Annotated in this window: 54 protein-coding genes (2 of these 54 running past the window's edge); 3 read left to right on the forward strand and 51 right to left on the reverse strand. The window is 35.6% G+C overall.

All coding sequences use genetic code 11. The annotated features are described in order from the left end of the window. From ACK4EX_RS08830 to ACK4EX_RS09080, 51 genes are all read right to left on the reverse strand, one after another. Positions 1 to 127 carry the start of a polysaccharide biosynthesis/export family protein gene (locus ACK4EX_RS08830; RefSeq protein WP_409771906.1) on the reverse strand. The gene continues 689 nt to the left of window position 1, outside the view, so 127 of the gene's 816 nt are visible here — the first part of the coding sequence; the start codon lies at positions 125 to 127; the stop codon falls past the left edge of the window. Positions 128 to 199: 72 nt separating this feature from the next. Next, entirely contained in the window at positions 200 to 1,171 is a 972-nt protein-coding gene (locus ACK4EX_RS08835; RefSeq protein WP_409771908.1) for a Gfo/Idh/MocA family protein, read from the reverse strand. Beyond that, on the reverse strand, positions 1,164 to 1,751 hold the full coding sequence (locus tag ACK4EX_RS08840; protein WP_409771910.1) for an acyltransferase: 588 nt from the start codon (positions 1,749 to 1,751) through the stop codon (positions 1,164 to 1,166). The genes ACK4EX_RS08835 and ACK4EX_RS08840 overlap by 8 nt, the downstream gene beginning before the upstream one ends. Positions 1,752 to 2,043: 292 nt before the next feature. Next, positions 2,044 to 2,682, reverse strand: a complete 639-nt coding sequence (locus ACK4EX_RS08845; protein WP_409771912.1) for a NeuD/PglB/VioB family sugar acetyltransferase — start codon at positions 2,680 to 2,682, stop codon at positions 2,044 to 2,046. 580 nt (positions 2,683 to 3,262) lie between these two features. Continuing rightward, complete coding sequence (locus tag ACK4EX_RS08850; protein WP_409771913.1) at positions 3,263 to 4,279, reverse strand: sugar-transfer associated ATP-grasp domain-containing protein; 1,017 nt, start codon at positions 4,277 to 4,279, stop codon at positions 3,263 to 3,265. 24 nt (positions 4,280 to 4,303) lie between these two features. Further along, positions 4,304 to 5,428, reverse strand: coding sequence for a glycosyltransferase family 4 protein (locus tag ACK4EX_RS08855; protein ID WP_409771915.1), 1,125 nt, complete (start codon positions 5,426 to 5,428; stop codon positions 4,304 to 4,306). Next, positions 5,425 to 7,305 carry an asparagine synthase (glutamine-hydrolyzing) gene (asnB, locus tag ACK4EX_RS08860; RefSeq protein ID WP_409771916.1) on the reverse strand — a complete coding sequence of 627 codons (1,881 nt, stop codon included), beginning with the start codon at positions 7,303 to 7,305 and terminating at the stop codon, positions 5,425 to 5,427. The genes ACK4EX_RS08855 and asnB (ACK4EX_RS08860) overlap by 4 nt, the downstream gene beginning before the upstream one ends. Beyond that, the gene (locus tag ACK4EX_RS08865; protein ID WP_409771918.1) at positions 7,305 to 8,360 is read right to left on the reverse strand and encodes a glycosyltransferase family 2 protein; all 1,056 of its coding nucleotides are present in this window, start codon (positions 8,358 to 8,360) and stop codon (positions 7,305 to 7,307) included. The genes asnB (ACK4EX_RS08860) and ACK4EX_RS08865 overlap by 1 nt, the downstream gene beginning before the upstream one ends. 568 nt (positions 8,361 to 8,928) lie before the next feature. Beyond that, positions 8,929 to 9,069: a hypothetical protein gene (locus tag ACK4EX_RS08870; RefSeq protein ID WP_409771920.1), complete on the reverse strand. Its 141-nt coding sequence runs from the start codon at positions 9,067 to 9,069 to the stop codon at positions 8,929 to 8,931. Positions 9,070 to 9,072: 3 nt separating this feature from the next. Further along, the gene (locus ACK4EX_RS08875; protein WP_409771923.1) at positions 9,073 to 10,095 is read right to left on the reverse strand and encodes a glycosyltransferase; all 1,023 of its coding nucleotides are present in this window, start codon (positions 10,093 to 10,095) and stop codon (positions 9,073 to 9,075) included. A 35-nt stretch (positions 10,096 to 10,130) separates the two neighbouring features. After that, the gene (locus tag ACK4EX_RS08880; RefSeq protein ID WP_409771925.1) at positions 10,131 to 11,033 is read right to left on the reverse strand and encodes a GT-D fold domain-containing glycosyltransferase; all 903 of its coding nucleotides are present in this window, start codon (positions 11,031 to 11,033) and stop codon (positions 10,131 to 10,133) included. Between the two features lies 1 nt (position 11,034). After that, the gene (locus tag ACK4EX_RS08885) at positions 11,035 to 11,991 is read right to left on the reverse strand and encodes a class I SAM-dependent methyltransferase (protein WP_409771927.1); all 957 of its coding nucleotides are present in this window, start codon (positions 11,989 to 11,991) and stop codon (positions 11,035 to 11,037) included. 177 nt (positions 11,992 to 12,168) lie between these two features. Next, on the reverse strand, positions 12,169 to 14,061 hold the full coding sequence (gene asnB / locus ACK4EX_RS08890; protein WP_409771929.1) for an asparagine synthase (glutamine-hydrolyzing): 1,893 nt from the start codon (positions 14,059 to 14,061) through the stop codon (positions 12,169 to 12,171). Between the two features lies 1 nt (position 14,062). Continuing rightward, positions 14,063 to 15,178, reverse strand: a complete 1,116-nt coding sequence (locus ACK4EX_RS08895) for a hypothetical protein (protein ID WP_409771931.1) — start codon at positions 15,176 to 15,178, stop codon at positions 14,063 to 14,065. Next, complete coding sequence (locus tag ACK4EX_RS08900) at positions 15,175 to 16,290, reverse strand: hypothetical protein (RefSeq protein WP_409771933.1); 1,116 nt, start codon at positions 16,288 to 16,290, stop codon at positions 15,175 to 15,177. The genes ACK4EX_RS08895 and ACK4EX_RS08900 overlap by 4 nt, the downstream gene beginning before the upstream one ends. Positions 16,291 to 16,451: 161 nt before the next feature. Then, positions 16,452 to 17,741, reverse strand: coding sequence for a hypothetical protein (locus tag ACK4EX_RS08905; protein ID WP_409771936.1), 1,290 nt, complete (start codon positions 17,739 to 17,741; stop codon positions 16,452 to 16,454). Next, positions 17,742 to 18,893 carry a hypothetical protein gene (locus ACK4EX_RS08910; protein WP_409771938.1) on the reverse strand — a complete coding sequence of 384 codons (1,152 nt, stop codon included), beginning with the start codon at positions 18,891 to 18,893 and terminating at the stop codon, positions 17,742 to 17,744. It abuts the gene before it with no gap. Then, entirely contained in the window at positions 18,890 to 19,744 is an 855-nt protein-coding gene (locus tag ACK4EX_RS08915; protein WP_409771939.1) for a dTDP-4-dehydrorhamnose reductase family protein, read from the reverse strand. Before ACK4EX_RS08915 ends, ACK4EX_RS08910 begins: the two co-directional genes overlap by 4 nt. 5 nt (positions 19,745 to 19,749) lie before the next feature. Beyond that, positions 19,750 to 20,880, reverse strand: coding sequence for a non-hydrolyzing UDP-N-acetylglucosamine 2-epimerase (gene wecB, locus ACK4EX_RS08920; protein ID WP_409771941.1), 1,131 nt, complete (start codon positions 20,878 to 20,880; stop codon positions 19,750 to 19,752). 8 nt (positions 20,881 to 20,888) lie between these two features. Beyond that, positions 20,889 to 21,914, reverse strand: a complete 1,026-nt coding sequence (locus ACK4EX_RS08925; RefSeq protein WP_409771944.1) for a polysaccharide biosynthesis protein — start codon at positions 21,912 to 21,914, stop codon at positions 20,889 to 20,891. 111 nt (positions 21,915 to 22,025) lie between these two features. Continuing rightward, positions 22,026 to 23,468, reverse strand: coding sequence for a lipopolysaccharide biosynthesis protein (locus ACK4EX_RS08930; RefSeq protein WP_409771946.1), 1,443 nt, complete (start codon positions 23,466 to 23,468; stop codon positions 22,026 to 22,028). Between the two features lie 228 nt (positions 23,469 to 23,696). Beyond that, positions 23,697 to 24,842, reverse strand: a complete 1,146-nt coding sequence (locus ACK4EX_RS08935) for a DegT/DnrJ/EryC1/StrS family aminotransferase (RefSeq protein WP_409771948.1) — start codon at positions 24,840 to 24,842, stop codon at positions 23,697 to 23,699. A 232-nt stretch (positions 24,843 to 25,074) separates the two neighbouring features. After that, complete coding sequence (locus ACK4EX_RS08940; RefSeq protein ID WP_409771950.1) at positions 25,075 to 26,226, reverse strand: DegT/DnrJ/EryC1/StrS family aminotransferase; 1,152 nt, start codon at positions 26,224 to 26,226, stop codon at positions 25,075 to 25,077. Continuing rightward, positions 26,227 to 26,829, reverse strand: coding sequence for a sugar transferase (locus tag ACK4EX_RS08945; RefSeq protein WP_409771951.1), 603 nt, complete (start codon positions 26,827 to 26,829; stop codon positions 26,227 to 26,229). Continuing rightward, on the reverse strand, positions 26,826 to 27,479 hold the full coding sequence (locus ACK4EX_RS08950) for a GNAT family N-acetyltransferase (protein WP_409771953.1): 654 nt from the start codon (positions 27,477 to 27,479) through the stop codon (positions 26,826 to 26,828). Before ACK4EX_RS08950 ends, ACK4EX_RS08945 begins: the two co-directional genes overlap by 4 nt. A gap of 1 nt (position 27,480) precedes the next feature. Then, positions 27,481 to 27,816, reverse strand: a complete 336-nt coding sequence (locus ACK4EX_RS08955; protein ID WP_409771955.1) for a DUF5615 family PIN-like protein — start codon at positions 27,814 to 27,816, stop codon at positions 27,481 to 27,483. Then, positions 27,813 to 28,043 carry a DUF433 domain-containing protein gene (locus tag ACK4EX_RS08960; protein WP_409771957.1) on the reverse strand — a complete coding sequence of 77 codons (231 nt, stop codon included), beginning with the start codon at positions 28,041 to 28,043 and terminating at the stop codon, positions 27,813 to 27,815. The genes ACK4EX_RS08955 and ACK4EX_RS08960 overlap by 4 nt, the downstream gene beginning before the upstream one ends. 6 nt (positions 28,044 to 28,049) lie before the next feature. Then, positions 28,050 to 28,400, reverse strand: a complete 351-nt coding sequence (locus tag ACK4EX_RS08965) for a nucleotidyltransferase family protein (RefSeq protein ID WP_409771960.1) — start codon at positions 28,398 to 28,400, stop codon at positions 28,050 to 28,052. A 79-nt stretch (positions 28,401 to 28,479) separates the two neighbouring features. Continuing rightward, positions 28,480 to 29,427, reverse strand: coding sequence for a glycosyltransferase family 2 protein (locus ACK4EX_RS08970; RefSeq protein WP_409771962.1), 948 nt, complete (start codon positions 29,425 to 29,427; stop codon positions 28,480 to 28,482). A 170-nt stretch (positions 29,428 to 29,597) separates the two neighbouring features. Next, positions 29,598 to 30,995 (reverse strand): phenylacetate--CoA ligase family protein, encoded by a 1,398-nt coding sequence (locus ACK4EX_RS08975; RefSeq protein WP_409771965.1) that lies wholly within the window; start codon positions 30,993 to 30,995, stop codon positions 29,598 to 29,600. A gap of 15 nt (positions 30,996 to 31,010) precedes the next feature. Continuing rightward, on the reverse strand, positions 31,011 to 32,741 hold the full coding sequence (gene asnB, locus ACK4EX_RS08980; protein ID WP_409772124.1) for an asparagine synthase (glutamine-hydrolyzing): 1,731 nt from the start codon (positions 32,739 to 32,741) through the stop codon (positions 31,011 to 31,013). Positions 32,742 to 32,880: 139 nt separating this feature from the next. Further along, positions 32,881 to 33,519: a glycosyltransferase family 4 protein gene (locus ACK4EX_RS08985; RefSeq protein ID WP_409771968.1), complete on the reverse strand. Its 639-nt coding sequence runs from the start codon at positions 33,517 to 33,519 to the stop codon at positions 32,881 to 32,883. A 478-nt stretch (positions 33,520 to 33,997) separates the two neighbouring features. After that, positions 33,998 to 35,395 carry an O-antigen ligase family protein gene (locus ACK4EX_RS08990; RefSeq protein ID WP_409771970.1) on the reverse strand — a complete coding sequence of 466 codons (1,398 nt, stop codon included), beginning with the start codon at positions 35,393 to 35,395 and terminating at the stop codon, positions 33,998 to 34,000. 11 nt (positions 35,396 to 35,406) lie between these two features. After that, positions 35,407 to 36,567: a glycosyltransferase gene (locus ACK4EX_RS08995; protein WP_409771972.1), complete on the reverse strand. Its 1,161-nt coding sequence runs from the start codon at positions 36,565 to 36,567 to the stop codon at positions 35,407 to 35,409. Beyond that, positions 36,531 to 37,595: a glycosyltransferase family 4 protein gene (locus ACK4EX_RS09000; protein ID WP_409771974.1), complete on the reverse strand. Its 1,065-nt coding sequence runs from the start codon at positions 37,593 to 37,595 to the stop codon at positions 36,531 to 36,533. Before ACK4EX_RS09000 ends, ACK4EX_RS08995 begins: the two co-directional genes overlap by 37 nt. A gap of 12 nt (positions 37,596 to 37,607) precedes the next feature. Continuing rightward, positions 37,608 to 38,444: an FkbM family methyltransferase gene (locus ACK4EX_RS09005; protein WP_409771976.1), complete on the reverse strand. Its 837-nt coding sequence runs from the start codon at positions 38,442 to 38,444 to the stop codon at positions 37,608 to 37,610. Continuing rightward, complete coding sequence (locus ACK4EX_RS09010; RefSeq protein WP_409771978.1) at positions 38,419 to 39,792, reverse strand: glycosyltransferase family 2 protein; 1,374 nt, start codon at positions 39,790 to 39,792, stop codon at positions 38,419 to 38,421. Before ACK4EX_RS09010 ends, ACK4EX_RS09005 begins: the two co-directional genes overlap by 26 nt. 66 nt (positions 39,793 to 39,858) lie before the next feature. After that, the gene (locus ACK4EX_RS09015) at positions 39,859 to 41,091 is read right to left on the reverse strand and encodes a glycosyltransferase family 4 protein (protein WP_409771980.1); all 1,233 of its coding nucleotides are present in this window, start codon (positions 41,089 to 41,091) and stop codon (positions 39,859 to 39,861) included. Next, a complete protein-coding gene (asnB, locus tag ACK4EX_RS09020) occupies positions 41,088 to 42,977 on the reverse strand; it encodes an asparagine synthase (glutamine-hydrolyzing) (RefSeq protein WP_409771982.1) in 1,890 nt (629 codons plus the stop codon). The genes ACK4EX_RS09015 and asnB (ACK4EX_RS09020) overlap by 4 nt, the downstream gene beginning before the upstream one ends. Positions 42,978 to 42,980: 3 nt before the next feature. Next, positions 42,981 to 44,438: an oligosaccharide flippase family protein gene (locus ACK4EX_RS09025; RefSeq protein ID WP_409771985.1), complete on the reverse strand. Its 1,458-nt coding sequence runs from the start codon at positions 44,436 to 44,438 to the stop codon at positions 42,981 to 42,983. Further along, positions 44,439 to 45,056, reverse strand: a complete 618-nt coding sequence (locus tag ACK4EX_RS09030) for a class I SAM-dependent methyltransferase (RefSeq protein ID WP_409771988.1) — start codon at positions 45,054 to 45,056, stop codon at positions 44,439 to 44,441. It lies immediately after the preceding gene. Continuing rightward, positions 45,049 to 45,780: a class I SAM-dependent methyltransferase gene (locus ACK4EX_RS09035; protein ID WP_409771990.1), complete on the reverse strand. Its 732-nt coding sequence runs from the start codon at positions 45,778 to 45,780 to the stop codon at positions 45,049 to 45,051. The genes ACK4EX_RS09030 and ACK4EX_RS09035 overlap by 8 nt, the downstream gene beginning before the upstream one ends. Before the next feature lie 47 nt (positions 45,781 to 45,827). Beyond that, positions 45,828 to 46,118 (reverse strand): ATP-binding cassette domain-containing protein, encoded by a 291-nt coding sequence (locus tag ACK4EX_RS09040; protein ID WP_409771993.1) that lies wholly within the window; start codon positions 46,116 to 46,118, stop codon positions 45,828 to 45,830. Beyond that, complete coding sequence (locus ACK4EX_RS09045) at positions 46,118 to 46,945, reverse strand: ABC transporter permease (protein ID WP_409771996.1); 828 nt, start codon at positions 46,943 to 46,945, stop codon at positions 46,118 to 46,120. Before ACK4EX_RS09045 ends, ACK4EX_RS09040 begins: the two co-directional genes overlap by 1 nt. Continuing rightward, the gene (locus tag ACK4EX_RS09050; protein WP_409771997.1) at positions 46,945 to 47,979 is read right to left on the reverse strand and encodes an NAD-dependent epimerase/dehydratase family protein; all 1,035 of its coding nucleotides are present in this window, start codon (positions 47,977 to 47,979) and stop codon (positions 46,945 to 46,947) included. Before ACK4EX_RS09050 ends, ACK4EX_RS09045 begins: the two co-directional genes overlap by 1 nt. Before the next feature lie 14 nt (positions 47,980 to 47,993). After that, complete coding sequence (locus ACK4EX_RS09055; protein ID WP_409771999.1) at positions 47,994 to 48,947, reverse strand: NAD-dependent epimerase/dehydratase family protein; 954 nt, start codon at positions 48,945 to 48,947, stop codon at positions 47,994 to 47,996. A 19-nt stretch (positions 48,948 to 48,966) separates the two neighbouring features. Further along, positions 48,967 to 50,286, reverse strand: a complete 1,320-nt coding sequence (locus tag ACK4EX_RS09060) for a nucleotide sugar dehydrogenase (protein WP_409772001.1) — start codon at positions 50,284 to 50,286, stop codon at positions 48,967 to 48,969. Further along, entirely contained in the window at positions 50,264 to 50,818 is a 555-nt protein-coding gene (locus ACK4EX_RS09065; protein WP_409772003.1) for an ArsR family transcriptional regulator, read from the reverse strand. Before ACK4EX_RS09065 ends, ACK4EX_RS09060 begins: the two co-directional genes overlap by 23 nt. 1 nt (position 50,819) lies before the next feature. Next, complete coding sequence (locus ACK4EX_RS09070; RefSeq protein WP_409772126.1) at positions 50,820 to 51,431, reverse strand: sugar transferase; 612 nt, start codon at positions 51,429 to 51,431, stop codon at positions 50,820 to 50,822. Next, positions 51,431 to 51,811, reverse strand: coding sequence for a hypothetical protein (locus ACK4EX_RS09075; RefSeq protein ID WP_409772005.1), 381 nt, complete (start codon positions 51,809 to 51,811; stop codon positions 51,431 to 51,433). The genes ACK4EX_RS09070 and ACK4EX_RS09075 overlap by 1 nt, the downstream gene beginning before the upstream one ends. Positions 51,812 to 52,290: 479 nt before the next feature. Beyond that, positions 52,291 to 55,674 carry a methylmalonyl-CoA mutase family protein gene (locus ACK4EX_RS09080; protein ID WP_409772007.1) on the reverse strand — a complete coding sequence of 1,128 codons (3,384 nt, stop codon included), beginning with the start codon at positions 55,672 to 55,674 and terminating at the stop codon, positions 52,291 to 52,293. 177 nt (positions 55,675 to 55,851) lie between these two features. On the opposite strand from ACK4EX_RS09080, the gene ACK4EX_RS09085 reads away from it, so the two are divergent. The 3 genes in view from ACK4EX_RS09085 to ACK4EX_RS09095 are tightly spaced (at most 50 nt apart) and all read left to right on the forward strand, a layout consistent with a single transcriptional unit that may run on beyond the window. Further along, positions 55,852 to 56,784, forward strand: coding sequence for a LysR family transcriptional regulator (locus tag ACK4EX_RS09085; protein WP_409772009.1), 933 nt, complete (start codon positions 55,852 to 55,854; stop codon positions 56,782 to 56,784). A gap of 50 nt (positions 56,785 to 56,834) precedes the next feature. Beyond that, positions 56,835 to 57,365 carry a hypothetical protein gene (locus ACK4EX_RS09090; protein WP_409772011.1) on the forward strand — a complete coding sequence of 177 codons (531 nt, stop codon included), beginning with the start codon at positions 56,835 to 56,837 and terminating at the stop codon, positions 57,363 to 57,365. Between the two features lie 5 nt (positions 57,366 to 57,370). Further along, on the forward strand, positions 57,371 to 57,671 hold the 5' portion of the coding sequence (locus ACK4EX_RS09095; protein WP_409772014.1) for a Smr/MutS family protein. It continues 230 nt past the right edge of the window; the window shows 301 of its 531 coding nt (coding positions 1-301); it begins with the start codon at positions 57,371 to 57,373; its stop codon lies beyond the right edge, outside the window.

Genomic DNA, 57,671 nt, shown 5'->3' on the forward strand with positions numbered 1-57,671 from the left:
GCCTCTGGAATTCTGCAGAATCTACTTCTATTGAAGCTCCTGAATCGCGGAAATATGTTAATTGTTTTCTGGTAACACAGGAAGAAAATAAAATCAAAACTATAAATGAAAAAAGAAACCGCTTCATCAAACAATTAATTTTGGTCAAAGATATGTTTTGGGTAAAGTGAATTATTTCTTTTTTTTTATTAACAATTCATTATTTTAAGGAAAAGGGATGTTTTGATAAGGGAAGTGCTGCTAATGGATGATAATCTCCCTTTAATCCGACAGGATTGGAATATCGTATTTCATGAACAATCTCTATCGACGGACGGGCATCTTCTAGCCCAAACCCCTTTCCATCAAGAATTTTTTTGTAGGTTTCGGTATGAAGATCGGTAAAACCATCACTAAACTCAAATTCCTCACCTTCTATTTTCAAACTTCGATAAGTCCTTTTACCGCTCATCCGCACTTCTGCGGGCAAGCATTCTTCATTGATGCTTAAAAACCACCTGACACGTGCTCGTTCTAAGTCCATAAAACCTGCAGCTCTGTCGTGAGTACTTACATGAACCATTTGATATCTACATTTTCCGAAGATCCATGTAAGCATATCAAAAAAATGAACGCCTATATTTGTAGCGATTCCACCCGATTTAGTGACATCACCCTTCCAACTGGTATAATACCATTTTCCACGGCTTGTAATATAGGTTAGATCAATATCAAAAATTTTTTTAGGGTCTGCCTGTGAAATCTTTTCTCGCAACTCTAAAATGGATTTGTGAATCCTAAGTTGCAATACATTATATACTCTTTTACCTGACTCATTCTCAACCTGTTGTAAGGCATCAATATTCCAAGGATTTAACACAATTGGTTTTTCACAAATCACATCTGCACCAATGCGCAATCCAAAGCGAATGTGACTGTCATGTAAATGGTTTGGTGAACAAACACTTACATAGTCCACCTTAGTTCCAGTGCGCTTTAATTTTTCAACATGGCGGTCAAATCGTTCAAATTCAACAAAAAATGAAGCATCAGAAAAATAAGTATCGAGAATGCCAACACCATCGTAAGGATCATAAGCAGCTACAAGATTGTTTCCAGTTTCCTTTATAGCTTTCATATGACGAGGAGCAATGTAACCAGCTGCTCCGATTAAAGTGAAATTTTTAGACATTTCCTATTTTTCTTACTTTATTATTCTTTAATTCATACCATTCTCCAGATTCCGGACACTGAGCTATTCCCTTTTCGTCAAAATTAAGCCTATGACCATATTCGCTCATCCATCCAATTTGCCGGGCAGGATTTCCTACTACAAGTGCATATGGCGGAACTTCCTTTGTCACTACTGCACCTGCGCCTATGAAAGCATACTCACCTATATTATGTCCACATATAATGGTAGCGTTCGCACCAATTGTTGCGCCTTTACCCACATGAGTTTTCAGATATTGATTCCTCCTGTTTACAGCTGATCTGGGATTTATTACATTAGTAAATACCATGCTTGGACCTAAAAAAACATCGTCATCGCAAGTAACACCGGTATATATGCTTACATTGTTTTGGACTTTAACATTATTTCCTAATATTACTTCCGGACTTACTACTACGTTTTGACCCAAATTGCAGTTTTTTCCAATTTTACAACCTGTCATTATATGACTGAAATGCCAAATTTTGGTTCCTTCACCTATTTCACATCCTTCATCGATTACTGCTGTGGGATGTGCGAAATAATTATTAGTACTCATTTTTTAGATTAATTTGCATTTTTTTTAAAAAAGCTACTTAAAAATAAAATATTTAAGACAAAAATATTGAATAGTCAGATAAAAAATCAAATCTAAATTAATTATTCGATCAAATGTATATATGAGTAAAAAATTAACTTCCCCTTTATTTTAACGAATTTTAAACAAATAAAATTAAAATGTGCTTCAGGTAATTGTTTAGTTGATTAAATGATTTTTTTATAATTATAATGCTAAAAAAAAAATTATAATCATCTATTCAAATTGAATGAGTATAAATAGATGAAAATGTTCATATATTGCAACCAATATTTTTTGCCGGAACACCAACTAAAACAGAATTTTCTGGGAAAGATTTTGTGACCATTGCTTGTCCGCCTACTATTGAATTGTCTCCTATTTTTACACCTTGTTTTGTTGAGGCACCTATGCCTATTTCTACACATCTACCAATAAAATTATTACCCCCAATATTTACACCAGGAGCTAAACTTGAGAATTCACCGATTTGAGCATTATGCCCAAGAGCACAATTCATATTTATACTAACAAAATCACCTAATATTGATTCATAATTAATAGATACACCTGGATATATTAAATTCCCTTTACCAACTTCACATCTCTTTGATATCCAAGAGTATGGTGATATAAAACTAGGAAAATTAATTGGTAAATTTTTAATACGTTCATAAATATTTTTTTTAATAATAGGTTTATTAATACAAATAACTACAGAAAGATCTATTGTTTTAATCTCAAATAATTTATCAATCGATCCTATTACTGGAAAACCAAAAAAATTTTTTCCGTGCTTTGAAAAATCATCATCTAAAATTCCAAATATTTCATAGTTTGAAAAATCAGAAAAATTGTTTGCCAAATAGCCTCCCACATTTCCTGCTCCGATGATAATTAATGGTTTCTTCATTGTTTGATTTTTTAAAAATATTACATCGGATATGATGAAGTTTTATTCAATGAATTTACTTAGTTATTTCCTTTAAAAAGTCTAAAAATAAATTTTAATTTTCATCAAAAAATAATTATTTAAAATCATAAAAATTAATAATAATTATTTTCCGATACATTAAATTTTCTTCTCCGATTTCATTTTACATAATCATACTATTTTTTGAACTCAATCCAGAATTTATCGTAATAAAATTAGACGTATTTTTAACAATTATCCTGTTAAACATAACTCAAATTTTTTCATATGATCATATTATAGAAAAATTAATTTTTACTAATAGTTTTAGGATTATTATACCTGTTAATCTAATCATTTGCTTATTGTAAAAACTATCTCCTTAATCTGGATTATTTGGATAAAATAAAGGAGTATAATTAAATTCAAAAATTTCATTACAATAAAATCATATTTTTCATATAAAAGTCTCATAAAACAGTTCCTTATCAATAAAACACAAAGGATAAAAAATTGATGCTGCAAATGAACCTAAACAGTGATAATTTATTTATTTCCTGCTCGCAATGAGTCTGATGATTCAGCCAGATATCATGTATTTTTCTAAAATGGGCTTCATTCCTTTTTTCACCGGCAATTGCCATAGTAACTTGCACCAATCATGGTTACCTTCAATAAGCCCAGGCCCTTTTTCCGTGATGACTACATCCCATCCAATAGATCGGTTTTGGGGATGTTTTAAAGCTGCATTTTTGACCATATTTAAGGTTTCTTTCCAAAACGGGACTTGAAAGCCTTCTATCCTAACACCAGTAATCGGATGAATAGATACTTCTGCTTTGGTAATATCACTATATACACCTGGTCCAATTACAATTCCTGTATTTTCATCAATAGGTGCTGCTAGATTTCCTGCAGCCATGTTGTCTACGGGGGAATTAACCGATATTCTCAAGCGGCATCCTAGTAATTCCACTTCATTATTTGAATTTAGCTGTGTAAATATTCTTACAGTATTGACTGCTGTAGGTGATAATTTTTGAAGTACAGGGTGCTGAACTATAAACTCCTCTGCTAATTTATAACCCTTCTTTTCCATAAATTGAATCAAACTGTCAGGCGTAAAATCTTTTGTTTCACAGATCATAACACCTTTACCGCATTTCCCGTCAGATACTTTAAGGACTATTTTCCCAGATGGATTTTCCAAAAGTTTTTGAGCAAATTCTTTATTTCTTTTTAATGTCTCCAAATCTGCTACATTATGTACAAAAAAGTCTCGGTAATTTTTATAAAAAAGAGTTTTATCTTCTAAAATATGCCTCTCCGATTTTGGATTCATACATAATTGGTATTCATACATGAATCCTGTACCAGCCCAGTTTTTTCTTTCTTGATCATTAAGATTGAAAAACCGAAACTGAAAGTATTCAAGTAATGAAATATTATAGCGAAATACGGAGACTATAGAATCGAATATTAGTGTTGCTTTTGATCTTTTTACAAGATTAGCCGTATAGTTTAAAAATTGAAAAAACTTTTTTTTATCGGTCTGCTTTATGTAATAAGCAAGGTATAAAAATCTTTTTAAATTCATATATAAAATAAAAACACATATTTTTTATTTAGTTAAATATACCTGATTAATACCTTGCCAATGAGATTCCTGCGAAAATTCTTTAGCCCAATTCAAACCTTCACGCCCATGTTCCAGCCTTTTTTCTTCATTTATTATATAATATTTCAGGGCATTTCGAAGTGCCTCTTTATCTCTTGCTTTAAACACCAATCCGTTTACATTTTCGTTAACTGAATCAATACAACCTGTGGCATCACTTACTATAACTGGAAGCCCCATGGCTGCAGCTTGAACGGGTACATTTGGGAAGCCTTCTCTCCAGGAAGGCAATACAAAAATATCGAACAGAGACATGTACAAGGGTACATTGTCCTGAAAGGGAATATGAATAATTCCAGGATGGGATCGAAATCTTTTCTCGAATGTCTTCTCACATTTTATATGACCCATCATAATTAATCTTAAATTGGGATAGTTTTCATATAAACTTTCGAAAGCATCTACTAATTCGTAAACGCCTTTATCTCTTGTTACCCTACCCACAAAACCTATAACAAGGCAATTTTCTAGTTTATATTTCTTTTTTAATTCGGTAACCTCTGTTTGATCAATTTTACCTCTATCGAAAGTATTTAAATTTATTCCATTACTACTTCCTTTTAGAATGACTATGGACTTTTTTTCATCCAAAATGCCATAGCGCCCTGCTGCCGATTTCAAAGAATGGCTGACATAAATTACTTTGTGAGCCATACTTACTGTTAATCGCTCCATTAGGATTAAAATCTTTCGCATCACTCCAACCTCTGTTTCAAACCGTAATCCTCTGCATGTGTAAATACGCCTTTTAACACCCAAAACTTTTGCGGCTAATAGACCCAATAATGCCATTTTGGGAGTTCCCAGATTTACTATATCGGGTTTAATTTTTCTGAAATGCCTTATGATCTGAACTAAAGACTTTAGATCTTTAAGAGGGTTAATTTCCGCAACAATATCGACTGGTAAATGTGTAATCCCTTCTTTCTGGCAAAATATAGTTTCTTTATAGTGATCTTGTGAAATCAAGTACACCTCATATCCCAATTCTCTGAAGTATTTAGCTTGGCCGTCGAGTAATCTTGAACTTCCTCCTGATGTGACCCCGAGAATAAGCTTTTTTTTCAATGAACCCAATGCCTTTTGTACCACTTTTGGAAGACAAATAAGACCCATAATTTAAAACTATGGTTCTCTTGGTTATTCATGTGTTCTTCCAGTAATTTATCAATGTAATTTGCTTGAAAAATCCCTTGGGTTTGAATAAAATCTTTATCTAATAACTCGAGTAGTTCTTGTTTCAATTCATTTTTAAACCATATATTAAGAGGAAGCCCAAATCCTTTTTTACTAAAAGACAAAGTTTCCTTCGGCAGAAGGTCTGCAAAGGTATCTTTAAGTATTTTTTTCTTTTCTTTTCCCTCAATTTTGAAATTGGAAGGCAATCGAAAGGAAAAGTCTACAATTTTTGAATCCAAAAATGGCACACGGGCTTCTAAGGAACTGAACATACACATGCGATCCACTTTGGTCAACATATCCCCTTCTAACACTAATTTTACATCGCTGTAAAACGTTCTATCCAATTCATTTAAATTTGGAAATTCATTGAAAAAAAAGCCTATTTCATTGTCAGTTGACTGATAGTATTCATTTTTTATCAGAAGCTGTTTTTCATTGGTTGAAAAACCTAAAGACGAAAGCTGAATATATCTTTGGTTTGGTGTTAAAGATGCAGATTTTATTACTTTCTTAACCTTTCTAAGAGTATGATTAGTAATAGTAGTGTGAGGAATCAAGTTTATCCATTTTTTTATTAATTTTTGAAAAAATGAAGGAACTTTATTCCATTGAGCAGCATAATAGCTACCTAAATATTTTTCATATCCACCAAACAATTCATCCGCGCAGTCACCTGTTAGCACCACTGTTACTCTTTCCCTTGCTTTTTTGGCAACCATGAGCGAAGGTATAGCTGAAGAATCACCGAAAGGCTCATCAAAATAGGCCAAGGCATCATCCACTATTTCCAATAAGTCTTTGTGACTTAAAAAATATAATGTATGATCTGATTTTATATGTTTAGCTACTAAAGCAGATCGTCTGCTTTCATCATAAGCTTTTTCTTTGAAACCTATAGAAAAAGTTTTAATTGGCTCAGAAGAAACCTTCGCCATAATGGCAGATACAATGCTGGAGTCAATTCCCCCACTTAAAAATGAACCTAATGGTACATCCGAAACCATTCGCTCCTCCACCGATTCAAATAAAAGGCGACGTAGCATTTCCTTAGCAGCCTTATAATCAGTAATTAAATAATGCTGATTGTTCTCAACGATACTTTTTAAATCATAATACACTTTAATTTCAAAATTGCCCTTTTCGTCAACTTCAATATAGTGACCGGGCTTTAACTTATAAACATCCTCAAAAATGGTAAAGGGAGCCGGGATATAAGTCAAACTGAAAAAAAGATTTAGTCCTTTTATTGAAATCTTCTTTTTGTCTATAAATTCATCTAATGCTTTTAATTCTGAAGAAAACAAAAAACTGTCCTCACATTTCGTATAATACAAAGGTTTTTCGCCATATCTGTCCCTTGCAATAAAAAGCCTTTTTAAGCGTTTATCCCAAAGTGCAATGGCAAACATTCCTTCCAATAAATTCAGACAGGATTCCCAACCATATTTTTGATAACATTTTATGATAACTTCTGTGTCACTATGAGTTTGGAATGAATACCCACTTTGTTCAAGTCTGGTTTTTATTTTTTTGAAATTATAGATTTCTCCATTAAATACTATAACAACAGTTTTATCATCAGAAAACATTGGTTGTGCACCGGATTTAAGATCAATAATCGACAACCTTCTATGCCCTAATCCTACTGGTGCATCATAATAGTATCCACAATCATCCGGACCTCTTGAGTAAAGTATATCTGTATGGGATTTTAATACTTTTAAATCAAAATTGTTACTAATAAAACCAAATATTCCACACATCAATTAATTGTCCTAAATATTTTTGTAATGGACAACAAAATAAAACTTTGTTTAAATCTGGCCGCGATAAAAAAAATCTTCCATTTAAATGGTAGGAATTTGAACTGAAATTTTTTTAGGTTTTCCCGAAAAAGATCATCGTTTAAAATTAAAGTTAAATCAGAAAGTTTTTGTTTACATTTAACTGTGTAATTTTTACTTGAAATAGCAAGACAATTGTTGATTAATGATAAGACTAAACGATTGGATAATGCAATTTTATAAGAATTTTCAAAATTGTTTTTAATAATAAAATCATCAATAGTATGGTATAAGTTTTTAAATCGATAAAAAAGTGTATTTTTATGATGTTTTGTGAGCGAGCTTTCATTTGTCATTCGATAATGATTCAAAAATTGATTGATGTAAATAATTTTATTTGAAAAATGAAAAGCTTGAATATTAAAGAATACGTCCTCACTTCCAACCAAATGAGTATCTAAAAATTTAATATTATTTTGTTTTATTAAATCAGATTTGTATAATTTACCCCATGCAGATATAAACGAATCTGTCTTTGTAGGGAACCTCAATTCTTCATTCAATAAACCTACTGTGCGTCTTCTGATATTGTACAATTTATCATTTGCAAAAATTTCAATATCATTATCGGTAGGAAAGACTTTGTATTTTATATTATTTCTATAAAACTCCTTAATAAATGACCAAAAAACTATATCAGCAGAATACTTTGAGATGATCTCGTGAGCTACTTCCAAAGTATTTAGTTCCAACCAGTCATCAGAATCTAAAAAAGTAATGTATTTGCCATTTGATTTGATGATTCCGAAATTTCTGGCACTTGAAAGTCCGCCGTTTTCTTTGTGATATACAGTTATACGATTATCTATCCTTTTATAATTTTCACAAATTTCACCGGATGAATCAATTGATCCGTCATTTACTAAAATAATCTCAATATTTTTGTAAGTTTGATTAATGCAAGATACTATACATTTATCTACAAATTTTTCTACATTATAAACAGGTATAATTATTGAAATTAAGTCTTTCAAATTAGTCAATAAGTTTAAATCTATATAATATCGATTTCAATAATATTTTTAAATGTCTTTTAATTGAATTTTTATCTCTGTAATCTAAAGATACCTTTAATAATTCTGGATGAACAATATCAATGATACATTCATCTTGATATAATTTATTAATTTCATTTTTTTTAAAAACCAATAGATTTTGTCTGTACCACCAATAAATGTTTTCATTATACCAAATTTTTGGTCGAATTATATCATAGCAAGTATAATTATTTTCTTTAAACAAACGAGTCCAATACGATAATGGCTTTTCGTTAATGTGATTAAGTCCACCCTGATATGGAATTGCAGCTGAAAAAATTATTGTATCACTTAGTTTACATAAATCATTTATAAATGACGGTGCTCTCTTTTCGGATAAGTGTTCAGCTACTTCTAGGGAAATCGCCAGATCAAATTTACGATCTATTTTAATTTCTTCTTCTAATTCCCATTCAAGAAATTGTGATTCATCAATATTTTTAAATAATAATTCTTTATTGCACCATTTACCATCAATTCCAAGCAGATCGTTTATTCCATTCTCTTAAAAAGCTCTTAAAAATGTACCCAAACCACAGCCAACATCTATAACTGAACGAAAATTATCAATTTCCAAAAAAACAGGAACAAGTTCTCTTGGTGAAGTCATATTATGTATTTCTTTTGTATGCTTATATTTAACCATGTTTCAGGAATTTAAAAATTGAAGCAATTTTTTTTTATACAATTCTCCGTTATGCGTTTCAATGATTTTTTTCGCATTATTCCCTAAATAATTTCTCAACTTTTCATTTTCAATTAAATAGTCAAGTACTTCAGCCAATTTTTTATAATTTTCTCTTTCAACTAAAATTCCATTATAACCGTCAACAATAATATCTCTTGGACCAGCTATAAAATCAAAAGACACACAACAACAACCTGCTGACATAGCTTCTAACAACGCATTTGGAAAACCTTCTGAGCGCGATGGAATTACAAAAATTCCAGCCTTAGCATAAAGTAAGTCAATATCAGTAATTTTTCCTAAAAATTTTATCCTGTGATTAATACCTAAATTTAAAGCAAGTGCCTTAAGGTTAGATGTGTTTCCATCCCCACCGGCTAAATGCAACATCCAATCCTGATTTTTTAAATGAAATAAGGCTTTTAAAAGCAGATCAAAGCCTTTCAAATGATCATTTAATCTTCCTACAGCTAATAAAATTTTTTCTCTTTGAATATCTGGATACAATTTAACTTCTCTAACAATGTTTGGAATTACATCAACTATGGAATTCCTATAATATTTTTTTTGAAATTCGGCAGCAATGCTGGTTTGAGCAATCACACCCTTAGGCGGATTTAAGGAATATGCAATTCGATTGATCCAATTGAAAGGAAATTGCCATTTATAAAGAGGACTGGATCTTTCAGATAAATAATATGAATAATGAGTACCTAATAGAGAAATTGCAAGAAATGCACCATAAATTTTCCCAAAAATTAGAATATAGTTCGGATTTATTTTTTTTATATTATTCCTTAAGTAGAGGATTGTTTTAATGAATGATAAATTGTATTCATTAAATCCTTGCGGTTCAATAATTTTAACATTTGGATTCGGTTTGAAAAAATGTAATTTATTAAATAATGAAATATAATAAACGTCAAAATTTAATTCAGAAAGAGCGTTTGCAGTATTTACAGATGCTCTTTCCACTCCACCCATTTGTAAACATGTGGTGATTAAAACAAATTTCTTTTTCAAATAAATTTATAAATAATTTGTTGAAAATACTTTTCATCCTTTATATCAGCAACTTCCCTACCTCCCTTAACTTCACTTACATATTTACCTTCTATTTTTATCTTTTTTTTTGTTCCCATTCTGAACCATTCATATTCTAAATCTATATTACCAATATCGATCGCCTGAAAACCCAATTTATGCAATTCATATGCTAATGCTGTAGCAGTAGGTCCCAATGCAATTAAAATTAAAAAATTTCGATCAAAACTCTTTATAAAATTTATGTACTGATCAAATTTTTCAAAGGCATTCTCATTTGGAGCCAAAATTCTTTTTAAACTTTTAACATTATCAAATAAGTCATTCCCTATGCCAAGCCTACTTTTTTCACCTTCAATCAAAAGTACATCTCTATTATCCCAAATCTTTTTAATTAGTTCAAAAAACTCTGCGACTCCCTCTTGATTTACCCTTCCGAAGTATGGTCTTGTAATACTGGCATTGTAATATTTTTTTTCAGGATTTATTCTTTTCTTTAGTTTTGGCCAGGTCATTGCAAAATGTGCTCTCCACATCAAGGAATGCGAAAAATCTAAATTATCCAAGGATTCATATCCTATCGGAAGTCCTACTAATAGATTTTCCGTCTCGTTTTTTAAAATCTCTAAATAGATATCCGCTAATCTTGGGTCATATTTTTGAAAAGGATAGCTTGCTTTAAATAAAAGTATAGATAATTCTCCGTCTCCAAACCTACTTATTGATGCCTTATTTGAAATTATATATTCTACTGTCTCGTAGATATTTGCTACTTTTGGTTTACCGTAGAAATAAACAATTGGATAATAAGCTAAACCAAGGATATGTTTTATAATTTTTCTTGGCAATTTTAAGTAAATATTGCGTCTAAGATCCATCTTATTTTTTCTTAGATATTAAATATAAATTTTCTCCAAGTCCTATTGAATCAATAAAAATGAATAAAGGATAAAATAATATAAAAACAAATTTCGATAATCTGAATAATAGAGTAAGAACAATATATTTTTTCGAATTTAATACCTTAACTTCACTTTTTGCTTCTATTTTTTGCTTAACATTAATCTTTTTGTCTATGAAATCCTTTAATTTTAATTTTGAAAATATTCCATTTAAAATGTTGTATGGGGTTAAACCATCCATACTTGTAGTATATGATTTGATTGGAATTATAGATTTCGGCAAAATACTTTCCAAAGTTTTCTTTGAAAAGAAATTCAAATGTCCCGGAGGACAGAATACAGGATAATCTTTCCCAAGTAATTTAACCCCTAAACTTTTCACATTTGGTGTTTCGATAAACAACCAACCATTTTTTGCTAAATACTTACTTGCTCGCTCAATAAATTCTCTCGGTTTTACCACATGTTCTATAACATGGTGTATGATAATTACATCAAAATATTCTTTAAATTCTTCCTCTGGAGGAAACTCGTCGGCATACATTTCAATGTTATACCATTCTCTAGCTAATTTACAAGCATCATTTGACAATTCAGACCCTACCACTTCATAACCTCTGTTTTTCAAACCAAACAATTGATAACCTGTTGAAGCACCAATTTCTAGTATTTTTCTACAACTAGGATGGTAAGTTCTAATTTTTTTAAATAATGGTTCTGAAAACTTTTCTGCTTCTTTCTGACTATGTTTGAAAAATCTTATACTAGAAATGCTATTGTAAAAATCAGAAAGTTCTTGAAATGTGGGTCTTGGTGAAGCAAAGTAAAAATCACATTCGAGGCAATTTACAAGGAAATAGTTATTTCTTAATGTTTTTCTGAGGTTTTTTACATTATTTCTTTTACAAATGGGGCACAAAATTGATTCATTCATAAATTAGATTATAATATTAGATTAACTTATAAAATCATCTGGATTAATTCAAATATCGTGATAAGTAAAAATTTTTAAATAAAACTAAATAAATAATTATATTAACCATTATAAATTTGATATTTATATATATTAAATAAATAATAGTTTTTGATAAAATAAAGATATAAAAAAGGTTTAATTAGAATTTTTACTAATCCATGTGTTGTACCACAACATAAAAACCAAAAGTCTCCAAATCACATATGGATATCTTAATTGATTATTTCTGAATAATCGTAAAAGATAATAAATATAATCTGGATCAAAAATGTTTTGTTTTTTTATAAAATAGGGATTTAAAAGCTCATCAATAAGATGCGTAAGATCCTCCCTCAGCCACTTAAATATTGGCAAATCAAAACCAACTTTTGGTCTATCCATCATATCTTTAGGAAGATATTTATAAACTATCTCCCTTAAGGGTCTTTTACTTTCGCTTCCATTATGCTTGTATTCATAAGGTAGAGAAGCTGCAAAAGCCATTAATTTATGGTCTAAAAGGGGTTCTCTGCCTTCCAGGGAATTGGCCATTGTTGCCCTATCTACCTTAACTAAAAGCATATTTTGTAAAACATCTTCTACGCCATATATGTATAAAGCATCTAAAGGATCTATCAATTCAGTATATGTAAAAGTAGGAAATTCAATCATTGAAGGGATTTTAATTAAATTATTGCTTATTTCAAAAGGAAGGCTATTTTGATAAACGTACATTTGATATAGTCTTTCGTTTTCCGGTGCCAGCAACATGGAACCAAGACCTGCTAATTTTTTGTTTAAATGATTATTCCTTCCTTTAAAAAAAGTTGAAGATGTTTTCGCAAAAGTTCCTACAATAGATTTAAACGGTATTTTTTCGACATTATGAATGTATTCCGGTGATGTTTTGAATCCCAAATACCCTGCAAATGATTCATCTCCCCCATCTGCTGACAATGCAACCTTTACTTCTTTCGCGGTCAATTTACTTACCAACATAGTTGGAATACATGAAATATCAGCGATCGGATCGTCATAATATTTCGGCAATTCAGGAATTAATTCTATGGCGTCTTTTTGTCGACAATCGTAGCTATAATGATCTGTTCCTAAATATTTTGCTATTTTTTCAGCATCCTTTGACTCATCTATTCCATCTGAGAAACCAATGGTAAATGTTTTTAGCTTTTGAGTTCTATCCTTTTGAAGTATAGTTGTAACCAATGTACTGTCAAAACCACCACTTAAAAATATTCCCACCGGTACGTCAGATACCATTCTTAATTCACAAGATTCTTTTATAAGTCTCTCTGCTTCATCAACCGCTTCAAAAAATGAACCTCTGAATTTTTCTTTTTCAAAAAATTCACTATAAGACCAATACGTTTTAGTCTGAATTTCGAAGCTTTTTAAATCCAGTATTGTCCAGGCTCCGGCTTTAGCTTTGTATACATTTTTTACTAGGGTTTTATTATTAGTGACATAACCATAATTGATAAACGTCTTTAAGCTATTAAAATCAATTTCTGTTCTAAAAGTTTTTGTATAATAAAAAACCTTCAACTCTGACCCGAACAAAAATTGTTCTTCATCTTTAAACCAATACAATGGCTTTACTCCAACTCTATCTCTACAAAGCAGCAGTTCTGAATCTTTAAAGTTATAAATAGCAAAGGCCCACATTCCCGTGAACTTGCTAACGCATTCCAAGCCCCATTCCTGAAAACTTTTAAGAACAACCTCAGTATCTGAGTTGGAAGTAAAGGAGTATCCTTTTGTGAGAAGTTCGGATTTTATGGTTTTGTAATTATAAATTTCGCCATTAAAAACGATAGTATAATCATTGTCAGTCATTGGCTGGTTACCTGATTCAGATAAGTCCAGGACGGCCAATCGTACATGTCCAAGACCTATACTGCCTAAGGAAGTCTTTCTAAAAAAATATCCGGAACTATCAGGTCCTCTATGCTTTAAATTTTTATTGTAAATAAAAAGCTGATCTATGTCTAAAAGACTTTTTTTATGAAAAAAACCACTAATACCGCACACTTCAGGATTTTATATGATTTAGTAATTCATTTGAACTTAAAAATTCAACATCCGGGAAATGTTTAATAATTTTCTCAATAAGTTTTATAAACAGCTCATAATTTAAATCTCTTTGATATGGACTCAAGCCACCAACGAAATTAATGCGATGCATTCCGATAATTACGGGCACATTAAATGCAAAAGCTAAATGTATCTTTTTAAATGTTTTGTTCACCCAATCTATTTTGCTTGAATATGAGGGTTCAAAAAAGGCATTCCTGACTAAATATACAATTCCTGAATTTGAATTAACCATTCCAGTATATCTGAAAATTCTCTTGTATTGATCTCTTTCGTGAGAAATTTGATACATAGATGTTTGAATTGCTGATACACCTAATTGGTTTATAAAAGGTTCAAGATCCGCATTCCAGGTATGTCTAGGCGCAACTAAAGTTGTGGATTTTCTATTAAAAATGGCTTCAAATAAGCTTAGTCCATCATTAATGCTTTCTATAACAAATTTTTTTTCATTGTTGTTTGAATATTCAAAAGCTGCCATCAAATTATTTCTACCAGTTAATGAATCATATTTATCTATGCCATAACATCCTATTTCAAAGGCTCTTAAAAGTTTTTTATTGCCCCTTTTTAATTCTGACAGCCATAAAGAAACATTTATATGTTCTCTTCCATGGAATTGTGGAATTAAATAACCTTTTTTAATTAATTCACATATCTTTAACCACAAATAATTGTTTCCATCTCTATTAAAATATGTTGTTGTGAATTTTTCATAAATAAATTTTTCGAAATGATGTTTTTTGATATTTTCAAAATCAGGATTACTAACAATAAAATTAAAAGTTAATTTTATTTTCTTATCAAATTTTCTCTCTAAATTTTCTAATATATTCTGAAGAATTTCAATATCTTCTAACCTTTCCAATGTATCGTATTTTAAATGAGGGTTTGTCTCAACATCAATATCTATTTTTTTAAGTTCATTTCTTATTTTCAAATTTGGAATCCGCTCACTTCCCCAGTCATCTGATTCTATTACAATAACTTTGTTTTTTAGTTTACGAGATCTGTAAAGTAATTCAAAGTATTTTAACTTATTAAATAAATTCATTTCAATTTATTTACAAAATCTACTGCAGAAATAAATTCAACATCTGGCCATTTTTTAAGTATTCGTGATAATAAGGAATCTAATGCCTTTAATCCTCTAAATCTATTTAACGGATCAATTCTACTAACAAAGGCAACCCTATGATTGGATATAATTGCAGGAAGGTTTCTTTTAAACGAACTTTCTATTCCTTTTAAGCATCTATTCACACCATCATCTAAATCGGTAATGTATGGTTCAAAAATTGAATTTCTTATCAAAACTCTCAATCCAGACTTTTTCTTTTTTCCAAGGTAATTAATTTGTAATTTTCCTAAACTACGGACTCCAGGTGCGATAAAAACACGACTTACATCCAACCACCTAATTCCATAATTAAACAATGTATCTTCAATCATAGGAGAATAATACAAAGCAGGAGGAGAAAAAATCAAACTATTATAACCAAACAACTGTTTAAATATTTTTAAACCTGAATTGATTATTTCTTTTTGAGTTATTAAATCTGTATTATCCCAAATATCAAAAGAAGCTGCCAAACCTCTGTTCCTATAAGAATTTACAAGATTAGTTGCAGGGACAAAAAAAAACTCATTTTCAAAAAATTTTCTAGCCGCACTATCTTTAATTTTTAATTCATTAATCCACCAATTAATTTGTAAATGTTCCCGACCATGAAACTGAGGAATAAATATTTTTAATCTAATTCCTTCATTAATTAAATTTAAAACTCTATCAGAATCTTTATATCGTTTATAGGTCTTATCGATTGTTTCATAATGATAATGTAAAAAATTTGATTTTTTAATTTCTATGAAATCGGGATTTGCAACATTTGTAACAGCGGTAACAACAGGATGATTTCCACAATTATCTTTGTATTTGGTTAATATCTCAAATAAATATTCAATATCAGAATTTGTTTCTAGTGAATCGTATTTATCAAATCTATTATTAATTGACAAACCTTTTTTAATGAGTATCTGTTGATCATCGTACGATTTTATTCTAATAGAACCCCAATCATCACTTAAAATTATAATGTATTTTTTTTTAATTTTCAAAGATGGTATATCAAGTAATGTTTTTATTATATTATTTAATAAAAGCAAAGTATTAAAATTTAAATTTTAATATAGTTAAGTGAAATCAAACTTTTAGCTATTTAATATTTTTTAACTATTTTTTTTTTTTTTTTTTTTTACAAATATATAATTTTTTGAAGTAAAGATGAATTCAATTCCTAATTATATATATGTAGTAAGTATTAAAATCATTTTATAAATAATTCTTTTATAAATACAATTAAAGGTTTCGAATCATCAAAAAACCATAAATTAAAAATGTTAGCAATAAATGTCGAAATACCAATACGATCTAAACCCAATCGAAACTCGACTAAAGAATAAAAAATTATAAAAATAACAGATAATTCCAATTGTAACGGAATTTTTATTGTTTTAATTTTTCTACCAAAAAAGATTATAAGTGAAAATGATAAGAATAAATTAGAAACAATTATATAACGATTACTATCACCTATAGGTAATGCAGAAAAAAAATGAGTTAAAGAAGAAAACAAAATTGAAAATTTAAAAAAGGAAATCAGACTATAATTGTCAAGTATTTTTGGTTTTTTCTTAAAAAGAAAAAAAGTAATTATTACAGATATTACCATAAACAAATCAAGTAACTTTTTATGGTATTTTGCCCACCACCTCATCTCTCCTCTCATAATTCGCATATCTTCAATCCAATCTTTATTACTATATCCCTCAATTTTTGATTGATAAATTTCTGGGAAGTAGTCCTTATATTTTGAAACTTCTATATTAATTTCATTTACAATTACTGAAAGTATGAAAAGGGTGAAAATGAAGTTTAAAGATACATTTTTTAAAGCAATAAACAAAAAAAATACAAAGACTGAAAATATAAAACTAAAATGGATAAATGGAGTGAGAAAAATAAAAAAATAATATTTTTTATTTCCAGTAAATAAATATCTGGAAATCCCATAAAATAATACATGTGCTGCAGTCCACATTCTAAATCCATTTATTTCCCATATTGGAATAATTATCGAAAATAAAAAGATATATAGCAAAGAATTTTTATTTAATTGATTTTTGAATAGTTCAGAAGCAAGCCAAACATTTCTAGAAAAAAAATATCCAAAAATAAGTCCCAAAATGCCAAATAATATTCTTGGATCTGAAGTAAATCGTGAAACTGTAAATAAGAGAAATGGTTGAATAATATCAGTGAAACCTTCTTTTACAAAAAATTGAAAGAATGAAATGGATTCATATTTTGCAATATATTTAAAATTTGAAATAATTCTTGCCCCATCTAGTTCATCAGATACTAATACCATTGTTAATCCATAAAAGGATGTAAACAGCCAGACGATGTTTTTGGAATATGGGCTTCTGTAATTTTTAATTGCAATAATTAAAGCGAGAAAAGGCCATATTAAAAAAATAATATTTTGGTATCTTATCCATGAAATAATTTTATTGTTCTTAAAATTTTTTAAAATTGTATTCGTTTGGTTATACATTTATAGAATTGAATATAATTCTTCTAAAATATTTTTTGTAATATTTTTTACAGAAAATTTTTCACGAATAGATTCTCTTTCCAAAAACATATTATTATCATATATTTTATTGGTTAAAAATTGCATTCCCTTTAGAATTTCTTCCTTATTGTGATTCACACAAAAAACAGTTTGAGTCAGTGACTTAGTTAGCTCACGAGAAGGACTTCCTATAGGTGTAATACACAATATTGGTTTATCATACATTAGATATTGAGATAATTTTGAAGAAATAAATACATCATTTGGTATGTTTGCATCGATATCGACTAAAACAGATGATTTATTTATAAATATTTCAGGATTACTTGTCCATTCATTAAAGATAATATTCATGGACAATTCCTGAGGAATAAAAAGACTTTTACATTTATTCTCACCAACAAATAAAAACTTTGAACCATTATTTATCTTATTAAATTCGAGAAAGGCATCGATTATAAGCTGGGGATTTCTTTTTTCATATAAAGTGCCTAAGTAAAGAAATGTATTTTTCTCTGATAAATTTGATTTAACAGTTAAGGGTTTTCTTGCTGGATTAAAAATTACTTTTGTATTTTTATTGTTCTTAATGCTCAATATTTCTAATTGATAACTGAGCATTTGTTCATTAGTAGCAGAAATAAATTTGGCATATTGATAATATGGCTTTACGATTGAAACAATAGCTTTTCTTAGCAAATAATTTTCACCCCAACCTGATGATGAAGGGTTAGGATCAACAGAGTGAATTGCTAATGGAATATTATATATTTTAGCTATTTTATATCCTAGATCGAGTACACGGAAACCATAAGCAGATGTAAAGCATAAAACTACATCTGGTTTGAAATTATCATGAATTTTTTTAAAAACTGATAAACCTTTACTTACCCATTTCCATCCATTAATTTCAAAATGAGTACATATTAATAAAAGTTTATCGAATCTATTGTGATGTATATTTTTTAAACCAAGTTGAGAAACTTTATCTGATGAGATTTTTTTACTGAAATTTTCATTACAAATAATATGAACATCCGGATTTTGATTAATTAATTCAGTAAACAACTCTTCAGCAACTACACCGGCTGCTGATTTTCCTATCGAAAATGCAATTATTAGAATTTTCACATGTAAAAAGGATATTTATTAATCTCTTCCATTCTGGCCTTCATTTCCAAAAGCATATGATAGTAATCTGGAATATTAAAATCAAATCTCTTTGACTTTTGAAGAGTTTTATTTGAATTATATTGATCAAACGATTCTATTGTTACATTATTTTTATTGTAAACTCTCTTAATCAAATTTAATAAGTCAAATTTTGAAATAGGTTCACCATTTGTCACATGAAATAATCCAAAAAGATTGTTTTCAATTACTTTTTCAATAGCCTTGGCAAGTTCACACGTAGTAATCCCACTCCAGTAAACTTTTGTATAACCATTTATCTTCCCTTTTTGAAGCATAAACCAATGAAAAAGACCTTCCCCATCTGCTTTCAGCTCAGGACCAATTATTGAAGTTCGAAGAGTACAGACATTATTGTTTATTATTTCCCCAAGTGCTTTACTGCGACCATAAATATCATCTGCATCACGAAAATCATCCTCTGAATAATTACCTTTTTTACCGGAAAAAACGCAATCAGTACTAAGATGAATAAGTTTAGCATCAATTTTTTCACAACACCTCATAAGTTGATATGGTAAAAACGCATTTAAGTAAATTGTATTTTCTGGATTTACCTTTGATTCTTTAATTAATGAACCTACGCAGTTTACTACAAAATCAGGCTTAATTTTAAAAATGATGTTTTCCAATTTTTTATATTCTCTTACATCACAATATATGCTATCATCAGTTAGTTTAGTTCGATAAACAATATTGTGAATAATATACTTATTTAGATTTTTAAAATGAAAGTAAATCATGTGACCTGCCATGCCAGTGGCTCCAATAATGAGTATTTTATTTTTCAAATCCTTTAAAAATTGTTTTTATACCAAAAAAATCTATTGACATAACCTGTGTATGATAAAATAATTTTAACTACCTTACTAGAAACATTATAAACATCATAGTCATTTACTATTTTAATTGGTTCAGTATTGCTTTTAAAATTATCAATAACTATTTCCATAGATTTTATGATATTATCACTATCAAGACCAGTCATGATTACTGTTCCTTCATCCATTCCTTCTGGTCTTTCATGTGCTTGACGAATTGTTACTGCGGGAAATTTTAAAATTGAAGCTTCTTCGGTAATTGTTCCACTATCAGAAACAACACAATATGCATTTTTTTGGAGATTAATATATTCAAAAAAGCCAAAAGGTTTCATGAATTCAATCATAGAATTCTCATTTACAAAACCAATTTTCTCCATTCTCTTTCTTGTACGAGGATGTGTTGATACAATTACTTTTTTACCGAAATTTTTTACCATGCAATCAAAAGCGTGTAATATATTTCTTAAATGAATTTCTGAATCAACATTTTCCTCTCGATGTAGACTTACAATAATGTATTCACCTCGGTTTAAATTTTCTTTTTCTAATACATCTGAATTTTCAATCTCATCTGCATAAAAATTTAAAACCTCCATCATACTAGAACCTACTTTTATTATGGTATCGCGACGAATACCTTCACTAATTAAATTCTGCCTTGCATGTTCAGAAATAACAAGATTTATATCACTAAGATGATCGACAATCTTTCGATTTAATTCCTCTGGTACTCTTTGATCAAAACATCTATTACCAGCTTCCATATGAAAAATCGGAATTTTTCTTCTTTTTGCAGAGATCACTGAAAGACAACTATTTGTATCACCATAGATAAGCACTGCATCGGGATTTTCTTTTTCAAGAACTTCATCTGTTTTTTGTATTACATTAGCGATAGTCTCAGCTGCATTTTTTCCTGCTGCATTCAAAAAATAGTCTGGCTTTCGTATTCTAAGCTGTTTGAAAAATATTTCATTAAGTTCATAGTCAAAATTCTGTCCAGTATGTATTAAAATATGATCTAAATGTTTTTCAATTTCAGCAATGACACGGCTTAATTTAATGATTTCAGGTCTTGTACCTACAATTGTTGCGACTTTCATTAAAATTTCTAGTTATTTAATTCATTTTTTATATATTCAAGATTTTTTAACAAGTCAATTGTTTCTTTGAGATCGAGTCTTCGTGTATTATGAGAATTATAATCTTCAAATTTTGATATTTTTGTATCACCTTTTACAAAATATTTAGAGTAATTTAAGTCGCGATTATCAGCTGGAATTCTGAAAAATTCACCTAAATCTTCTGCTTTAGCCATCTCTTCACGACTACATAAGGTCTCAAAAAGTTTTTCGCCATGTCGGGTTCCAATTATTTTAATCTCATTAGAAGCGTTAAATATTTCTTTCAATGCTAGAGCTATATTTTCTATTGTTGTTGCCGGAGCTTTGTGGACGAAAATATCGCCAGGTTGGGCATGTCTAAATGCAAACTCAACTAGTCCAACAGATTCTTCCAAAGACATCATAAATCTCGTCATCTTAGGATCAGTTACTGTAATTGGCTTGCCTTCTTTTATTTGTCTTACAAAAAGTGGTATAACTGAACCTCTGGAAGCCATTACATTTCCATATCTGGTAGCACAAAATACTTGTTTTTCAGCATCAAGTAAACGTGATTTTGCAATCATTACTTTTTCCATCAAAGCTTTTGAAAGTCCCATCGCATTAATGGGATACACTGCTTTATCAGTACTCAATACTATAACCTTTTTTACTTTATTTTGATACGCAGATTCTAAAACATTTTCTGATCCAAAAACATTTGTTTGAACAGCTTCAATTGGATAAAATTCGCATGATGGAACTTGCTTTAATGCAGCGGCATGAAATACATAATCAACACCAACCATAGCTTGATTGATGCTATTAAAATTTCTGACATCACCTATGTAGTATTTAATCTTATCGCTTTTATACTTCATCCGCATATCATCCTGCTTTTTTTCATCTCGGCTAAATATGCGGATTTCTTTAATACCAGTATCAAGAAATTTTTTCAAAACTGCATTACCAAACGAACCTGTACCGCCAGTAATTAAAAGTACAGCATTTTTGAACGAATTATTGCTAAGCATATGGCGTCAATAAATATGAAAGAAAATACTTTTTTTAACTTTGATGTTTAAATTTAATGATCATAGTTAAATTAGTTTAAAGAATTTTTCTGTATTACCTAATTTTTAAAATTATTTTTTAATTAAATATTCGAATAATGTTTTCTTCAGTATGACATAAGAATTAATTTTAAATATTTCAAATAGAAAAAAAAGTAAAATTATTCCTATGATCATTTGGATTATTAAAGTTGAAAATTGATTGTCTGAAAGAGGTAATCCAAAGAGGAATACCGCGGTTGCAAAAACAAAACCAACTAAAAGAGTTGGTATCAAATCCCAAACCTGTGATTTCCAGGAATAATTAATAATTTTTCCTGACCAATAAGAATATAAAAAATAATCAATAATTGAATTGATAATAAAAAAGCCAAGCATTATTTTTATTCCGAATAAAATTCCAATAAAAATTGATGGTATTGTAATCAATTTTCTAATTATTTCTATTTTTAAGATAAGATCACTCCGATTGTATACCTTTAGAATGGTAGAATTCAGAACACTGGCGGGAAAAAGTAAAGCTGCAATACAAAGAAATTGAAGATAATTAGCAGTTGTGATCCATTTTTCACCAATTAAAACTAATACCAATGCTTTTGCTGTGGCTGCCATACCCAAAATCAAAATTGTAGAAATTAACATCGTACCTAAAAAAAATTTTTTAAATGAATTTTTTAATGCTTCGGAATCCTTCTGTAAAGCTGATAAAGTAGGAAAAGCAACTGCGTTTATTACAAACGTTAAGTTTTGTGATGGAAGATTTTTAAACATCTCTGCCCTGGTATAATAACCAAGGGTTTGAATAGAAAAAAACTTTCCTATTGTTGAATAATATATAGTCCAAAAAAACTGATCGATTAAATTTGTTATAAGTAATTTACTTCCAAAATTAAAAAGTTCTTTAAAGGATTTTCTGCTAAAAATAAACATTGGTTTCCATTTAGAAAACGACCACCACAAAAATATATTGATGAAATCTCCACATAAAGTTTTAATTACCAGACTCCAGACACCAAAATTTTTGTAGGCTAATATGATTCCTACTAGTCCCGATACTAATGATGAAATCAGCGAAATCCATGAAAGAAGTTTAAAGTTGATATTTTTTGAGAAAATTGTATATTGAATTATCCCTAGTGAACTAATAATTAAACTAAAACTTATTACTCGGATAATATTTTTTAGTTCAGGTTCATTAAAAAAAAGTGCAATGTAATTCGATAAAAAAAAAAGGATTACATATATTATGACTGCAATAAATAAATTAAATAAAAAGATAGTACTGTAATCTTCATTAGTACAATTTTGTTTACGTATTAAAGCCTGTCTGAATCCACTTTCTATAAAAGTCTGAGAAATAACAATTAACATTGTTGTCATTCCAATTAGCCCATAATCTTTGGGAGTAAGTAATCTAGCCAAAACAATTCCAACAATAAATGTAATTATGTGATTAGCAATATTTCCGGATATATTCCAAATAACGCCAGATATTGCTTTGTGTTTAAGATTCATTGAAAGTAGTAAAAAAGCTGTATTAAATTATTTGATTCAAACAACTATAAATATAATTTAATAAGAACACATTTTATACCATTATGATAAAATGTAAATTTTAAAGTTATTTATTTAATTTACTTGGAAAAAATTTATGTCTTATATAATGGAGGAATTTGTAAAAAATGATCTTAAGTATTTTTCTTTAACGAATTATATTTTCTCTCGGAATATTTACAATTTAATTTATCTATAAAATATTGAATCTAAGGTATTAAAAATTCTAGACCAATCTTCTTCAGACATATTAGTTCCAGACGGAAGACATAATCCTATATTAAAAATATTTTCAGCCGTTGAATTTCCATAATATGGTGCATCTTTAAAAACAGGCTGTAAATGCATTGGTTTCCATAAAGGTCTGCTTTCAATATTGGCTTGTTCGAAGGCTTGTCGAATTTTTTCTCGATTTATACCATTATTTTCTTCAGGGTTAATAAGTATAGTAGTAAGCCATCTGTTAGAAAAATATCCATTTGGTTCTTCAAGCCATTTAATATTATATCCAATGGAATTTAATTTTTTAAAATATGTAACATATCGTTCAAAATTTGCTCTTTTCTGTTTTAATCTATCTTCTAAAACCATTAATTGTCCTCTTCCGACTCCGGCTAAAATGTTACTCATTCTATAATTGTAGCCGATCTGAGTGTGCTCGTAATGAGGTGCATTATCTCTGGCTTGAGTTGAAAGATAACGTACTTTCCTGATCCACTCGTCATTAGAAGAAATGATAGCTCCACCTCCACTTGTGGTTATTATTTTATTTCCATTGAATGACAAAATTCCTAAATCACCAAAAGTACCGCATTTTTTCTCTCCTAATTTTGAGCCCAAAGCTTCAGCTGCATCTTCTACTATAGGAATTTCATATTTTCGGGAAATCTGAACAATTTCATCCATATTTGCAGGAAATCCGTACAAGTGCACTGGAATAATTGCTTTCGGCTTTTTGCCTTTTTTTATTCGATCTTTTATTGAATGCTCTAGCCAATCAGGGCTAATATTCCATGTGTCTTGTTCTGAATCAACGAAAATTGGTACAGCTCCTTGATATACTATTGGATATGCGCTTCCGGAAAAGGTAAAACTTTGACAGATTACTTCGTCATCCCTTCCAACACCGAGCAATACTAAAGCTAAATGAATAGCAGCTGTACCACTGCTTAATACTGCTACATGGATATTTGAAAAGTACCTCGATAAGTCATTTTCGAATTCATCGACATTCGGACCCAGTGGAGCTACCCAGTTCGATTCAAAAGCATCAATTATGTACTTTAATTCGCAGGAACCCATATGGGGCGGAGATAGATAGATCCTAGGTAGCATATATTTTCAGACTGTTCTAAATTTTTTGATTAAATCAGATTTTAAAACCAAAAAAATCAGATTTTGATAATGACAAAAATAAATTTATATTTTAACTGTATATAATGAAATTATATGCTAACTATTTACTCTTGAAAAATATTGAAAGCTATCTTTAAATGATTTTACCAGATAAATAATAAAAATCAGATTCAAATATATCTTTAAATTTTAGGAAAATGGGGTATAGAAGTTAATTCAACAATTCGTGGATTGTTTCAGATATGTATTCCAATTCTTCTAATTTCATGAATGGATAAATAGGTAATGAAACTGTGCCTAACCATGTTTTTTCTGCATTAGGAAACTGGTCTGGGGTTAAATTGTATTTGCGCTTATAGTAGGTCATTTGATGCAAGGGTTTATAATGTACTGAAGTACCAATTCCCCGTTCAGAAAGCAGTTGAATGAATTTATTCCTGTTTATCGGAGCCTTACCATTCAAAACTATGGGAAATAAATGCCATGAGTGATCTTCAAAAGGCACATGTGTAATTGGTAAATCTATACAATCAATATCGCTTAGTGATTTATAATAAAATTCAGCCACTTTTTGTCTTTCGGTTCGGAATTCCTCAGCTCTTTCTAACTGTCCGAGTCCGATTGCAGCAGCAAGATCAGGCAAGTTGTATTTAAAACCTGCATCTATTACATCGTATTCCCACGAGGGTTTGTCTGAGGTGAATCTATCCCAGATGTCTCTGTTAATGCCGTGTAGCCGCATCACTTTTGCCCTTTTATAAACTTCTTCATCATCAGTCACTAACATACCTCCTTCACCTGTTGTAATGGTTTTATTAGCATAAAAACTAAAGCAGGTGATCAATCCAAATTGACCAATAAATTTATTTTTATGTTTAGTGGGAAAAGCATGTGCGGCATCTTCTATGATTTTTATATTATTTTTATTACAAATTTCGATAATTTCTGTAAGATTTACCGATTGACCACCGAAATGTACTATTATTAAAAAACGAACATCGGGATTTTTCTTAATTGCATCTTCTAATATTTCTGAAGTGATAAGATTTGTACCGTACTCAGTATCCAAAAATACGGGGTCTGCTCCTACATAGCGAATTACCTCTGCCGTAGAGGTGAATGTCATGGATGGGATAAAAACCTTGTCGCCCTGACCAATACCTAAAGCGTCAACTGCAAGATGCAATGCTGCTGTACAGGAATTGACAGCGCAAGCATATTTTGCACCTATATACTGGGCAAATTTTTGTTCAAATTCCAATGTTTTTACTGCAGTTGTCAACCATCCACTGTCTAAAACTTCATTGATGTATTTCCTTTCATTATCACCAATTAATACTTTTGCATATGGGATCTTCATCATTTATTTTTTTAAAAGTTTATACACAGTTAAGAACAGAATTTTTATATCAGTAATCAAATTATTTTTTATTACATAATCCATGTTAATGGATAATTTTTTAGGGAGAATTTCTTTCTCATACGTCTCTTTTGGAGATGGTGAATTTTTAAGCAATTCCTCTTCGTTTCTGAATAGAATCGACGCATAATCTGTAATGCCCGGTTTAACGGAAAGCACGACTTTCCATTTTTCGGGATAAACTTTAGTCCACTCCTCTACCTCAGGCCTTGGTCCCACTAATGACATATCTCCTTTCAATACATTGATCAACTGGGGCAGTTCATCAAGTTTGTATTTCCGTAAGATTTTTCCTATTTTAGTAACCCGTTTTGTATTTCCAGGTTCAAACAATCCCGATTTTGCATGTTCACTATCGGCCATTGTTCTGAATTTCAATAACCGAAATTTTCTGAAATCCTTTCCAATTCTGTCTTGAATAAAAAAAATTTTCCCTTTTGAATCGAGTTTAATCAAAAGGGAAATTAAAATCATTGGAATAAAAAAAATCAGGAGCGCTAGGATAGAAACTACAATATCAAAGCTCCTTTTCAGGTATGAATTCATTCAACTTTTTTGATCATACTCAATGATTTACCATGTATAGAATGCTTTTTCCAACCATTTCGTTCATATGCCTTGATTGCTTTGTGGTTGTCGGCAAGGACGGAAAGCTGAAGATTACGGATTCCGAATTCTTCTACTGCTTTTCTTTCAAATTCTTTTAAAAGTAAAGAGCCATAACCCTTGCCCTGATATTTTGGATCTACACCTATAACAACTAAACCAACCTGAGGTTCCCGTGCCATTTTTTCTTTTTGTTCTGGTGAGAAATGTACTCGCCTTCGCAGGCCGAGTTTCATAAGAATATTTTTCCAGAGCAGGGGCCATTTTGCTCTGACTTCAGGGTGAAACAATACCCAGGGATGTGTAAGAAAAGCCCATATTGCTGCGGTGAATGTATGTTGTGCCATACCACTTGCTGACCCAGTTCCAAGAGTTCCATCACTAACGATCCCACCACAATACCCGGCGCATTGACCATGCTCATCCTCAATGTGAAATATAAAAGTCTTATCTGAAGAGAGATACCAGGAAAGCATCTTTGCCACATATCGCTGACCCAGGGCAGTAGACAATGAATGTGGAAAGGCAGCCGCATGGCAACGGGCGAGGGAGGGAAGGTGGGAGGGGAGGGTGGTGCGTAGCATGGCCATCTTAGAATATTTCCAACACCCCATCTGCGGGAGCATTACAAAAGATTTCTATGTCGTGGTAACAAGAGATAAGCAATGCTGCTACTTCATTTGTTGAAAGATTTCCCTTTCGCAATAAGATTACCTTAGGAGGAAATCCCTTTAGGAGGGAAAAGTTCAGAAAATCTTCGTCGTTTGTAACAATCACAAAATCATTATGTAAGGCCCAACTCCAAATTTCCTCATCCTTTGCCGGCATTGGAAGCCCGCTATCATTTACATGAAGAACATTTGGGACTACACCTGCCAGTTTTTTGACCAGTCGCCAGGAAATATTCGCATCCAGCAAGAGTTTCATGGAGTAGTCAATATTTTGACACTTTCCTCCCGCTCAGCGGCAAAAGCAAGAGCAGCACGAATATGCTCTGTATTTAATTCCGGGAAATCCTCTACGATTTCTTCGTACGTCATGCCGGAAGATAGCCACCCCAAAATATCGCCTACGGTTATTCTGGTGCCTTTAATACAAGGCTTGCCAAAGCGAATGTCTGGGTGAATGCTAATAAACTCAATATATTTTTTCATGGATTACTATGTTTTCTTGTATCCTGTTTTGTTGTTAAATTCCTCGGTAATAGTGATAAGGTCTTTTTCGATATAATTATTCAGCCGTGGATTTTTCAGGCTATTCTCCGTGACCAAGTCAATCGGAATGCCCAGCTCATCAGAAAGCTCCTGCTCAATTTGAACCAGTTTGAGAAGACTTATCCGATCCTTGAACTGTATGAGAATATCCAGGTCGCTATCTTGCCTGTTCTCTCCCCTCGCATAAGAACCAAATACACTGATCCTGGCAGGCAGATACGGGAGGAGCAGTTGCAATAGCCTTGTTTGTAAAGCTTTATCCATGACCTTTTGCTTTAGTCCGGCTAATTTAGCCATCTTTTTATGAACAATTGCGGAGATGGGTAAGTTCCGTGGCAGCGGGCAAGGGCGGGGAGATGGAAGAATGCAGTATTTATTATTTTTTCCATAGTTTAGATAATCCTAACAGAAAACCAGTACCATACGCGATGTGTAGGACAGGGAAAACCGGGATCATGCGTAGACGAACAGAAAAGGGTGCTTTTGTTTTAAAACTAAAATAAACTGAAAGAATTATATAAAGAGCTAAGGGTAATAGCCAATAAGGGAAATAAAATGTAAATGGCAAGCTTAGAAGGTATAGAACGAAAAGAGAGGGAATCAGGTGTCGCAATCTCATCCCAGTTTTAACTTTCTTTAGAACCAGTGGTTTATAAAACCCATATTGAAAATACTGGGAAAACAGTTTTTTAAGGGAATCTCTTACATAATAAATTACTTCTAGTTCTGGTATCATTAAAATGCGGAAACCGGCTCGATTTATTCGGTAGTGAAACTCATCGTCCTGATTGCGTATTAATACTTCATCAAGTAGCCCACAGGTTTCAAAAACCTTGCGATCATAAACAGCAAAAGCTACACTGTCCACATACATTCGTTTGCGTTTAGTGCGGAAGGGTGTATCGCCTACGCCAAATCGGGAACTCATAGCTTGAGCTATCGCCTTGCCCATCAGCGTCTTGCCTTGTTGAGAGAGAAAGCCCCCAGCGACATCGCACTCTCCCGATTCAATGGCATGGATGCAAGTAGAAAAATATTGAGGAGGATATTCGGCATGGGCACCGACGAGGGATATGTATTGCCCCGATGCTACCTTGTAGGCTTTGTTGAAGCCGTGACTGACGTAGCGGGCGGGATTATGAATTAAATGAAGATTTTTATGTTTTTTTTTTAATTCAACTATTTGTTCTACAGTACCATCAGTTGATCCACCATCTACAATTATAATTTCTTTATCCGCAAAATCATTATTTTTAATTGAGTTGATTAACTTTTCTGTAAATGATTTTTCATTAAGTGTTGGTATAACAATGGTTAATTTCATTAAAAAATAAAGTTTAGTAATTAGACTTATTCTTCAATAAAGATTTTTCTAATTTGAAAAATTTTAAATTTTATTATTAAGATAAATTCACATATAAATCATATTAAGAAAATATAAAATTTCAATAAGCAGTTTTGTTGTAATTAAAGATTTATAAAAGAATAGTACTTTTATAGTGATTTCAATCTTGAAATTACAGCCTGAAACTTTCCGTTAGTATTTTTAGGGATTTCATCCATATAATAAAAATCAACATCCACCTCACCTAATTGACTTTTTAGGCGCTTAATTATTACCTGCTCGCTTGATGACTTATATGTTGAATCTACAACCAAATTTATTGTGAATTTATTGATTTTTTCCTGGATAATTTGTGCCGCGACAAGTCCCGAAATATCCACATATAGACTGTGAAATCGAACCATTTGCCGGCCATCTGGACCAACTATTTTATCCTCAACCCTTCCATTAATTTCTTTTATAACAGGCATATTTCTACCGCATTGGGATTTTTGGTTATTTGAAAGTGTAACTGTATCTCCAATGCGATAACGAATCAGTGGTTGATCATAATTTAAGAGGCCAGTGGATATGATTTCACCTGTTTCCCCTGGTTTTACAGGTTCCCCATATTCATTAATAATTTCCATTATGCCTACATCAGGACTTACAAGCAATTCTCCAAAGGACGTTTCAGAAATCAAGCCACATGCCTCTACACCACTGTAACCATCATACACCTTGCAGCCATATACTTGGCTCAAGGTTTTTCTCATTTCGTTGGTCAATTTTTCGCTTGAGGTAATAACTGCTAATAATTCTGGTGCTTTAAGAGACTGCTCCGATATCATATTGGCTAAGAAAAAATTACTCATTGCATAGCCAGTCATGTATTTTACTTTATGCTTGTAAATCGCATCTAAATAAAAAATTACATTTTTTGGTGCTAAATGGTAAGCTGAGAAATAAACTTGTTTCTCAACCCAGTTATATCTATGAAATGGAGGTTTTGCATCAGCCTTAGGAAGAACACGTCTGCCACCGATCATTCCTCTAGAATGAAATCTGTCTACTCCAGCCCAATGCCTAATACGAGCTTCATAAGCAGCACTCCAGCGTTGATGGAAGGGAAGTGAAAAGAGAATCCTCGTAGGCGTCCCTGTACTCCCACTGCTGCTAAAAAACTGACCACCTTTTTCTCTTTTTGATGATAGCAAAGTAGTTGTCCCATATCGTCGAAGGTCCTCTTTGGTAAGAAATGGTAATTTGGATAAGTCTTCTAGTTCAAAACGCTCAAACTGGCTTTTTGTAAATCCCAATGCACTGTATCGCTCCCGATAAAGTGGCACTGTTTCAAAAGCGTGCACCAGAAGTTTGCGCAATTCTACTGTCTGGTAATCCCTCCACTGTTGTACAGTAAAATTTTCCCGCTCTTTGAATTTTCTTAACTCCTGATGAAAAATACCTCCAAATCTTCGTTTGTGCCAGTAATAACCATATGCAGTAATAGCCAGGTTTTGAGCGAAAACAGGAAGGTTTGGGTAGATTTTATCCTGAAATAATGCCATTCAAGCACTTATTATTTAATATTGAAACTCCTTAATTCGCTTGAAGTAAGTTTCATACCATATATAAATTATAAAAAACTGATTTATTATAGTTCCAAATAATTCTGGATTTTGGTAAAAATTGGCAATTAGTTTTTCTACATTAAATGATTTAAAAATTCCATATTTAAATACTTCACTATTTTTCATTTCTGACATTCTTTCAGAAAAGACTTTATTTTTTAATAAATATGTTGTCCATGGTACACTCAATCCGATTTTTCTATGATTAACAATTTCAGGAGGCAGAAATTTTTTCATGGATTGAAGCAAGATAAATTTACCTTTTTTTCCTTTATCAAACCAACTTACAGGTAATGTAGCTAAACCTTCAACCAGCCTGTAGTCCAGAAATGGTTCTCTACATTCAATTCCAGCTCCCATTGTCGAACGATCATTGCGATCGAGAAGGGAACAGAGATATGTATGTTGATCCAGATATAGCAGTTGGCGTAGCGGCTGACCAGGATATAAATCTTCTGCTTCTTTTAATATTGTTGATCTATATTCGATTGAAGGCTCCAGATTCTTTATTCCCAACTCATAAAAATCTTCAGGAAAGAGATTAGACGCATTTAAGAGTAGCTTATCTCGATTATTCCTTATTCTTAAGTAACGCTGTAATTTAATGCTGCGTAGGTTTTTTTTAAGACCATTATAAAGTGGTAATGTAACCTTAAGCAAGGAGAAAAAAGGTTTATACCGCCATACACGATAGCGTACGTAGCCAGCCATAAGTTCATCCGATCCCTCGCCAGACAGTAATACACTGACATGTTTTTTTGCAAGGCGTGAAATCGCAAGTAAGTGAGGATCATTATTGTGAATGAGTGGTTCATCATGATACCAGGACGAATCTTCAAGCGTTTTCAATAAATTTTCGTCCTCAAGGCGAGTAGAGAAAAAAGGATACCCTAAAATTTCCGAAAAACTCCTGGCCAATGCAGATTCGTCATGAATTTTGTCATCAAAGCCAATATTAAAACAACTTACTTTAAAATTTTGCCGATAAAGCGAAGCAAGAACGCTACTGGAATCGAGTCCTCCACTTAATAAAACACCAACTGGAACATCGCTTACCATTCTATACCTTACCGAATCCTGAAAGGTATTGTCAAACCATTCAAGAGGATTCTTTATGGTTTCATGCTGTCGCACGCGTTCTGAAAGATTCCACCAACGAGTAAATGAAATCTTTCCATCTTTGCATGTAACAAAATGACCCGGAAGTAGTCGATTTACACCCTTAAATATTGTACTTTCGCCGGCTACGTATCGATATATAAGGTGTTCATCCCACTTCTTTTCATCGATTTCGAGTGGAACTCCAGCGGCAAAAAGCGCTTTTGGCTCAGAAGCAAAATATAAACTATTTTCAAAAATCGTATAGTAGAGTGGCTTTACCCCCATGCGGTCACGGCAAAGAATTAATTTCTGTTCTAACTTATCCCAAACGGCAAATGCAAACATGCCGTTCAGTCTATGAAGTACATTTGGACCATATTCAATAATGAGATACAACAACACCTCCGTATCTGTAGAGGAATAAAGGTTATAACCTTTATTTATCAACTCCTTCCTAAATTCCGTAAAGTTGTAGATTTCACCGTTGTAAACGATGGTAAAACGCCCATCTGCTGAGTGAAAAGGCTGATGCCCTCTTTCAGATAAATCTAAAATAGATAGACGACGGTGAGCAAATCCAATATTCGAATCGTGCTATATGCCGGAATCATCAGGTCCCCTGTGTGCAATACTGCGTTCCATTATATGAAGCAGCATAGGGTTAATGATTTTATCTATATCAAAATGAAATATTCCGGCAATTCCGCACATAATAAATCTATTATTTTTTTATACCTTGTAATACATTAGATTTTACATCCATTCCTAAATCCATTAACAGAGCCAACCATTTTTCACTAACAACGTCTTCATCGTATTTTTTTACCAAATCCTTACCCCGTTTGACCATTTGAATTCCCAAATCTGGATTATTAATAATTCTTTCAACAGCTTCGGCCATTGCTTTTGAGTCTTCTGATGGAACTAAAAGTGCCTCATCATTTTGAATCAAATATGGAATACCTCCGACATTGGTAGTAACAATAGGTAGGCCAAGTGCCATCATTTCGAGCAACGATACAGGCAAATTATCTATTCTGTTTGTGCATATATAAATGTCACATATTCTGGCAAAATGATTTTTCCCATGAATATTCAAAAAACCCGGAAATATCACATTATTTTCTAAACCCATCTCTGTGACCATTTCTTTGGTTTTTTTAAAATAACCGAGGTCAGATCCAGCCATATAAAGTTTGATTTCGGGATAAGTATTTTTTAAAAGTTTTATTGTCTCAAGAGCCATCTCCGGGTTATAAATAGGATGAAACGACCTCATCCACAATAGATTTGGAAAAAATTGTGATTTTTTATTAAAATTATAGTTCTTTAAAGGCAACGTATTTTCAACCAAAATCATATTAAGATTGAGGCTTGTCAAATTATTTATCAGATAAGCTGACGGACAAGTAATTATGGTACCTCGTTTCAATACACGATAGTACCATTTAGGTTTTAATTTTACCTTGTCAGGTAATGCCCCGCCATGTAGCGTAAAGATGATTGTTTTACCCAGTAACTTTGCTAAAAAACTAGCAAAATCTTCAAGAATTAGCGCAAGTCCCCCATAAAACTGAACATTAACAATTTGGTATTTTTTTCGATGTCTTATAAGTGCAAATAATGTATCTATAAGTCGAGGGATTCTTGAAATATATCTTGAGTAGGCTAATACATGAACACCTCTCTTTTCAAGAATTCTTTTAAGCTCTTCAGCCTGAGAAGTTGATTTTTTACTTTCTGGTCCAAAGAAATTACCAACTATGAAAATTGTATTTTTTTTATTCTTCAGTTTTTTACAAATTTATTTTAACGATATTGTTTGTAAGAATACTTATTTATATAATGGAATAGGTATTTTGATGACCTGTGTCTAATATTATAAAACCTAATCCATACATAAACATGGGAAGGGCAATTCGAGTAGCAGAATGTGCCATAAATAAAAAACAAAACAAAACACCAGCAATCAGAATAACACGTTGCTCAAATTGCTTCCTTCGTTTAAATTCTTTAAAAGGAAAATAAATTAGAATTGTTAACGCAATCAATCCAAAAATTCCGTGCTCAGCAGGCAATCTCGAAAATTCAATGTGAGCCGCAACCATATCGTGATATCCATATTCAAATCGCTTAACTGTACCTACTCCTGGTCCTATTCCTAAAATAGGATTATCTAAAAAAATTTTTGAATCAATGAGAAGTATGTCTAATCTGCCTGAAGTATATTTACTAGCATCAACTTTCTCTCCATGACTTATACCGATATAACGATTCAAAAGTGCGCCTTCCGTTAGTTTATCTACGTAGGTAAAAATACCATATCCTACTAAGGTTAATAAACCAGTTACAAAAACAAATCTAATTATACTTTTCAATGAAGAAATTTTAGAGAAAGATAGGTATATGGATATTATCAGTAGAATTACTACAGGAGCAAAGATTCCTCCCCTGGAGAAAGTCAATAATCCTCTGTAGGTCAAAGCAGCTAATAATAAAAAAGCAAAAGGCCTCCATTTTGATAATGGCCATTTCATTAAAAAGCTGATTCCAATTATAAGTACACCGAGTCCAAGGCCTGAGGCCATTTGATTTGGACCATATCCGCTGGCAGCGAAGTTGGCACCAAATTCGAAATTTATCTCAGAAATGTTAGGGGTGCGAACAAAAAGCCAGGACAAGGTTGAAATTAATGGCAACAATATTTGTTGAAAAATTCGGATCAATTCACCTTCTTTTATCGTTCTTCGAAAAAAATAAAATGTAGAAACCGTTAAACACAACGGACCTGACAAATTGAAAGAAGCCATTTGTCTTGCATAATCAAAACTATCCCAATAGACCAAAAACAAGGTTGAAGGCAACAATAATATAAAATATATTAGTATTGGTCCTATTCCTTTTGGACGATAAACCTGAGCGAATAACCCATTGATTAAAATAAAAATTACAGCATACTTAGTTAGCTCGTGTGGAAGCCCCGACCTCGACATGCGAACGATCATTTCCATAGCTGCCATATAGGCGGCTGCCAGATGCGCCTGCCCGGCTATATTTTTAGTTTTATAAACCTTGTAAGTACCTTCATAAAATATTACATAAAGCACCCATAAAGGAACTAGTTGGGGATTTAAAGCTCCTACCAGGCCAAGTAAGACATGTAGTAATGCCTTCCACTCAAAAGAGTAGCTGGCTGTTGGATTACTGTTTAAAGCAATACTTCTAGCTAAAGACATTGGATAGGCTATTATCGTGTGCTCATTCCGGCAGGGATTAAAATTTCCTGCTTTATTTTGTCGTGATAATGCCTAAAAGTGAATGCAGTAGCCATACTATGAGCTTCCAGGGCTATGGGTTTAAGGTTCCTAATTTTTAATATGTGCTCCAAGTCTTCTGCTAATTTACCTTGTTCCAACCTTTTTGGAGAAAGCAGAAATCCGTTTTCACCATGACGGATATATTGCCCAATGCTGGAAATATCGCTCACCACCGGTATGCAACCGTAATTGGCACCTTCGGCAATGACCTTGGGGAAACCTTCTGATTTTGAAGGAAGTATAATGAGGTGGCATTGGGCCATAATTTGACCAACCTGAACCCGATCTAAATACCCGTGTAAATGAACCTCGAATGGCATAGATTCCATTTTTTGCTGCCATTGTTGGCGTAGAGGTCCATTGCCTATCAAATGCAAGGATTCGATTCTCGTCCCTTTATACTGTATTAAAGCTTCCAATAACATGTCTGCTCCTTTGGCTTCAGAAAGATGGCCGACAAAGCAAACCTTCAGTGCTCCTTCATAACACTTTTTATTTAAGGCTTTTATTCCTTCCTGCCGTTCATCCTCATCCAAACAAGGGTTCTCAAAACTCAGGCAATGGGCCGGCTGCCCGGGCCAGCGACCGTTGATGGTTACTTTGCTCCATACTGCCTTTGACAACCACCAGCGCTGTAATCCGTAAAAAAAAGGAGGTTCTTCTTCCCCCCAATTTCCGGCATATTTGTGCCACCAGATTTTTTCTTGAAAAAAGAAAGATAATACTGCTGCAATAAACGCAGGACTGGAAGGCGCACGGGTATGTATCACGCGTTTTCCTCTTAATCGCTTCAGAATTTCCCAAGTCATGACAGGAGTCTGAAGCAATACACCGATTTTTTTTAGGAATGTATCTCCACCCGAACGCTTCAACAATACACACTTTACATAATCCGGTACGGGTTGCATTACAGGGTCATTCAGTAAATCAGGGCGATTGAACCCAATCCACTCAATTGCGCCGAATAGTTCATGAAAAACCTCCAATTCCCGTACTACGGGACCAAAAGCATACACCTTTCCCTCTTTGAACACCATTGCTGTGTCTGTTACCATTAAGAAAGTAGTCCCTTTTGATAAATTTTTAGACATTCGTCGAAGTATTTGTCTTCAGAAAAATGAACTTCATAAAACTGTCTCATAGCAGACCCCAGCAACTGGCGATTTTGGGATAGCAAAAGCTGAATTCGCTTTATCCATTCCTCCGACTTGAAATTATCTATAATAAATTGAGGGAATTGTTTCTCCACCTGATAGGCAATCTCCCCCGTACGGTAAGACAAAAATGGAATACCTTGTGCCAAATATTCAATAAGTACAAGCGGTCCGGATTCGGATACAGGGGTATGAAGGGCCAAATCAAACTGATGAAGAAGCGGTTGAATATCCTTGCAATCGAATACAAACGTTACACAGTCATAAATACCAAATTGCCTAATTTGTGTCAGAAGTGAATCAAAATATAATTTATCAACAACTTGCCCCACAATGGTAAGTTTACACATTTGAAGGGATTTAATCAATAACAGAGCAAATTCAATATTTTTAGGGCGACGAATGTTTGCTACAAGTATGAGCGAATAAAGCCGGTCAGGGGAAATATTGCGAATATTTTGTCGGAAAGGGTAGTCTTTAACGGTATTAGGCAATAAATGTACCTGTCGGGCAGGAACGCCAACTTTTTCTACTGCCCACTGGCATATTTTCCTGGATACCCCAATCAACTGCACCTTGGGATAGATGAGCCGTTGGTGCCATTTGACTGAAAGGTCTATTTCAATATTGCCAAAGTGCTCGTGAAAAAACAGAACTTTTTTCAAACCAAACAGCTGGAAAGCCAGAAACACATAGCGAAGATTGTGCGAACTGTGCACATGTATGATTTCATACCCTTTAGCTATTTTCACCAGCCGATACATTATGATGGGGTTAAATTTCCATTTTCGGTTTAGGGCAATTACAGGAATTTCAGGCAGTAATTGCATTGCTAATGCTCCTGGTTCAAGTATGGTTAACACAGTTACTTCATGTCCCTTTCTTTTTTGAAGATTGGCCAATAGCACCAGTATTTTCTCAGCGCCACCTACAGCCAGGGTGTCAATGATTTGGAGGATTTTCAAAAATTTACATGTTTAGAAATTGTCCGGAATAGGAGAATTTTCTGCCAAAAGGCTAAGTTTTTCAGGATAGGCTTCATGCTGCGGCATCAGCAACAGATGGCACCTGCCCCTGTGTTGAATCTGCTCCGGTGCTGTCAGTTCTGCAGCATCCCGCATATACCATGCACGGTAGCTGTTTCGCCGGCACCAGTGCAACACCAGACTTGCATTTTCTTTCATAGGCAACTCCGGTGGGCTATGCATTTCCACCATAAACCATGTTCTTTGCTGAGCGGCCAATTGGGTGGCGCCTTGTAGTACTTTGGCTTCGGCGCCTTCCACGTCTATTTTTACAAACTCGGGCAGCCAGCCGTATTTTCCCCATAAATCATCCAAAGTAATGGTCGGTACCAAAGTAGAAGCACCTATGGCTGCTGCAGTATGCGCATGGCCTTTGTACATACTTCCTGCCGCACCGGCGCCTACTGTAAAAAATTGCACTTTTTCATGGCTTCGTTCGCCTACAAATGCACATTCAAAAGTGCAGTGACCAGACCATCCATTGATAATTAAATTTTTCGCAGCTAAAGACAAAGCTTCCGGGTTAGCATCTACCAACAGCAACTGCTTGTCTCTGTTTTGAATTTTAGCGTACAGGGCTGATTGGCCAATGTTGGCGCCAATATCGTAGATGAAGTGAAAATCCCCCATCAATCTAAATAACCAGGCGTCGTCTTTGTCTGGTTTAGTACGTATAGTACCTTTTATGGCTTTGAGTTGCCCCCCCCCCAATTTGTATTGTACTACCGGAAGTTCCGTTTTCCAATAGCGAGTTTTTAACCCGCTAAGGATTTTGTGCATTATGTTCATGTTGCTGTAGATATTCAATTTTTGCCCCTTCTTTTAACATTTTGTCGGCTATTCTCCAAGATTTAAAGACCTGCCAGCACACAAATGGAAAAAAAGGAAATACCAGTAAGCTACCAAACAAAAGCAAAATTGGTTGACGCTTAAATCGATATGGAATTAAAGAAGGAGGCACACCTGTAAGTAAACTATGAATAGCAGCTTTATTTCCAAAATATTTTCTTGTAAGATACAACACACTCGGCACCGGCCTTGGTGCCAGCCAACTTTTTGGGCGGAAGCCATCCCAACTGCCCATTTGGCGAAGGCCACCTTCACCAACTTTTAAATGCAATCTTTTTGCGTAAGGATTAGACACATTTTTAAACCCTGCCAAATAGGCTCTTAATCCAAATTCTCCATCCCCTTGTCTTTGTTTTTCAAATTGTCGATCAAATAGTCCCACTTTTTCAAAAACTCGGCGGTGAATCATCACATTACCTGTATCTACCTGATCACCCCATCGAAAAAAACTGTAATTTTCCGGGATTTTGGCACCTACAGCAGAAATAGATACACCTGAAGATATTTCAGCATTAAAGTAATCCAGGCACTTAAGGTGTTGGCTGATCCAGTCGGGCGCTACACGAGAATCATCGTCAAAAAGCAGAAGATATTCCGCTCCCGATAATTTTATTGCTGTATTCCTCGCCAGCCACAAGGCTTTTTCCTCCTGCCGGATGAGTTTGAGGTCTAAATGAAACTGCTCATAAAATTCCGGCTGGAATGGCTCGGATTGATCCACAACGATGACCTCAAAGTTTTTGTAATATTGTTTTTCAAGATCATTTAGAGCATCTCTAAGATAGTGGTAGCGGTTTAGTGTGGGGATGATGACCGAAACTTTTGGTGCACTTTTTAAAAGCCTGGATTCAAATTGTTGGAATGAATGTTCGTGAGGATAGACTTTTTCATATAAATCAATTCTCCTTACACGTAAATTTTTGATAAAAGCAGCAATTTCCTTTATTGGATTGTGTAATGTTAAAATGCGCAATGACAGAATATACCAACTCCAGAAAGGGTGAAAATATTTTCTGACAAAGCGATAATTATCACTTATAGTGGGCTTGATACCTTCAGTGTTTAGTTTTATGGTTGGATCTTGGAGTATAAAACCCTTGTTCCAGGCTTGGTAGGCGGCATCTATTTTGGTCACTTCGCGGCAACTATAGGCCAAGTCTAAGTTTAATAGAGTCTTATTACTGGTAGAAGACAACTTATCATAATCTGGGAAATAAGGACAATCTCCTTCGTAAGGAAGATAATTATACCATACAGGCAATATGTATCTGATGAAAAGAAAAGGCATGTAGATGTACTCTAATAAAATTTAGAAAAGTTTTTTAGATGTTTGAATTAAAGAATAGCTGTGAAATTACGAGTAAGAGCAAGTAGCTAAAGCATACTCATTAGCAAATATTCGACCTTGGCGTTCAAGTGTAAAATCCTTTAGAATTGTTTGGCGGGCCGACTGGCCAAGACGAAGTCGTAGCTCAAAAGATTGATAAAGCCGTGTAATAGCTTCTGCCAGTGCTGCAGGATTAAGAATAGGTACAATAAGCCCATTGTACTCATGAACAATAAGTTCTGACATCCCACCGGCGTCTGTACATACTATAGGCAGTTCCATTGCCATTGCTTCCATTACGGCATTGCTTATTCCCTCGCTCAGGCTTGGGTGCACGAAAACTTGAGCCTGAGCAAGGAAATCACGTACGTGAAACTGATTTAGAGCACCATGAAAGAACACGATCTCGCTTAAACCTAATTGATGGGCCAAAAACACTAACTTCTCTCGCTCTGGCCCTTCTCCTACTATATCAAGATGCAAATTCAAGTTCTTTTCATTCAAAATACGTATTGCTTGTATCAGTGTATCGAGTCCTTTTTTCCAGTGAAGACGTCCAACCGTTAAGATACGAAAAGGGATGCATCGCTCTTCATCTCGTTCCTTTTGCTGTTTAATTGTAGCATTATGGCCCTTTATAGGACTAAAGAGGGCTGGATCAATGGCAGGTCGATTAACGAATGCCTTAGAGCGGTCAAGCCCATAAGTCACACAAGTAGTGACCATATCGTCAGACACACAGTGCACGCGATCAACAACGTCGAATAACTCATTTAATTTTTTACGACGTTCCAAGTCAAATAGTGGACGGATTTGTTCGGCATGTCCGCGACAACTCACATATAGTCTCGATTTTTTTTTTAAAAAGTTCATTAAAGGCAGATAAGCCACTCCGATACCTGAAAAAGAAAAATGTATTATATCAAAATTACAACCAGCGAAAGGGGTGTATAATTCCAAAATTTTAAAGCGATGTAATAAATCTGAACATTTACATTGTCGCCATAATAAATAGAAACTTTCAAAATTTAGACAAAACGCGTAAATAATATGTAGGATGCGTTTAACTAAAGGATATGCAGAAGGTGCTGTCAGAACTCGTACTCGACCGATCAAATCTTGAGGAATTGATTCAGCCTGTTTTTTGTGAATTATAATTGTAACTTTGAAACCTAAGTCAGCCAATAAACGCACCTTGTTTACAATAAAAGACTCCGAGAGTGTTGGAAATGTATTAACGACAAGGGCTATACTGGTCATAATATGCTGTTTTGATAATCTTGACGAAGTTTATTGAGCCGCCGTTCATTCCACTCGAACAGAGTAAATACCGCCCATATTAACCACCCATTTTTCTCATTAGAACTGCTCTGCCAAAGCAATTCAAGTTGTTTTTTATCAAAATAATTATGCCATTGCGAAGGTAGTTCCAAAACACGCTCGCGAACGCGCTCGAGTAACAATCCATTAATCCAATCATCAATTGGCACTGTAAAACCTTTTTTAGGTAGCAAACTGAGTGATGCATCTCCATGCATTGAGGCAAATAAGTCTCTCAACGGTATTTTGCCGTGATATTTGCCAATACACATATCGTACCTATAGTTTGTAGAAGCATCCAACATATCATTACTCAGCAGCGGTACTCTCACTTCTAAGCTGTGATACATGGAAGTTCGATCCACTTTGAGTAAAACGCGTTGCATATGCAAGTCAAATTCAATCTTTCGTTGCACATTCATCAAATCGCGTACATTGGATAGCGACAGTTCAGTCAGATCGTCTACAATTTTTTTTAAAAAAAAAGGAGGTTCGGGTTGATGCTTGAAAATGCGACCTGCCCATTTTTTTGCTCCAGTGATAAAAATTTTATTATATACATATGTTGTAAAGTCCGGATATCTAAGCAGCTCTAGTGGTATAGATTCGCTAAGTGGGCTTATTTTGTTCCAACAAATTAGCGCTCGACGAGGCCATTTTTTTTTTAAAAAAATAGAAGCATAATTTACTGTGTATCGATTGCGCGGGTAGCCCCAAAACAATTCGTCGCCCCCGTCTCCCGACAGCGCAACAGTGATGCGTTCTTTGGCAAACTGAGCCAGCAGTAGCGCAGGAAGAGACGAATAATCAGCAAAAGGCTCAGAAAATGCCTCTGAATTTTGGCTAATTAAATTGAACAAAACATCGGATTCGTCTATTTTCCTTAGATGATGGCGCAAACCGAACGCACGAGCCACAGTATAAGCTTCATTTGACTCATCCATAAAGCCGCCCGAGGCGAGACCGATAGTGTATGCCTCTAGATCCTGCCGCATACCAGATGCAGCAGCACTTACCAATGAAGAATCAATGCCACCTGACTGAAACACGCCTAAAGGCACATCACTTACTAATTGACTTTGTACCGATGCAGACAGCACTTCTTGGAGGTTTGGTATTGAGTATTCAGTAGCCAGCCGTTTCACCGGATAATTGTAGTAAGCGCTAAGTTTAAGTGAGCCATTCCGATCAACGATAAGGCTATGACCATGGGGTAGCAGAAACGTGTCCTTATACAACGCTTCGCCGTCAGGCACAAAACCGAGCCTTAGATAGTTAGCCAAAGCATCTGGATTTATCCTAAGGTTTTGAAAGTCTTCTTGGCATAACAGTAAATCATAATCTGAGCAAAATAACAAATGATTTTTGCTGACAGCATAGTAAAGCGGCTTTATACCGCTACGGTCGCGGGCTAGCGTCAGTGTTCCACTTTCTGCGTCATACCATGCCAAAGCAAACATTCCATCAAGCATAGGTAATGTCAACTCTATTCCCAACTGCAAGAGGCAATGCAGTAGAACTTCAGTATCAGAATGGGTACGAAATTTAACAGCAAATCTTAGACGATTTTTAAGTTTTTCAGTATTATAAATCTCGCCATTGAATACAAGCATAAAACGCCCCGATGGATCCAACATGGGTTGATTTGCCGCTTCGCTTAAATCTCTTATAGCTAAACGCCTAAAGCCAAAAATTGCCTGACCAATCTCTGCATATCCTTCTGCGTCAGGACCACGTCGACGCATTTGTCCAGTAGCCCAACGCACAAAACGTTCGATTCCATGTTCACGTCTCCCAAAAGAAATAGCTCCGACGATCCCACACATAATTTAAGAGTAAAGCGTTTTTAATTTAGATAACTTACGATGCAAGTCGGGGCGGAAAAGCAAAGCATAAGCAATTAAATATGTCAAAACAAATACTATTCCTAATGTCGCCAAAGCCAATAAGCGGTTTACATGCTTTTCCGCTTCCCAAGACCACAAAAAAAATTGTACAAAAAGATATGCTACCATTACAGGTAGAATCGGTGGTAGTGTTTTTTTCAAAAAAATACGCAACGAATACCCCAAATGACTTAAAGGTACATGGTTGGCAACAAAAAAATTTACAATAATACTCATGATGGTATAAATTATAGCAAAAGTTACTATGTTCCCACTCCAAACACCTAATAAATAACCTACCGTAAAGGCTATCGCACTTATGATTGAGTATATTGCCATCTGACGCACTAAATTGTTAACCAAATAAAGACTACCGATGGGTGCGGTCACTGCTTGGAACGCTCCAGCAATTGTCAACCACTGAATAAGGTGTATTAAATCAACGTAGCGTTCACTATCAAATAATAAAGGCACCCACAATGGAGCTGTTACACTTGCCAAAGCCATAAGTGGAAAACTGATAAATCCAATAAACGAAACAACTTTCACGTAAAAATTAACCAAGGCTTTTGTAGAATCTTGCATTCGAGCCAGAGTTGGATATAAAACCGATTGTATCCGAGAACTCAAGAATTTCATCGGTAGTAGCATAATTTTATACGCAATGCTGTACTGACCCACCACACCAACATCAAAAAATCGTCCGATAATCAAATAATCTAAGTTACGCGATAGGTAATTTAATACTTGATTGCTACTTAGCCAAAACGTAAAACTCCGCTCGTCGTCACCCAGTCTCGAGCGTAGATGCGGAACGATTCGGAAACGCGAAAACAAAGTAAAACCCAAAACTACAAATGCCGGCGTAGCCAGATTGCGTAAGACCAACGACCAATAACCTCCCTTCATTGACGCATAAATAACAGCTAATACATTGCCAGCAAATAACCCGATTGTATAGTACAAAGCTGGCATTTTGAAATCAAGAACGCGTTGATAAAGTGCATTGTAGAATGCAACTGTACTATTGAGTATTAAACCAAGGCTACTAACACTTATTATCAGTACCACATCTTGTCGAATATCAGACTGATACCAGAGGACATAAATCTGCCCGCCAAATATGCAAGCGACTGCTAATCCTGCACTCAAAAGAAGACATTTTCCATAATAATGCCCTAATTGCTTTTCATCAGACACGTGGTTCTTAATAACTAATTGTGGAATGCCAAAGCCATTCAAAATATCAAACAGGCCAACTAATACTGTAGAAACCGCCACGATTCCAAAATCTTCAGGTCTGAGATACTTGGCCAACAGGATCAGTGAGACGTAATTTGCGACAAAATATGCCACTTGTTGAATAACTGTCCAGTTTAAACCCTGTACAAATTTACTCATTCATTCCGTCTTTTTAATTAAGATACCTGTTGTTTGATAGTAAAACCCTAAATGGTATCTGATACGCTGACGGTAACCCCAAATTGGGAAGCGTGATTGCTTAATTGAATAGTATTTAGGATCTTTGATTACGATCACCTCCCCGCACAAAAGATACCCGCGGGTTTGCTCCAATACCAACGAAGCCAGTTTATTAGGTGTGGGGCGGAAGCCATTATCAATTGGATCGAAGTGCAAAGGATATCTCCTCGGTACAGTAAGCAGTATGTATCCGCCCGATTTTACGACACTTATCACGTTCCGCAGCACCATCGGGATATCACTCACATGCTCAAGCATATTGGTGCATAAGGCCAGATCAAACTGGCGACATATTTGACGTGGAAAATCCGCTGATGTAATATCGGCTACTATATCCACACCTTCTGCCTTCTTGATATCCACATGAGTAATACTCACACCTCTTCGCTCTAATGGCTCAATAACCTCCTGATGAATATGTGGCTGTACAATCTTACGAAATTCAGCAGTAGAAGCCCCGAGATTAACTGCCGTACAACCTTTTAGTTGAAGACCTGTTAGTACAGTCCTAATCCAATGTGCTTCTTCTTTAAACATGTTTTCGGCAGTAAAAAAATACTTCGCTTATGCCTGAAGTATTACGCAGAGCGTACCGGTGTATTTCGTCGGAAGTAAAAAAATCAGTATATCGTACCAATTGTACCTCGAATCCGACTTCTTGCAAGCGCTCTACAACATCCAACCCATAAATACGCAAATGATCTTCCTGCCCAAATGTTATCTGACGATCACGGGGGTCAATAATAGTTGGATTTTCATAAGTGGGGTGCAACTCCGACGGCCAGATAGGAACTTGCACAAAGGCAACTCCACCAGGTTTTAGAATGCGATGCATTTCAAGCATGGCCTGCCTATCGTCTTCGATATGTTCCAACACATGGAAACAGATCAAATAATCCCAATGCGCATCTGGACAATCCACTCGTGTCAGATTATAGGCGTAATCTGCATCTTCTAAACTTAAGTCAGAGCATTTGTACAAAGGCAGCATTTCAGTTAGTTTTCGGCGCAATGCTGGTTCTGGTGCAAAATGCAACACGCTTTTGTGAGGCTCGTTGACTACGCAACCAATATTAATAAAATATCGCCAAAGGATTCGATGGCGCTCTACACAGCCGCATGAAGGACATTTAGCATTGACGCGTTTGGTATGAAGACCTCCAGGTAAGAAAGCTCTAGCCTTAAAACCACAAAGTGGACATTCATGCTGATTTCCTGAGTATTTGAGTTTTAAAATTAACCTTTTAATTACTTTTTTCATTCTTGAATAGATTGCATTAAGTGTAAGAATACCTTCTGATAGTATGCTCAGGTTACATAAGAGAGAAATTTAAGAAAAGTACTCTCACCCGCGCCATTGTGGCCGATGATGCCGAGTACTTCTCCCTTCTGTTCAGAGAAGTTAATGTCTTTGAGCGCCCAGTGTACTGAAGAGTCATCCTCACCATTGAAGCGGGTGAGGGAGCGAAGATTCCGAAGATTACGAATTGGGGATTTGACGATGTCTATTATCTGACCAAAGAGTGTATCGTGTGATTGCTCCTTACTTCCAACGCGATACGCTTTGGAGAGATTTTCGACGCGTATAACTTCTTTCATCAGGCTACGTCGGCAAATTTTCGTTCAAACTTGTTGAAATATGCTGTACCACCCAAAAAAACAAGTACAGCAACCAGAGAACCTAACCCAAACTGTGCGTAGGGAAATGTCAGCGTCGGGATAAACGCGGCCCGAAAGCCCTCAATCACCCCTACCATAGGATTAAGCGCATAGATGGTTTGGTATTTTTCAGGTATTACAGAGGATGGATACACCACCGGACAGGCATACATCAGAATCTGAACAAGAAAAGACAAGGCATGCTTTACATCGCGGTACTGAACGGCCAATGCTGAAAGGAAGGAACCTATACCCAGTGAAAACAGCAGCATGACCAAAACAATTACAGGCAGCCACAGAATATTGGCTGAGGGAAGAATTCTGAAATACAGTAAAAATCCTATCAGTACTGCCAAACCAATCAGAAAATCCAGCAACTTGGAAAATGCCGCAGAGAGTGGCAGAATGATTCTCGGAAAATAGACTTTTGTAATCATAGAGGCATTGCCAACCACGCTGTTACTCGCTTCGGTCAGCGTATTGGAAAAGTAATTCCAAATTACCATCCCGGAGAAGCTAAAAAGAATGTAAGGCATTCCATTGGAACTGACTTTCACCAGATTTCCGAAAATGATGGTAAATACTATTGTAGTAAATAAGGGCTGAATGATTGCCCAGCTAATACCTAATACGGATTGCGCATACTTGGCTTTTATGCCTCTGATCACCATGAAATACAAAAGATCTTTGTACCGGATCAACTCTTTGACTGATTCAGCGAACCAGTTTTTTCCGGGTTCGATAATGATTTCGTTTCTGCTTTCCATTACGCTAAGCCGTGGTAATTTTTATACCAATCCACAAAATTTTTCAATCCTTTTTCAATCGGAGTGTGTGGTTCAAAACCGACCAGATCAGATAGATCTGCTACATCGGCATAGGTTGTAAGTACGTCACCCGGCTGTAGTGGCAGGAGCTCGATTTGAGCCTTTTTTCCAATTATATTTTCCAAATGGTGGACAAAAACCATCAGATTAACGGGTGAATGATTTCCGATGTTTAAAACTCTGTAAGGTGCTTTTGAAACTGCGGGGGAGACTTTACGATTTTCATCTCTGTATGGTGGCTGTCCGATAAGGCGGCTTATACTTTCGACAATGTCGTCCACATAGGTAAAATCGCGCTTCATATTGCCGTAATTAAACACCTGGATGGGTTTTTCTTCCAGTATTGCTTTGGTAAACTTATATGTAGCCATATCTGGTCTTCCCCAAGGTCCATAAACAGTGAAGAACCTTAAACCCGTGGTGGGGAGATTATACAAATGACTGTAGGTGTGCGCTATAAGTTCATTCGACTTTTTGGAGGCTGCATACAGCGATATCGGATGATCGACACTATCGCCGGTAGAATATGGCACTTTTTCGTTCAGCCCATAAACACTGCTGCTGGAAGCATAAATGAAGTGCGAACACTTCTGTTGCTTTGCTTTTTCTATGATGTTGTAAAAACCTAAGATATTTGACTGAATATAAGCCTCCGGATTCTCAAGTGAGTATCTTACACCGACCTGAGCGGCTAAATGAATAATTACATCAAAATTGTATTGAGAAAAAACGTTTTCTACTTCTTTTGAATCAGTTATATCTATCTGAAAAAAATCAAAGTTTGATGTTTTATAATATTTTTCAGATTCTACCAATTCTACCCCCAATTCTTTAAGTCTTGCTTTTTTCAGAGCAGGATCGTAATAGGAGTTTAAGTTATCAATGCCGACGATTTTTTGAGAGTTGCCAAATATTTTTTTGATAAGGTGAAAACCAATGAACCCTGCTGCTCCGGTAACTAAAATGTTTTTCAACGGTATATTGAAAATTAAACCAATTGAAATGAATAAAATTCCACAGTGTTTTTTAATCCCTTCAACAGATCGTCATCCGGATTGTAATTTCCTTCAATTCTTGCCCTGTTTATATCTGCGAGAGAATATAATATGTCGCCTTTACGCATAGGACCATGGATGGTATCTACCTGAGTGCCCGTGATCTGCCGGATCATTTTCCAAAGGGTGTTCAGATCAGTTGTCTTTCCGCAGGCTACATTCCATACATAGTGGCGACCGATTGTCAAATCGTTTAGCAATGCATTTGTATTGATCTGAACAACGTTGGCAACCGGTGTAAAATCGCGCGTAATGGTGCCATCACCATTGATAACGGGTGGTGTATTGGTTAGGGCAGCTTTGATAAACAAAGGTATGACTGCGGCATACGGACCGTTGGGATCTTGCTTTGGGCCGAAAACATTGAAATATCGAAGGCCGACAAAGGTCATATCGTAGTTGCGCGCATAGGCCTCTGCATAGAGCTCGTTGGTCATTTTGGTTGCCGCATATGGCGAAAGCACTTTTCCAACACGGTCTTCTACTTTGGGCGATTCTTCCAGGTCACCATAAACTGACGAAGAAGATGCGTAGACAATTCTTTTTATACCATGAGTGCGGGCAGCCTCGATGATGTTGATAAAGCCGTTTACATTCACATCGTGAGAGGTCCTAGGATCATCAATGCTTCGGGGTACACTGCCAAGCGCTGCCTGATGGCAAATGGCATCCACACCCTCTGCAGCCCTCATACAGACCTCAGCATCCCGGATGTCACCTTCAATAAAAGAAAATTTGGGATGAGACATGAATTCCTGAATATTTTTCATGTACCCTGTCGCAAGGTTATCTAAGCCCACGACAAATGAAATTCGGGGATTATTTAAAAATGATTCCAAAAGATTTGAACCTATGAAACCGGCAACACCGGTAAGTAATATTTTCACCAGAGACTAAGTATTCGTTTTACAATCGTGCGTCAACGCACTCTTTTGGAAGAATGGCTTTAACATCGAAGATTACCTGAGAGGGTGACTTGCAGAGGTTAATGTCTTTAAATTCGTTATGCGCCACTGCAAGAATTATCGCCTGATATTGCGAGAGATCAGGCATGTTTCCGTGCCCGGTAAGGATGTCAATTCCGTATTCATGTTTTACCTCTTCAGCACTAGCCCAGGGATCGTAAATGTCCACGTTTATATCGAAGCTTCTGAGCTCTTTATAGATGTCGATCACGCGGGTATTGCGTGTATCGGGACAGTTCTCCTTAAAGGTAAATCCGAGGATAAGCACTTTTGAGTCAATAACGCGCAGGTCTTTGCGCATCATGAGCTTTATGGTTTCAGTGGCTACATGCTTACCCATAGAGTCATTGAGCCGGCGGCCAGCCAATATGATTTCAGGGTGATAGCCGACCTCCTGAGCCTTCTGAGCCAGATAGTAAGGGTCGACACCAATGCAATGGCCCCCTACAAGACCTGGTTTGAATTTCAGAAAATTCCACTTGGTGCCGGCAGCCTCCAGTACTTCAGATGTGTCAATGCCAAGGAGATTGAATATTTTAGAAAGTTCGTTTACGAAGGCGATATTTATGTCGCGCTGACTGTTTTCGATGACCTTGGCAGCCTCGGCTACTTTGATAGAAGAAGCTTTGAATGTACCAGCAGTAATTACTGACCGGTAAAGCTGATCGACATACTCAGCTACTTCAGGCGTAGATCCGGATGTGACCTTGAGGATTTTGGTGACAGTGTGCTCTTTATCACCGGGATTGATGCGCTCGGGAGAGTAGCCACAATAGAAATCTTCGTTGAATTTTAGTTTAGAACCCCTCTCGAGTATGGGAACCATCTCTTCTTCGGTTACGCCGGGATACACAGTAGATTCGTAAATGACTACATCGCCTCTTTTCAACACTTTGGAAACCGTTTCAGAGGCTTTAATCATGGGTGTGAGATCCGGACGGTTATGCTTGTCAGTGGGTGTAGGTACAGTCACTATGTAGATGTTACAAGATGACAGATCTCCAATAGCCATTGAGGGATAGAGTCCTACACGACCGTTGTACAGCTCCATTGGATTTTTTACCAGTACCTTTTGTAAATCCTCATCTGATACTTCAAGGGTATGGTCGTGTCCCTTGAGCAACTCATCGATACGTGCTGAATTTATATCGAAGCCTACCACTTTGTACTTTGAGGCAAGTGCCACAGCCAGTGGAAGGCCTACATATCCTAAACCTATGACTCCAATCTTGGATTCACTAAGAGGTTTGAGTTCTGCCATTTTGTTCTTCGTTTTTGTAAATGAGTACAATAGAATCGCCGTGAACCGACTTTAGCGATTCAATGTCCGAAAATACGGAAGTATAAATTTTGCGATTTATGACATTTGTTGCCTTTTGTGTAAGGAATTCAAGATACTCGACATCAATATTTTTACCTATTAAAGCAATGTCTAAACGATCTGAATCAACACCTTTAGCAAAGGATCCGGTTAGATAAACTTCATTGACATTACCCAAGCGTTCGATCACGCGCTCTATAACTGTATCAATGCCCACATAGGAGCGAATCAACTGAAACACCGGATTGAAAAGTGGATGATTTTTGTTAACTGAGTAAAGCTTTTTGTTGCCTTGGGTTTCCGATACAAGCATTCCAGCTTCTTCCAGCTTATTTAGCTCCAGACGAATGGCATTGCTGCTTTCTCCGAATTCGGCTTCAAGTCCCCTCAGATATCCTTTCGTTTCGGTATTGAGAAAGAACTTTAAAAGCAGTTTAATGCGTGTTTTGGATGAAATAAGCGTATCCAGCATATTAGTTGGTGCCGTCGAAGGGCGGCATAGGTTGGGTTTGCGAATTCTGAATGCCTTCGGCCCGAAGTACTTTGATAAAAGTAAGGAACAAAATTTTTAGGTCGAACCAAAAGCTACACTTTTCTACATATTCTGCGTCAAGACGAAATTTCTGTGCCCATGTGAGCGAATTACGTCCATTTACCTGTGCCCAGCCGGTGATACCCGGACGCACTTTGTATCTAACCAATTGCCAGGGCTGGTGCAGAGGAATATATTTAAATAGCAAGGGGCGCGGACCTACCAAACTCATATGGCCTAGCACTACGTTGATAAGTTGTGGCAGCTCATCAAGCGAATAAGCCCTTAAAAAGCGACCTAAGGGCGTAATGCGCATGTAGTCCGGGAGCAACTTACCGGTACTATCGCGCTCGTCGGTCATGGTTTTGAATTTTAGCACATAAAAAGCGCGTTGTTCCTTGCCCGGTCTTTCTTGGTAGAAGAATATCTTACCTTTATTTTGGAAAAACAAAACAATTGCGATGAGTAAGATTAATGGCCAAAGAATCAAAAGAGCTGTGGAGGAGATTAAAATGTCTAAAATTCTCTTGAAAAAGTCTCTGTAAACTCGCATCAAATTCGCACAGAACAATCGTATGCTATGCGCAATAAGCCCGAATTGATTTCTTTAACGACGTAAGTCTTAATATATCTGCCTTTAAATTCTTTGCGGAGGTAATAATCAATCATAAACCAAACGTCGCTGGTTATTTTTTCACTGATAATAAGCAGGTAAATTTCCCGGCTTATATCGAGATCTTCAGGGTCGATACAAAAGACTCGTATTTCGGCTTCAAAGTCGAAAGGAAGAATGATTCTCCTGATGCGTTCAAAATCATCTTCAAAGAAGCAGGGGAAAGGAGCCAATGTGACATTTTTTAAAGGCTCCGCCACGTCAGTCCCATTAATGTGTCTGACATGGCTGCGCAGAGATTGAGCAATATTTTTGCTCATCTAATTGCACAACAAAGCTACTCAAACGACTATGAATTGCAAATTAAATTGCAAAGAAATTAGCAAACTGCCATATTTTAATTGCATAATACCCATTTTTTTGAGTAAAACCAGTTAATTGAGTAGTTTTATTACTCCAAAAGGATGTTAAGGGAATATAAAGTGATGTGAAAATTTTATGGGAAAAACCACTTACCCCCGACACCTATCGACGAAAGCTCATGGGAGCTTTGTAGACAATTAAGGTTCTCTACATCTGTTGGACTTAAAGAGAAAGGAAATTTTAATTCTGCAGATTTCGCAGAAAAACGCAGGTAAAGAAATTTTAGCTTTTAATAAAAGTTTAATTGTAAGTACTTAAAGTTAGTTTTTAAAGCCTTAAGCATTAACTATAAGACAATTTTTCCAGCAGATTTTTCTGAAATCCGCAGAAAATGTTTGAGTTAAAGTTTAATTTTTTAATCCTTTAACCCACCAAATTACATATTCCTCCTGTATTGACCGCCCACCTGGAAGAGAGCCTCTGTCATCTGGCCGAGTGAACAGTATTTACTGGCTTCCATCAAAACTTTGAAGACGTTTTTGTTCTGAATTGCCGCTTCCTGGATGGCGCGCAGCATCTGCCGTGACTTTTCAGGGTTAAAAGCGTGGAGTCTGTTCACCGTTTCAATTTGGGCTTGTTTCTCCTCTTCAGTGGCACGAATTACCTCAGCAGGGATGATTGTAGGAGAGCCTTTTGAACTTAAAAAAGTATTCACACCTATGATAGGCAGTTCGCCTGTATGCTTGAGGGTCTCGTAGTAGAGGGATTCTTCCTGAATCTTGGACCGTTGATACATGGTCTCCATTGCCCCAAGAACGCCACCGCGCTCGGTGATGCGGTCAAATTCCATCATCACTGCTTCCTCTACGAGGTCGGTCAATTCTTCAATGATGAAGCTGCCCTGGAGGGGGTTTTCGTTTTTGGCGAGACCGAGCTCTTTGTTGATGATCAATTGAATAGCCACAGCACGTCGAACCGATTCTTCAGTAGGAGTGGTTATTGCTTCATCATAGGCATTGGTATGCAGGGAGTTGCAGTTGTCGTAAATAGCATATAGCGCTTGTAAGGTGGTGCGTATGTCGTTGAAGTCGATTTCTTGTGCGTGGAGCGAGCGGCCGGAGGTCTGGATGTGATATTTGAGCATCTGAGCACGCGGATTGGCTCCGTATTTATATTTCATGGCCTTAGCCCAAATGCGACGGGCTGCACGGCCTATTACGGCATACTCTGGGTCGATTCCGTTAGAGAAGAAGAAGCTGAGGTTTGGGCCAAAGTCGTTGATGTCCATTCCTCTGCTGAGGTAGTACTCTACATAAGTAAATCCATTGGCCAGTGTAAAAGCAAGCTGGGTAATTGGATTGGCACCAGCCTCGGCAATGTGGTAGCCCGAAATGGATACCGAATAAAAGTTGCGTACCTTATGGTCGATAAAATATTGCTGAACATCACCCATAAGGCGCAGGGCAAATTCGGTGGAGAAGATGCAAGTATTTTGCGCTTGGTCTTCTTTTAAAATGTCAGCCTGCACCGTGCCGCGCACGGTACTAAGGGTCTGAGCCTTGATCCGTTCGTACGTTTCGCGATCTAGAATTTGATCACCTGTAACTCCCAGAAGCAAAAGGCCTAAGCCATCATTGCCCTCGGGCAGAGGTGCATTGTAACGAGGCCTAGGAAGGTTGCGATCGTCATAAAGCTCTTTCAGCCTGGCCTCTACAAGATGCTCCAAACCATTTTGGCGGATGTAAAGCTCACATTGCTGGTCGATAGCCGTATTCATGAAGAAGGCCAGGATCATCGGCGCCGGCCCGTTAATGGTCATCGATACAGATGTAGTGGGATCGGCAAGATTAAAGCCTGAGTAAAGTTTTTTGGCATCGTCGAGACAACAGACCGATACGCCAGAGTTTCCGATTTTTCCATAAATATCTGGTCTAAGGTCTGGATTTCGTCCGTACAAGGTTACGGAGTCGAAAGCAGTCGACAGACGTGCTGCTGGCATTCCTAAACTGAGATAGTGAAATCTCTTGTTGGTGCGCTCCGGAGCTCCTTCGCCGGCAAACATACGGGTGGGATCTTCTCCAGTGCGCTTAAAAGGATAGATACCTGCAGTGTATGGAAATTCGCCCGGAAAGTTTTCCTGAAGCTGCCAACGCAGCAGGTCGCCCCATGCCCGGTAACGCGGGGTTGCGATTTTCGGAATCTTGAGGTGAGAAAGCGATTCGGTATAGGTCTTTACGCGTACTTCCTTATCGCGCACTTTGAAGATGTACTCTTCATTGTGGTACTGTTGGGCTTTTTCGTCAAATTTTTCGATCAACTGCCAGTTGTGCGGATCGAGGTCGAGTTTTACGTTTTCAAATTCTTCGCGCAACTTTTTGATGAGTCGATCCTTGTCTTCAATATCGGTGGATGAAAGGTGTTCAATGGTTTGATGAAGATTATACAGCTTTTGGGCAATTTCGGCCTGACGATTTACCCACTGATCGTATTTGCGGTTGTTTTCGGTGATTTCAGAAAGGTAACGCGTGCGATGTGGGGGAATGATATACACCTTTTCCGACATCTCATCGGTGGCGTGGAAGTTTGACCGGAGATCAGCACCGGTTTTTTCCACAATTTTGTCTATCACAGCCTTATACAGGCGATTCATTCCAGGATCGTTAAACTGGCTTGCGATAGTGCCAAATACGGGCATTTCATCGGCAGGGCGATCCCAGAGCTGATGGTTGCGCTGATACTGCTTCTTTACATCGCGCAAAGCATCGAGGGCGCCACGTTTATCAAACTTATTTAGGGCAATCAGGTCAGCAAAGTCGAGCATGTCGATTTTTTCGAGCTGAGTGGCTGCCCCGTATTCAGGTGTCATTACATAAAGTGATACATCGCTGTAATCGAGTATCTCGGTATCACTTTGACCGATGCCTGAAGTTTCTAAAATGATCAGGTCGTAACCGGCAGCTTTCAGTACGGCAATGGCATCGCCTACATACTTGCTCAGGGCCAGATTGCTTTGGCGAGTAGCCAGCGAACGCATGTACACACGCGGATTGTTAATGGCATTCATACGAATGCGGTCGCCGAGTAAAGCTCCACCGGTTTTGCGCTTTGACGGGTCAACGGAGATAATGCCTATGGTTTTTTCGGGAAAATCGAGCAAATAACGACGAACCAACTCATCGACTAATGAGCTTTTACCTGCACCACCGGTACCGGTGATTCCCAATACTGGAGTTTTTGACTTTTCGGCCAGTTGTTTTACAGCCTCCAACTCAGCACGACTTTCTTCAGGAAAGTTTTCGGCTGCTGAAATCAATCGGGCAATGGCACCCCAGTTTTCGGGAGCAGTTCCGAGTTTTTTGACTTGTCCATTCAACGGATAACCCACAGGAAAGTCAGCCTTCATCACCACATCATTGATCATGCCTTGCAGGCCCATTGCACGGCCATCGTCAGGATGATAAATGCGTGTGATGCCGTATTGATGAAGCTCCTCAATTTCCGTAGGCAATATGGTACCACCCCCTCCTCCAAAAATCTTGATATGTCCAGCGCCTTTTTGTTTTAGCAAGTCGTACATGTACTTAAAAAATTCCATATGCCCACCTTGATAAGAGGTGATGGCTATGGCTTGTGCATCTTCCTGAATGGCACAATTTACGATTTCCTCTACTGACCGGTCGTGCCCAAGGTGAATCACTTCGCAACCGGTGGCCTGCATGATACGGCGCATGATGTTGATTGCAGCATCGTGACCATCAAAAAGCGATGCAGCTGTAACTATACGAACTTTGTTTTTGGGAATATAGGGGGTAGTGGTCATTGACATATGTATAATTAGTTATGGACTGCAAATGTACTTGCCAAGAAAGGTATGTGCTACTGTTGTGAGTTCTCCAAAGCTATTCCAGTGTGAAGGGTTTAAAATCAATTTGTGTTTTTTTCTATTAAAATGTATTTTTAATAGTTTTATACTATTTTTGCAAAAAAATTCAAAACCATGACTATAACTCAACTGGAATACGCTATTGCTGTGGACGATCATAGGCACTTCGGCAAAGCCGCTGAAGCTTGTAATGTAACACAGCCCACGCTGAGCATGCAATTGCAAAAGCTAGAGGAAGACCTTGGCGTGGTGCTTTTTGACCGTTCCAAAAAACCCATTATACCCACTGAAATCGGCAAACTTGTACTGGCGCAAGCGCGAAATGTGCTGCGCGAAGCGCATAAAATCCAAGACATCATAGCCGATGCTCGAAATCAGCACGAAGGGGAATTTCGCTTGGGCATAATTCCAACCTTAGCTCCCTATCTGCTTCACCGTTTTATCGGCTCTTTTCGCAAAGCTTTCCCTCAAGTAACTTTGATTGTAGAAGAGTTGCAGACCGACACTATTGTTGAGAAACTCAATCGCGACCACCTCGACGCAGCTATATTGGCCACTCCGCTTGACCTGCCAAACATCACCGAAATACCGCTCTTTTACGAACCCTTTATGGCGTACATCTCGCCTTCTGATCCTCTCTGGAAAGAGGATTTTATCGTTTCAAGCGAGTTAAACAATACTAATCTATTACTTTTAAGCGAAGGACATTGTTTCAGAAACAGCGTTTTGAGAATTTGCAATGAATCAGAGGCTTTGACGCAAAATCGCCTGATGGTAGAAATCGGAAACTTCGAAACCATCGTGCGCCTGGTAGATGAAGGCATGGGAAATACCCTGATACCTTATTTGATGGCTATTGAAATGAAAGGCGATGCGCAAAAAAACATCAAACTGATAGCTGAACCACGACCTGTTCGCGAGATTAGTTTGATTTATTCACGTAATCAACTGAAAAACAAAATGATTCAGAAACTGGAGGAAATCGTCAAATCGTCTATACCGAAAAAATTGCTACAAAAAACTGGAACCATTATTCCCCCGAAATAAAATGTATAAAGGTCAATATACATTTGTCTGAGCGATTTCTCCTCTTATTTATGGAACATACGGAACTCATTATCGAACTTCTCAAATACGTTTTGCCATCAGCATTTATGCTGATTCTCACATATATGCTTCTCTCAAATTTTATGGAAAACGAAGAGAAGCGAAGGCGTTACTCCTTGCACAAGGAGAACGCCAAAATTGCTTTACCCCTGCGCTTCCAGGCGTATGAACGACTTGCCCTTTTCCTGGAACGTATCTCGCCCAATCAATTAGTAACGCGCATACCGAGTAAAAACCTCACAGCCCGTCAATATCGACAGTTACTCATTAAATCTATCCAGACTGAATATGAATTCAACCTCAGCCAGCAGATGTATATAAGCGAGCAGGCATGGCAATATGTGGTGACGGCAAAATCAGCTATGGTGGGGATCATCAACAAACTGGCGGCTGAAACGCCCGAAGATACCGATGCTCTCGAATTTAGTAAGAAAATCATCAGCCACTTTATGGAAATGGAAGGGTTGCCAACCAAAAAAGCTATTGCTTATCTGAAACAAGAGATGCAACAGGAATTTTAACCGCTATGACGCTGAAGCCCGGAGATGAAGTCAGCTTTTTAGACGAAACCGGCACTGCAACCGTTGTGAGCATCACCGGGCATACGGCCATCGTGCTTACAGACGAAGGATTTGAAATTGAGTACCCAATCAGCAAACTTGTAGCACGCCCAAAATTATTAGCTAAAGACATCCTCAATGCACCAGTTACACAAAAAGACGCTGCTATACGCACCACTGGTAGCAAACAGCCTCCCAAATCGGATGTATTAGAGGTGGATTTGCATTTGCACGAAATTGCTGAACATTACAGAGGTTTCACTCGTC

This window comes from Thermaurantimonas sp., from assembly GCF_046299575.1.
In the GTDB taxonomy this organism is placed as follows: domain Bacteria; phylum Bacteroidota; class Bacteroidia; order Flavobacteriales; family Schleiferiaceae; genus Thermaurantimonas.

Excerpts from the sequence above, each read along its gene's own strand:
- ACK4EX_RS08970 (WP_409771962.1), bottom strand. The coding sequence starts at position 29,427 with ATGAAATTAACCATTGTTATACCAACACTTAATGAAAAATCATTTACA.
- ACK4EX_RS09040 (WP_409771993.1), bottom strand. The coding sequence starts at position 46,118 with ATGAAAGAAGTTATACGCGTCGAAAATCTCTCCAAAGCGTATCGCGTT.
- ACK4EX_RS09070 (WP_409772126.1), bottom strand. The coding sequence starts at position 51,431 with ATGCGAGTTTACAGAGACTTTTTCAAGAGAATTTTAGACATTTTAATC.
- ACK4EX_RS08930 (WP_409771946.1), bottom strand. The coding sequence starts at position 23,468 with ATGAATCTTAAACACAAAGCAATATCTGGCGTTATTTGGAATATATCC.
- ACK4EX_RS09045 (WP_409771996.1), bottom strand. The coding sequence starts at position 46,945 with ATGGAAAGCAGAAACGAAATCATTATCGAACCCGGAAAAAACTGGTTC.
- ACK4EX_RS08950 (WP_409771953.1), bottom strand. The coding sequence starts at position 27,479 with ATGGCCATGCTACGCACCACCCTCCCCTCCCACCTTCCCTCCCTCGCC.
- ACK4EX_RS08985 (WP_409771968.1), bottom strand. The coding sequence starts at position 33,519 with ATGATTTTGGTTGAAAATACGTTGCCTTTAAAGAACTATAATTTTAAT.
- ACK4EX_RS08945 (WP_409771951.1), bottom strand. The coding sequence starts at position 26,829 with ATGAATTCATACCTGAAAAGGAGCTTTGATATTGTAGTTTCTATCCTA.
- ACK4EX_RS08960 (WP_409771957.1), bottom strand. The coding sequence starts at position 28,043 with ATGAAAAAATATATTGAGTTTATTAGCATTCACCCAGACATTCGCTTT.
- ACK4EX_RS08895 (WP_409771931.1), bottom strand. The coding sequence starts at position 15,178 with ATGAATTTATTTAATAAGTTAAAATACTTTGAATTACTTTACAGATCT.
- ACK4EX_RS09005 (WP_409771976.1), bottom strand. The coding sequence starts at position 38,444 with ATGAACATAATGCACAAAATCCTTAGCGGGTTAAAAACTCGCTATTGG.
- ACK4EX_RS09025 (WP_409771985.1), bottom strand. The coding sequence starts at position 44,438 with ATGAGTAAATTTGTACAGGGTTTAAACTGGACAGTTATTCAACAAGTG.
- ACK4EX_RS08885 (WP_409771927.1), bottom strand. The coding sequence starts at position 11,991 with ATGAATGAATCAATTTTGTGCCCCATTTGTAAAAGAAATAATGTAAAA.
- ACK4EX_RS08840 (WP_409771910.1), bottom strand. The coding sequence starts at position 1,751 with ATGAGTACTAATAATTATTTCGCACATCCCACAGCAGTAATCGATGAA.
- ACK4EX_RS08965 (WP_409771960.1), bottom strand. The coding sequence starts at position 28,400 with ATGGCTAAATTAGCCGGACTAAAGCAAAAGGTCATGGATAAAGCTTTA.
- ACK4EX_RS08835 (WP_409771908.1), bottom strand. The coding sequence starts at position 1,171 with ATGTCTAAAAATTTCACTTTAATCGGAGCAGCTGGTTACATTGCTCCT.
- ACK4EX_RS08905 (WP_409771936.1), bottom strand. The coding sequence starts at position 17,741 with ATGTATAACCAAACGAATACAATTTTAAAAAATTTTAAGAACAATAAA.
- asnB (WP_409771982.1), bottom strand. The coding sequence starts at position 42,977 with ATGTGTGGGATCGTCGGAGCTATTTCTTTTGGGAGACGTGAACATGGA.
- asnB (WP_409771916.1), bottom strand. The coding sequence starts at position 7,305 with ATGTGTGGAATATTTGGTTTTATTAGTAACAATTTTGATTTAAAAGTA.
- ACK4EX_RS09080 (WP_409772007.1), bottom strand. The coding sequence starts at position 55,674 with ATGACCACTACCCCCTATATTCCCAAAAACAAAGTTCGTATAGTTACA.
- ACK4EX_RS09065 (WP_409772003.1), bottom strand. The coding sequence starts at position 50,818 with ATGCTGGATACGCTTATTTCATCCAAAACACGCATTAAACTGCTTTTA.
- ACK4EX_RS08995 (WP_409771972.1), bottom strand. The coding sequence starts at position 36,567 with ATGTCTAAAAATTTATCAAAAGGGACTACTTTCTTAATGGTAACAGAC.
- ACK4EX_RS09015 (WP_409771980.1), bottom strand. The coding sequence starts at position 41,091 with ATGACCAGTATAGCCCTTGTCGTTAATACATTTCCAACACTCTCGGAG.
- ACK4EX_RS08925 (WP_409771944.1), bottom strand. The coding sequence starts at position 21,914 with ATGCTTAGCAATAATTCGTTCAAAAATGCTGTACTTTTAATTACTGGC.
- ACK4EX_RS08870 (WP_409771920.1), bottom strand. The coding sequence starts at position 9,069 with ATGGTTAAATATAAGCATACAAAAGAAATACATAATATGACTTCACCA.
- ACK4EX_RS09030 (WP_409771988.1), bottom strand. The coding sequence starts at position 45,056 with ATGTTTAAAGAAGAAGCACATTGGATTAGGACTGTACTAACAGGTCTT.
- wecB (WP_409771941.1), bottom strand. The coding sequence starts at position 20,880 with ATGAAAGTCGCAACAATTGTAGGTACAAGACCTGAAATCATTAAATTA.
- ACK4EX_RS08990 (WP_409771970.1), bottom strand. The coding sequence starts at position 35,395 with ATGTCTTTAGCTAGAAGTATTGCTTTAAACAGTAATCCAACAGCCAGC.
- ACK4EX_RS09090 (WP_409772011.1), top strand. The coding sequence starts at position 56,835 with ATGGAACATACGGAACTCATTATCGAACTTCTCAAATACGTTTTGCCA.
- ACK4EX_RS09060 (WP_409772001.1), bottom strand. The coding sequence starts at position 50,286 with ATGGCAGAACTCAAACCTCTTAGTGAATCCAAGATTGGAGTCATAGGT.
- ACK4EX_RS08955 (WP_409771955.1), bottom strand. The coding sequence starts at position 27,816 with ATGAAACTCTTGCTGGATGCGAATATTTCCTGGCGACTGGTCAAAAAA.
- ACK4EX_RS08850 (WP_409771913.1), bottom strand. The coding sequence starts at position 4,279 with ATGAATTTAAAAAGATTTTTATACCTTGCTTATTACATAAAGCAGACC.
- ACK4EX_RS08935 (WP_409771948.1), bottom strand. The coding sequence starts at position 24,842 with ATGCTACCTAGGATCTATCTATCTCCGCCCCATATGGGTTCCTGCGAA.
- ACK4EX_RS09085 (WP_409772009.1), top strand. The coding sequence starts at position 55,852 with ATGACTATAACTCAACTGGAATACGCTATTGCTGTGGACGATCATAGG.
- ACK4EX_RS08845 (WP_409771912.1), bottom strand. The coding sequence starts at position 2,682 with ATGAAGAAACCATTAATTATCATCGGAGCAGGAAATGTGGGAGGCTAT.
- ACK4EX_RS08940 (WP_409771950.1), bottom strand. The coding sequence starts at position 26,226 with ATGATGAAGATCCCATATGCAAAAGTATTAATTGGTGATAATGAAAGG.
- ACK4EX_RS08875 (WP_409771923.1), bottom strand. The coding sequence starts at position 10,095 with ATGGGTGGAGTGGAAAGAGCATCTGTAAATACTGCAAACGCTCTTTCT.
- ACK4EX_RS09075 (WP_409772005.1), bottom strand. The coding sequence starts at position 51,811 with ATGAGCAAAAATATTGCTCAATCTCTGCGCAGCCATGTCAGACACATT.
- ACK4EX_RS09035 (WP_409771990.1), bottom strand. The coding sequence starts at position 45,780 with ATGAAAAAAGTAATTAAAAGGTTAATTTTAAAACTCAAATACTCAGGA.
- ACK4EX_RS08975 (WP_409771965.1), bottom strand. The coding sequence starts at position 30,995 with ATGGCATTATTTCAGGATAAAATCTACCCAAACCTTCCTGTTTTCGCT.
- ACK4EX_RS09010 (WP_409771978.1), bottom strand. The coding sequence starts at position 39,792 with ATGCCTTTTCTTTTCATCAGATACATATTGCCTGTATGGTATAATTAT.
- ACK4EX_RS08880 (WP_409771925.1), bottom strand. The coding sequence starts at position 11,033 with ATGGATCTTAGACGCAATATTTACTTAAAATTGCCAAGAAAAATTATA.